At 43.1% G+C, this 44251-nt stretch carries 27 protein-coding genes and 1 pseudogene (1 of these 28 running past the window's edge); 19 read left to right on the top strand and 9 right to left on the bottom strand.

All coding sequences use genetic code 11. From position 1 onward, the window contains the following. Nucleotides 1-48 (bottom strand): annotated as a pseudogene (locus J3P35_RS22065) (N-formylglutamate amidohydrolase); it reaches 696 nt to the left of the window's first position. Between the two features lie 490 nt (nucleotides 49-538). Here J3P35_RS22065 and J3P35_RS21720 point away from each other — a divergent pair. The 4 genes from J3P35_RS21720 (at nucleotide 539) to J3P35_RS21735 (ending at nucleotide 4015) form a co-directional block, all read left to right on the top strand. Continuing rightward, the gene (locus J3P35_RS21720) at nucleotides 539-2074 is read left to right on the top strand and encodes an arginase family protein (protein WP_210466852.1); all 1536 of its coding nucleotides are present in this window, start codon (nucleotides 539-541) and stop codon (nucleotides 2072-2074) included. 211 nt (nucleotides 2075-2285) lie between these two features. Continuing rightward, nucleotides 2286-2606: a pentapeptide repeat-containing protein gene (locus J3P35_RS22315; protein ID WP_394371305.1), complete on the top strand. Its 321-nt coding sequence runs from the start codon at nucleotides 2286-2288 to the stop codon at nucleotides 2604-2606. Then, nucleotides 2552-2764: a pentapeptide repeat-containing protein gene (locus tag J3P35_RS22320; protein WP_394371306.1), complete on the top strand. Its 213-nt coding sequence runs from the start codon at nucleotides 2552-2554 to the stop codon at nucleotides 2762-2764. Before J3P35_RS22315 ends, J3P35_RS22320 begins: the two co-directional genes overlap by 55 nt. Nucleotides 2765-2920: 156 nt before the next feature. Continuing rightward, a complete protein-coding gene (locus J3P35_RS21735; RefSeq protein WP_210466855.1) occupies nucleotides 2921-4015 on the top strand; it encodes a hypothetical protein in 1095 nt (364 codons plus the stop codon). Between the two features lie 823 nt (nucleotides 4016-4838). On the opposite strand, the gene J3P35_RS21740 is transcribed toward J3P35_RS21735, so the two are convergent. Further along, a complete protein-coding gene (locus J3P35_RS21740; protein WP_210466856.1) occupies nucleotides 4839-6332 on the bottom strand; it encodes a YqiA/YcfP family alpha/beta fold hydrolase in 1494 nt (497 codons plus the stop codon). A 231-nt stretch (nucleotides 6333-6563) separates the two neighbouring features. Here J3P35_RS21740 and J3P35_RS21745 point away from each other — a divergent pair, with 231 nt between their 5' ends. The 7 genes from J3P35_RS21745 to J3P35_RS21775 all read left to right on the top strand — a co-directional run bounded on the left by J3P35_RS21745 (nucleotide 6564) and on the right by J3P35_RS21775 (nucleotide 13849). After that, a complete protein-coding gene (locus J3P35_RS21745) occupies nucleotides 6564-7763 on the top strand; it encodes a hypothetical protein (protein WP_210466857.1) in 1200 nt (399 codons plus the stop codon). Nucleotides 7764-7768: 5 nt separating this feature from the next. Continuing rightward, nucleotides 7769-8284: a L,D-transpeptidase family protein gene (locus J3P35_RS21750; RefSeq protein WP_246850463.1), complete on the top strand. Its 516-nt coding sequence runs from the start codon at nucleotides 7769-7771 to the stop codon at nucleotides 8282-8284. Between the two features lie 21 nt (nucleotides 8285-8305). Next, nucleotides 8306-9295 carry a transglutaminase domain-containing protein gene (locus J3P35_RS21755; protein ID WP_210466859.1) on the top strand — a complete coding sequence of 330 codons (990 nt, stop codon included), beginning with the start codon at nucleotides 8306-8308 and terminating at the stop codon, nucleotides 9293-9295. Nucleotides 9296-9499: 204 nt separating this feature from the next. Continuing rightward, nucleotides 9500-10372 carry a hypothetical protein gene (locus J3P35_RS21760; protein WP_210466860.1) on the top strand — a complete coding sequence of 291 codons (873 nt, stop codon included), beginning with the start codon at nucleotides 9500-9502 and terminating at the stop codon, nucleotides 10370-10372. Nucleotides 10373-10798: 426 nt separating this feature from the next. Beyond that, nucleotides 10799-11182: a hypothetical protein gene (locus tag J3P35_RS21765; protein ID WP_210466861.1), complete on the top strand. Its 384-nt coding sequence runs from the start codon at nucleotides 10799-10801 to the stop codon at nucleotides 11180-11182. 50 nt (nucleotides 11183-11232) lie between these two features. Then, entirely contained in the window at nucleotides 11233-12213 is a 981-nt protein-coding gene (locus tag J3P35_RS21770) for a PIN domain-containing protein (protein ID WP_210466862.1), read from the top strand. Between the two features lie 256 nt (nucleotides 12214-12469). Further along, entirely contained in the window at nucleotides 12470-13849 is a 1380-nt protein-coding gene (locus J3P35_RS21775) for a PDDEXK family nuclease (RefSeq protein ID WP_210466863.1), read from the top strand. Nucleotides 13850-14014: 165 nt separating this feature from the next. Here J3P35_RS21775 and J3P35_RS21780 read toward each other — a convergent pair whose 3' ends face one another. The 6 genes from J3P35_RS21780 to J3P35_RS21805 form a co-directional block, all read right to left on the bottom strand. Further along, complete coding sequence (locus tag J3P35_RS21780; RefSeq protein ID WP_210466864.1) at nucleotides 14015-14431, bottom strand: hypothetical protein; 417 nt, start codon at nucleotides 14429-14431, stop codon at nucleotides 14015-14017. A 124-nt stretch (nucleotides 14432-14555) separates the two neighbouring features. After that, entirely contained in the window at nucleotides 14556-14897 is a 342-nt protein-coding gene (locus J3P35_RS21785; RefSeq protein ID WP_210466865.1) for a hypothetical protein, read from the bottom strand. Between the two features lie 609 nt (nucleotides 14898-15506). Then, nucleotides 15507-16514: a PorP/SprF family type IX secretion system membrane protein gene (locus J3P35_RS21790; protein WP_210466866.1), complete on the bottom strand. Its 1008-nt coding sequence runs from the start codon at nucleotides 16512-16514 to the stop codon at nucleotides 15507-15509. Between the two features lie 6 nt (nucleotides 16515-16520). Further along, entirely contained in the window at nucleotides 16521-25310 is an 8790-nt protein-coding gene (locus J3P35_RS21795; RefSeq protein ID WP_210466867.1) for a gliding motility-associated C-terminal domain-containing protein, read from the bottom strand. A 1743-nt stretch (nucleotides 25311-27053) separates the two neighbouring features. Continuing rightward, nucleotides 27054-27386, bottom strand: a complete 333-nt coding sequence (locus tag J3P35_RS21800) for a GIY-YIG nuclease family protein (protein ID WP_210466868.1) — start codon at nucleotides 27384-27386, stop codon at nucleotides 27054-27056. Between the two features lie 101 nt (nucleotides 27387-27487). After that, on the bottom strand, nucleotides 27488-28597 hold the full coding sequence (locus J3P35_RS21805) for a Fic family protein (RefSeq protein WP_210466869.1): 1110 nt from the start codon (nucleotides 28595-28597) through the stop codon (nucleotides 27488-27490). Nucleotides 28598-30371: 1774 nt separating this feature from the next. Here J3P35_RS21805 and J3P35_RS21810 point away from each other — a divergent pair. Beyond that, nucleotides 30372-30617 (top strand): GIY-YIG nuclease family protein, encoded by a 246-nt coding sequence (locus J3P35_RS21810; RefSeq protein WP_210466870.1) that lies wholly within the window; start codon nucleotides 30372-30374, stop codon nucleotides 30615-30617. A 269-nt stretch (nucleotides 30618-30886) separates the two neighbouring features. Here J3P35_RS21810 and J3P35_RS21815 read toward each other — a convergent pair whose 3' ends face one another. Continuing rightward, nucleotides 30887-31930, bottom strand: coding sequence for a replication initiation protein (locus J3P35_RS21815; RefSeq protein WP_210466871.1), 1044 nt, complete (start codon nucleotides 31928-31930; stop codon nucleotides 30887-30889). A 773-nt stretch (nucleotides 31931-32703) separates the two neighbouring features. On the opposite strand from J3P35_RS21815, the gene J3P35_RS21820 reads away from it, so the two are divergent. The 7 genes from J3P35_RS21820 to J3P35_RS21850 form a co-directional block, all read left to right on the top strand. Further along, a complete protein-coding gene (locus J3P35_RS21820; RefSeq protein ID WP_210466872.1) occupies nucleotides 32704-33513 on the top strand; it encodes a hypothetical protein in 810 nt (269 codons plus the stop codon). Next, nucleotides 33500-34177, top strand: a complete 678-nt coding sequence (locus J3P35_RS21825; RefSeq protein WP_210466873.1) for a hypothetical protein — start codon at nucleotides 33500-33502, stop codon at nucleotides 34175-34177. Before J3P35_RS21820 ends, J3P35_RS21825 begins: the two co-directional genes overlap by 14 nt. A gap of 189 nt (nucleotides 34178-34366) precedes the next feature. Next, nucleotides 34367-34750, top strand: a complete 384-nt coding sequence (locus J3P35_RS21830; RefSeq protein WP_210466874.1) for a hypothetical protein — start codon at nucleotides 34367-34369, stop codon at nucleotides 34748-34750. Between the two features lie 435 nt (nucleotides 34751-35185). Further along, a complete protein-coding gene (locus J3P35_RS21835; protein WP_210466875.1) occupies nucleotides 35186-35971 on the top strand; it encodes a ParA family protein in 786 nt (261 codons plus the stop codon). Then, nucleotides 35961-36239, top strand: coding sequence for a hypothetical protein (locus J3P35_RS21840; RefSeq protein ID WP_210466876.1), 279 nt, complete (start codon nucleotides 35961-35963; stop codon nucleotides 36237-36239). Before J3P35_RS21835 ends, J3P35_RS21840 begins: the two co-directional genes overlap by 11 nt. A gap of 2070 nt (nucleotides 36240-38309) precedes the next feature. Then, nucleotides 38310-42161, top strand: a complete 3852-nt coding sequence (locus tag J3P35_RS21845; protein WP_210466877.1) for a two-component regulator propeller domain-containing protein — start codon at nucleotides 38310-38312, stop codon at nucleotides 42159-42161. 472 nt (nucleotides 42162-42633) lie between these two features. After that, nucleotides 42634-44251, top strand: a 1618-nt coding sequence (locus J3P35_RS21850; RefSeq protein ID WP_210466878.1) for a hypothetical protein, incomplete at its 3' end; no start/stop codon positions are given.

The following is a 44251-nucleotide window of genomic DNA, read 5'->3' on the forward strand; positions in this document are numbered from 1 at the left end:
AGGAATATGATTGGATGCATCGGGGATATGCAGGATTAACTGTTTCACAAAATAAATTAAAAATTATATTCTACAGAATGGGCAAAGTCAGAGTAAAGAAAAAAATAAAATTCTTACATAAAAGGAGGTAGGTAAAATGAATCCTTTTGAAGTAATCTAATATTCTCTATTCTATTAAGTGTTAAGGTTGCGCCCTACAACTATGACTCCCCATGTAGCCACTTTAATATACCATATATCTTTTTGTACATTTATAGCCCTTGAATCTATCATTACAAAATACGTCCATCATCTTTCAGATATGTTGCCACAATAGGCTATACCCCAGAAAATGATTTACACTAACAGTTTGGTTTCTCCTTTGAAGTCAAATCAGATTTTACACTTCTAAATTGACAGCTAGATTAATCTAAGCAAGATAAGGTCATAGATTCTAGCACAGTACACGCAGAGCAACAAGTTTACAAGCTTGCAATTTAAGCAAAGGAGGGACAATTACAGACTATCTTTGGGCGACAAAAAATAATCTTTTCTTCCTATGACGCCCCGCCAAGAACCGCTCCCGACCGCCCTATTTAATGCTTTAGGAAACGGGAATAAAGTTTTTGTCTCTTCAAATAGGCTTATCAGCAGGGGAGACATCTCTTACAAGACTAACACCGATCTGGCCATGCAAGTTATGATGGAGATGGTCAAGGGGACCCGGCCAGAGCCAAGGGGGTTTATTCCACTTGTGGCTGGTGATATGTTAAATTCAATAAGCTTTGATCGCCGAGATGATTGTTTATACATCGAGTCTCATCCCGCTTATGATGTACTGATCCCGATTCTAGCCCAAGTGTTTGATGAGGACCATCCCTTAATTGGCTCAGAGGTTACCTACCAGTGGCCTAACGGCAAAACCACCAGCATCACAACTACCCAGTCCGCACTCTATTCCGGCGCATACTGGATAATGTATGTAAGACACGAGGAGAGAACCACACCTGTCCCCACGCACTACATAATCCAATTCTCCTCTAAGAAAGAAATAATAGCAAAAAACTACAAAGTTGATCAAATGAAACACGGCAAAATTATTACTTTTTACATGGAAGAGCAGGTAGATGTTACCAATGAAGAAGGGTTATACACCAAAAGCGCAGCAAAACCCCTTCTACTCCTCAATAAGCTGGAGGAGGAAGGATTACACCGATATTTAGATATCCATGCCTTTGAGCCTTTTAGTATCAAGGTGTTTTACCTTGCCCATACGAAAGAATACGTAGACAGCTTCTTTGGGGGGAAAGAGCCTTTGGCTATGACAAACGGATTGACATGGAGCGAGAGACTGGCAAATTCTGTCAGGTACACTAATGCCAGCTTATATAACGCGATCCTGCACGCAGTTAAAGATCCAAGTGCCCTCACATTTAGTCCAACTAGCGGATTCCATCATGCAAAGCCGGAGCGGGGGGCAGGCTTCTGCACCTTCAGCGGACAGGTGATTGCCTCCTTAAAAATTTATAAGGAGCTTGGCCTGTCAGGGGCTTATTTAGATCTAGACCAGCACTACGGAAATTCCATAGAGGATAGCCGCCAATTTGTGGATGGCTTGGATAAAGCTATCCCAAAGTATGCCAATGTCAATGTTAAAGGCACGAACGAAGACTACCTTTCATGCCTTCGTTATAATCTGGCAAAATTGAAGGATGCTATCCATAAAAATGAGATCCATTATGTGGTTTGGTGTCATGGAGCCGACTCGCATGTTTTCGATGATTTAGGGGGCAGTGTCAATACTGAATACTGGCTACTGGCAGCTCAGACTTTTTATAGGTGGGTCCTGGAAGTGGAGCGGGAAATAGGCAAAAACCTCCCAGTGATTATGTCACTCTTTGGAGGATATAGACCCGACGATTATAACTCAGTCTTAGAGCTACACACCGCTGACCTAATGCTAGCCAATAGAATACTATTAGGCCACCAGGTTGATTTCACGCCAAAAGTATCGGTAAATAAAAACAAGACTTTTGACCTTCCTTTGGAAGCTATAGTAAATGGCGAGACATTATTGGGCCACTACGTTTACTAAAGGAAATTGCTTCCCCCTTTCAAAAGACGCCTACAAACTTAAAGTTATCTCTATAAATTCCTTTCCTACTTATCTTTAAGGGGGTCTTCTTTAACTAAACAATATCTTATAATAAGTCCACGAAGGCAATCTAAATAACCTAATCAACTTATATATGTCAAGAGTCTTGGTGTGCAAGCAAATAGAGGAGGTGCGTTTTTACAATAAGCCAATGGTTCTCAATGAGTCCTATTTGGACTCAAATGGATTAAACCTAACAGGTTTAATCTTAGCAGATTCTTCTTTCAGTAAAGTAAATTTGACAGGGGCGAATTTTAGCGACTCTAACCTTAGGGGGGCCTCGTTCATAGGAGTTGAACTGGTTGGGGCTAATTTGGAAGGAGCATGCCTGGTAAACACTATTATAGCTGATTCTGACCTTTCAAAAACGAATTTGCGTCAAGTTGAGTTAAGAGGCTCTAATTTGTATGGGTTCTTATTCAATCATGCGAATTTAACCAGAGCAGAGCAGACCTTTCCGGGTGCAATTTAGCTGACACAGATTTCTCTCATGCCCTTTTGGATGAGGCAAATCTCATGGATGCAGATCTCAGCCTAGCCCATTCCTTCTCATTTGCCTCCCTCTACGGGTCCTTTATCAATACTCCAGGAGCGCATGCATTTCTAAGGGCTGAGAATGCAGAAATTTAGCACTTAATACATCGTCACTAACACCTCCTGCCTTCAAAACTTTAAGCATTTTGCACCTCCCTTTGAAGATATACTGAGCATACAAATGCATTAGCTCAGTTAAACAGGCTAATTTTTCATTTCACCTTCAACCTTTACAATAAAAAATAATCAAGTATGAAAATAGACATCGGGGAATCAATAATATACTCTTGGCTGAGACACGAAAAAAATAGTCAGGTTGTCCAACTAAATTGGAAATCATCTTCTACTTGGGAAGTAGGAAACCAAATGAAAGCAGATGAGATCTTCCAAAAGCTCAAGCTCATTGAGGATTCTACTGGGAAAGGCCTCATAGGAAAATCGGTCAACCTCAGCCAATTCCTACGACAAGCAGAAATTGATGCATTGGGTATCTCTATTTCAAAGGCAGACAATTCTTCTGAGTCCAAATATACCATCTCTGCGGTGGATATAGCCTTTCATGAAGGGGGACTAGGCTATAAGGACTCTCATCTGGTGGTGGCAAAAAAACTTGCTAGAGCTGCCTTGACCATATACAGTTACTTTAATACGGACGATGCAGAAATCATATTTGCCTCTCCAAAGGTAAGGGACAGCACTATAGATAGCATTGATGTAATCTTGAAAGAAGTCATGGATTGTTTCGAAGATTTGAATTTTAAATTCAGTCTTATTTTTAACACTGATTTCAACTCACAGATTATAGAGCCCGTGCTTCGCAAAACCGCTTCTGTCGCAGACACCTCAGAATTGTTTTCTCGATCTGCAAAACTGCTTGACGTATTTTCATACCTGAAATTTGAAAGCCTTCCCTTGGTGAACATAGATAACCAGCAAGATATAGAAGTAGACAATGATGATATAGACTTCGTACCACCTAAAGAAGATAAAACCTCTCTTTCACACCTGCGATATTCCATTTTAGCTGAAAGATCTTACTGTAAGACCCTCAAAATAGGAGAATTCGCCAAAGCCCTTTTTAACAAACTAGACCAAGATCCTGCACTATTCCAAAAGGCACTGGAATATACCAACTCTGGAAAAATACCCAGCGGGAAAGGGTTAGAGATCCTGAGGCTTATTGATGACTCAGCTAACATTAATAAGCTAAGAAAAGACGAGCAGGGCAAGTATAGGTATTATAGCAAACCATTGACAAACCATCCGTATCTATTATACCACGATTGGACAAGTTTGAGGCATCAAGGTCCTTTAATGAAGTTGGCGGAAGATTTAGGATTAGAATAGCTGATACCAAGGCAAATCAAGAATGAACTTGTTTGCCAATAAACTATTCCTATAACCCAATTGCCAGGCAGGCTGTTTCCAAATATGCTTATTAGCAACAATCAACCCTTGCCATACTTACGATGAAGCAAACTAACACCTTTTCTTATATCACAGGAGATATGTATTTGTTTTTGAGCAATCTATATAAAAAGAAACCCAGATGATGTCTTGAGTTAACATTCTATACAAAGTTCCAATGAAGGTGGGAACGTTTATAATTTATAAAAAAGGGGTATACTATACCTTTTTTTATAACCTTTGTGATGCAAAAAAACATTACTTACTGTAAACTATCTACAAATAAAAGACTAATGGAATTGATTGGTTCAACAACACTAGAGCCATCTGGCTACGATGACAATATGAATAGAATAACGCTCTTCAATACTTATAATGAATTCATCCGTAGTTATTATATTAATACTAACTATAAATTAGCTTGCTACAATAGAAGCTTTGTCGTTCTTAGTAGTGATTTAGATATTAAATGTTTTGATACAGAAGGCTATTATTATGAATTCACCAAATCATATTCATCCGTAATTACTGGGATCTCAGACGATGACATCATTTTCATTGAAGACAGAACATCAAGGCCCTATAAAACAGAAAAAATTCACTTGTCGTAGAGGTATGCTCATAACTAAATCTGCTTTTATATACAATAAAGCAGATTTAGTTATGTATTAAAGAATTTCTAATACCCAATACCGATTCCTAAAGCAAAATTTTTATTTAACTGCTTCAAATACTCATATCCCGCTTCTACCATCTTAAACTTCTATTTGGATCCCGATGCTTTTATAAATTTTTCCATTTGCTCTGCCAATATATTTTCTGGCACCCGGTGTTCCATATCATCAATTACTGTTAGCGTTAGGCTCTTGAATTCCAGCTCTTTCGTTATATAAGTAAGATTTTCTTGAAAAGGGATTACAGTATCGGTTTTCCCCAATACTATTTGGGTATAACCACTTTTAAGGTTGGGAATAATAACCTCTCTAAGGTCGGGCTGTGGAATGCTTTTCACAAAGGCCGGGTTAAATAATAAGGCAGGCTTGTTGAATAAGGAGGACAACAAATGTCCGGTATGTCCCCCAAAACTTGATCCGATGATGATATCAGCTTTCTCTGCTAACTCTAATAAATCAGGGAAATAATTTTTATCCTGATACTCAATGGAAGGAGCGACTACTTCCCCATACTGCTCTAATATTTGTCTTTTAGGGATAGTGAGGGGGCTGCCATAACCATGCAGAAAAAGGATTTTGGTTCTCTTGGTAGAAGAAAAGTTTGAAACAGGTTCTACCATCTTATCATTAGTTTCTTTTGATACCCTTATACCATCATGAGGATTTACCCCTGCTTGCATGTAAAGCTGCTGAAAATCATTTTTATGCAAGTGGTAAAAGAACAGCTCCTTAGGATATGGGTACATCTCCTCATTTTCCTTGAGGAATTTTATAAAGGTATTATATTGACCATTTCGCCATGGGGATAGCCCGAGTTTAACAACCTTATTCGCATTGCAAAACTCAAGAATATGTTTTGCAGTATGATCCCTTGAAAGGGGCACAGCTTTATAAGTGTTTTTAAGTAAGTTTTGAACCTCCTTTGGAGGACAGCGGACTAAGATCCTATCAAGTAAACTATAGTCATCCCAAATATTCTTGCGTTGAACAATAATTTTTCTAGTACCTGCCATGAAGGACGCTGCGGTACCTACCTGTTTTGAGACACGCCATACGCAAAACTCTTTCCCATACCTGTAGTAGTCAGAAAAGATTGTAGGATCAATATACCCTTCCTCCTTTTCGCTTAGCAAAATAGCCTTTTGGGGAAGGTTGAAAATTTTCTTCCATTTCCTCTTACCATAGTATTCTGGACAGGCGATGTGCAGGTATTCCTCCTTCAACACAGGTAGTATGGTGCTCATACTCCAATTCCCCTGGATAGGATAAGATCCTCCTCCTTCCCACAGACCTTCATTGATGCACACAAAAGCATCAAATCTAACTCCTGCCTCCTTAAACACGGCGGTCGCCTCCAGCGCGGTAAGCCCAATAGTAATTACTTTTCCTTTGACCGAAAAAACATCGCTAAAGGCGTAATCCACTAAAACGATATTATCGAATGGAAGAAGGAAATACGCCTCCTTGACGGCTCTGCCAGAGGCGTAATACACTAGATTACGACTATTTTCCAATCGCTCTTCGAGGAAGGTGACTAATGAATTTAAATCGGGTTCCAGCTTTAGGGCTCTTAGAGTATGCATTATATGGATTTCTTATAATTTCGATATGGCGCGGATTTTAATATTATCATAAAAGTAATGGAAAGGAATACACCTATCTCACTTTTACAAGCTTGCAAAAGTGAGATTCAAGCAAGCATCACTCTTAAATTTACATTCCAACAATAACCAGAAACTCACCCCGTTCCTATTTAAAGATTTTGTTTTTTATATATTTAAATAAAATTATTAGCCCTCCCCAAATTATTTTTGATGAAAATATACTTGATCGCTTCCGTTGAATTTGATACTCAAGAGTTTAACAAAGTACTGGAAATACTTCAAACGACATCAGGGCTTATTACATTCATAAATGGGAACGACGTAGTCAAAGCCGCTCCCAAAAAAGCAGGAGCTATCACCAATAGGGACGCAAATAGTTATTCGATTTTAGAAAACCAAAAGGCGTTTGAAGCTAATGAACCTGTCGCTTGGGCGCCTTGGGCGGACTTTTTCTCTTATTGTAACGATTTTCGCCAAACTTATCAAGTTGAACCGTCAGACTTTTTAGTGTTCCTAACCCCTCATCCCAATCATCGTTTTTACTTCACTGCTTTTGATGACACGGCCAATAATCTATTCATCCACACTGATGGCTGGGAGGAATACCTCACATGCCGCGCGGCCTTCCCAGTTTCCTATTTAATCATGTCCCAGGTTTTGCAGAAGATGCTTTATAAGCATATGGCTGTAAAGGATGCTACCGCTCACCACCAAGCGAAGGGGTGCACAAATGATTACTGTAAAAATAAAGAGGATATAATATTGAAGCTCCGCACAGCTGATATTTGCCCCACATGTTTAAAGGAAATGCTGCATGCAAAAATCAAAGAGGAGCATATCCTACAGGCCCTTTCCCTTTTCGAAGAGGTCCGCAAGGAGATGTTATTCAAGCAAAGGTATTCTTTTAACCTTTCCCCTAGGAAAATGCATATCACGGGAAACAAGGGGCGTAAAAAAGGGATTGTCATCAAACTATTCGAGATAAATAAAGAGATCGAATTGGACCCTAAAAAGGCAATGGTCTTCTTAACCTTCCTTAACCACCCAGAAGGACTGAGGTACTCCCACTTTAAGAGAACGGAACTGCGGAATGAGCTTGAATACCTGTACAGGAACATGAATGATCGGGAAAATCAAGAAGTGGTAAGAACTATGGTAGATAAATTCGCTGAGGAAAAAAGCTATCGCGACCCTGTCTTGTCAAGGCTGAGGACTGCTTTTACTAAAGTATTAGGTACTGAATTGGCTAAAGACTATCTCATAACCGGGGGACAGGAGCAAGATGATCTTAAAAAAATCAACCTCAACAGGGACTTGGTTTCCTTTGACCCTAGTGTGACCAGGCACATCTTAGGCGATTATTACCAAGCCCCCTATAAGCCCTCAGTGCAACCTGGCGTATCAGCATGAAGCATATGAGAAGATTCTTGGCCTTCGTCATATTGGCAACCTTTCTTTTTCTTGCCTTTAAATTACAGGGGCCTGGCACGGTTACACCTCTCAAAAGTCCCATCGATAAACTGGTGGTGATTAAATCAGATAGGAAGCTCCTCGCTTATTCAAATGGACGACTTATAAGGATTTACGCGGTCTCTCTTGGCAAACAACCGATGGGTGACAAGAAGATGGAGGGGGATAATAAAACTCCTGAAGGAAAGTATACTATAAACCATAAAAGCCACTATAGCAGATACCACAAAAATCTGGGCATTTCCTACCCCAACAATAAGGATAGGAGGGAGGCTGCCAGGCTAGGAAAGCCGGTTGGAGGGGAGATTAAAATACATGGGCTCCCAGATAATCTTTCTTTTATAGGGAAACTCCACCTCCTATACGACTGGACGGCAGGCTGTGTGGCCGTAACAAATGATGAGATAGACGAACTGTTCCAGATAGTGCCTATCGGGACTCCCATTGAGATAAAACAATAGTCGCCACTAAACTATAAAGAAATGATGGTTTCCAAGTCCTGCTTTAGCTTCATCCTACTTTTGTTACAATTGCTGGCAAACCCATCATTAGCTAGTTCTAATTCCATTTCCTATGAAAAGATTGCAAAGCTTCATAAAAGGGGAAAATATGAGAAGGTATTGGAGCAAATCAAGCTAATCGAGTCTAACCGTTTTGGAAAAGACGGTAGGTTGAAGTATTCGTATCGGAATGACGTCCAGTATTACCACTTTAAGCTCTCCTCCCGAATCTTATTAAATAAAATTGGCTCCTGGAAAGAGTCAATCGGCTTATACAATAGACTGTTGATACTAGATAGCACCAAACAATTTGCTACCCAAGAAGCTTACCATAAACTCAATCAACAGATCCGGGGGCTTTTAGCAACTTCGCTTGCTAGAAACCAATTAGATGTAACTAGGCTAATGGTAAATGCCCTGGCGCGGCAGGGAGATACCGTCTCTGCTTATAGAAAAGTTTACCCCACCCTGGAAACTCTGCCTATGGCATGCAAAGGGGCACTAGCTGAATTCTTAAAAGGCTACGATTACACCTTCATTGACAAAAAAGCGCTAGCTGTAAAAAAACAAGCCACCATTTCTAAGCAGGCTTGGGAACTTTCAAAGGATTATAGTTATGATTTTGAAAAGGCCCGCGCCATCTATATATGGATAGTCAATAACATAATCTATGATTATACTTATCGAATCTATGACGGAGAGACCACTTTTAAGAAAGGGACTGGGGTCTGTAGTGGGTTTAGCTACCTCTTCAAGCTTATGGGTGAAGAGGCGGGATTGAAAATTAACCGCATTACCGGCATGGCGAATAATGGTCAAAAAACCGACCATCATGCCTGGAATTCAATCCACTTTGGAGAGGGCACCTTTCTATTGGACTGCACATGGGCATCATGTGTAAAAGAAAAAACAGATTTTTACTACCTAGTAACAGAAAAAGAACTTTCAAAAACCCACAAAGCAGAGAAGTAAACCAAACCCATTGCTACTTCGAGCATCTAAGAAAGTGGAATTAATTTTTTAGCATTATCCTACCAAAGGGAATGCCCGCTTACACCCACCTGAGACTATAGCGGATTATACAAACTCCCCTCATAAAATTAATTTTTCAATTGGGCAAGGAATGATCTTCACTCTTACAGACCCCAATTTAACAATGAACCTATTAAAAAATCTGTGAGTACGATAACCACATTAGTCAACAATTATGACCTTATTTTGGAGCATAGGCTGGAGGTAATGGCCTATCCTCCATATTGCTTCAGTAAAGTAAGATTTCCATCACTAAGAAAGCATAATGTCCACGCTGTTGAAAGTCCGCATACGTCAATTTGGGGCAGCCATTTAGGTAGCTATTTGATGATATGGGAAAATTTTGAGAAAAGGTGGCCCGACAGTGACGTAATACCCTTCCGGGCAGTTGGGAGCCCCTTAAGCGGAAGGATAGCACAATTTATTGGTTATTCTAAATCAACCAGGAGCATAATAACAGAAGCACCCCAAGGTTTTACCACTGGGGCAATGCGGCGCTATGTGGCCCGCTTCCGCGAGTTATTTCCTGAAAGGCTACTTTGCATACCGTTGGAGGAAGTAGTAGCCGAGCTAAAGGCAGGAGGACAGATGCAGAGTCGGCCCAGCTATCAGCTCCTCGAGCTACGCAAGAATTTCTACCAACTACTCTCCATAATGTCAGGAATTGAGCCTGATGGTCCGGCAGCTATTAGTTATAGTTTAAATCAGAATTACAAATGCCAACCTGCAGTAAAAATAGATGTGTTAATAGAAGGTCAAAGGAGGGCTAGCGGTAATGCTGTTGTTATGGGCTATTCTGAGCAGGCAGAAGAGCAATTTTTAGAAAGCAAGCGAAATATAGAAGAACTGGCCCTAGGTTATGGGCTCGCTGTATCCTCCCTAGAGCGAGGCCATCTCAGCAGCCAAATCTCCTGTATGCTTTTGTTAGACAGGAATGAGACGGTGATGCAAAAGGACACCATGGAATTTATAACGGCGTTTGTGCATGAAGCCGAACAGATGTGCAACCGTTTTTAAGGAGCCATACTATTCGAATTATAAGCTTGCAAGGATCAGAATCTGGCATCTAATCGCCTTACCTTTACATTATAAATGATATACGTGCTTTCCTAAGCGACCAGTAACCTTGCAAGGCTAATCTGAGCGGTTTGCTAACACCAAACGGCCATAATATTTCATTAATTCCAAAGTACTCCGTAGCCAACCGTGATATTTTTTGCTATTGACTATAGCAGCCTGGCACCACTATGTTCAATTTCCATTTCAAATTAATCCATTAAAATCGTTGCCTTTGAATATTCCACAGTCATTTAATTATCAAAATATCTTTTTTGACCTAATGCACTCCACTTTGCCGCGTAGCAGCTATGATTACACACTAGTCAAGTACATGCCACTAGGTATACCGCAAAACTGATTTGGGAATAAGAGGCAATCTGAGCTATGGTAATGATCTTAATAAATGAAGTACTCCACACTACAAGAAATAGTACTTTCTACAAAACGTACGACCCTGCAAAAGATCTGTATGGCGTGCATACTAATACGGCAGGGACATTTCTTGAACCTGTATACCTGCATGTTTTCAAATTTACTGAGGGAAAATTCATAACTGTTGACCAGTTGGAGCAATACTATGCCGTTGACTTAAAGGGAGAATGGCATGAGTTATCCATTGAAGAGGAAAAAAGCTGGAGATCACTAATAATAAAAAACTCAAAGTGCAATTGTCTTAGGACCAGAACCAGCAGCACCTGCAGGGTATGCTCTGGAGATGGACAGATTAAAAATACCTATGGCTTTAAACTATTAAGCACTTTCTTTTAAACTCCGTCTGATTAGAGTTGTCCCTATAACCGAATCCAGAAAACCAGCTTATGCAGCAGAATTATCAAGTAACTTTCAATGGCTATTACTTTGGTTTAACCTTAAACGGAGAAACCATACTCCCTTGCGATAATGACAGAATCTGGAGAATCACCGACAGTTTAATCGGCTTTAGGAAGGGGAGCTACTGTGGCATCTACTGTAAGAGAAAACAATGTGTGAGGTATGAGCCAATCCTAAAGGCGGATATCCCTTATTTTAGGAAACTACACCCTGATGAGGAGCAGCATTTGACACGTGCTCGCTTTACTTCCTCTTTCCCTGGTATATATTACAAAACCAGAGGATACTTAGAATCCTATGACTACCTATTTTGGAAAAGAGACAAACTTCTAGTGGATAGTACCCAAGGGGTTATTGAAATACACCAAACTGGGGAAATCAGGCCATATAAAGGAAAAAAAAAGGAAAACCTTGTCACTTATCTGGATCAAAGATGCCTGTTCGAAGATGAGTACAATTTACCTTCGACGTCTAAGAGATCATCCTTTATATATTTGACGGAAGAAGACAAAGAATTAGATGAGGAGCTCTTTCTAGAGACATTCCCCTCAACTAAGACGGAAATTATATCATCAATGTACCCACTGAATTGTAAGGATAGACTACCCAAAAGCAGCCCTGCAGAACCGGTTTATAAACCATTTGATATCAATAACATTCCAGCTGTCATAAAAAATAAAGTTACAACCCATCTAAATTCCTTTTTTGACACCTCTACTAATGAATCCATGGCCAATCACCTTATTTATCTTGCATGGTGCCATGGCAACGGTTTTGTTACAAGAGACAATAGGGGTAATATCAGAGTAGACCCCTGGTACGACGACAATTTAATACAGGGGAACAACGGAGAACTAATCTCATCTGATGAGTTATACCAAACTCATCACCTAGACTCCATACACCATATACTTTATTATTCCACCTTTATGAATTCATACTTTGAGGTACTGGCCTTTCCCAATTAAAGCTTTCCGGCTTTCTATAGAGCACGCATCAGCTGCTCAAAAAAAGGGCTAAGTGCTGTATTATTAGTTTAAGCTCGACTTAAAACGGTCTCATACGTTGAAACTTCTGCAAGTTACAAGCTTGCAGTAAAACTTTTAAAAGGCATCAGACCCCGACCTTTGTTTCATATTCTTCCTTAAATGATTGGGTAGTAATCGTACTTCAGTTCTAGGATTGCCTCACTAACATAAAAAACATAAACCCAAACTATATCCTATGCCAAACCCTACTACAACACATGAATCCCTAATCAAGACATTTACTGTTTCCAAAAAGGAGATCGCCACTGGAAAAGTGTCTTTTGAAGATATTAGGACCAATGTAAGTCAAATGGGTATAGATACTATTGAAAAATTCCGTCTGGCAAAGAAAGAGGCCGTTTTGAAAACCCCATCTATGGACTGTCTCAAAGAACTATGCTTCTTAAAAACAGGCTTACCCTTTAATACTTTCTTTAACTTCAAAAAGAATTCCTTTAAGGAAAAGTTATACTGCGAAACCTTTATAGCCGAACTGGCGCAATGGTGTAAGGATAACAATATCAATTCTCTTTCTGAGTACAATGACTTTTTAAATAAACCCGATCACTTCCCCTCCTATGAAAGGATTAGACAAATTTATGGCACTGGATATTTCAGGGATAAGTTAGATGTAGTTGGAAGGGTCTATAAATATTTAACCAAAGAGGAGGCACGGGAAGTATGCATGACTAATGGAGTCCTGAGATCCCAACATTATCTTTCCTTCTCTCAAAAATATAATGAAGAACATGAAGTGAGACTTCCTTCAGATTTTTCACGCTTTTATAACACTACCTGGAATAACTTCATTCAATTATCTGCAACCCAGATGTTTATGGGCAATAGCATGAGCAACTTGGAATTAGTAACCTATAAGCTATTGTATGATAGGGATATAGAGTTTGAAACAGAAAAATCCTTTACTGAATGCCGGTCAAAAAAGCCCCTTCCATTTGATTTCTATTTACCCAACCATAACGGGGAGCAAGTATTGATCGAACTTGATGGGGAACAGCACAGGGTTGATTCTCCAGAGAGTCTGTATTATTCGAGATTAACCAAAAAGCATGACAATATTAAAGATATATATTGCATTGAAAAAGGCATTAAACTAATAAGAATCTCAAACCTTATCGATATTGAACCGGCGTTAAAAAAAGAACTGAAATTGGATCAATACCCGAGAAAAAGAGAACTTGATTGGACTCAAGACCTTAAGTCAGAAGATACCATCCTTTCCAGCAGCTTATCTAAATCATTGAAGGTCAAATTACTTCTATTGCTGGGTGACAAGGGAAAAAGCAAACTCACGAATGTTGAAATTATCAAACTAACTGGGATACACCAACCAGCTTTCTCTAAAATCAACAAGGATATGATAACTGCCGGAATGATTTCTAGGCCTAATGTATACCATTATACTGAGAAAGAATTGGCAAACATTGTAGAATTGTACAGGATAGGTAAGACAATCACTGAAATTGTTAACCTTACAGGGTACAAAAACAGAACCTATCTTGTTAAAAGAATAAAAGAGGCAGGAGTTAATTATATATCGAAGAGACCAAGCAAATAGTTACCCTTTCCTGATGGTTTATTGCACGTCTTGCGCCCACACTCTTAATAATGTACAGCGAGCGAACGATAGGTAGAAAAAGCCCCTATTCAGTTTCACCATATAGATGAATCTGAATAGGGGCTTCCTTTCATAAGTTTAAAAACCCTCTACTTGAGACTGATCTTAAATCATCTCTTTCAAAAATCTTTCAGGCTCTTCTAAAGCCATTCCCTGGGGCAATTCTGTAAAAAAGTATTCCCCACATTGCACTTCTTTATTGAAAGAATCTTTGCTTACTAGATTTTTTTTTTCAGCACGGGGCTTGATGGTGATACTTGATGACCTGCTTCTCTGCAACAGCTCCCTTGTCTTTAGTTCACCTCGAAAGTAGGGCTCTAACAAATCCTTTTGGGTATCAAAATAAATTTTTGCTGAGCCATCCTTAAGCTGAGCCTCAAGATAATGGCCACCGTTCTCACGCTTATAAAGCGACAGTAAAGGGCCTTCCGCATTCACCAGATCCACAATCTTCTCCGATTTTTTGGGATTCACTTCAAATTCAGACTGTTCAGACGATGGCTGCTGGCATTTACTTTGCATAAAATAATGATACTAATGTTTTAAATGGGTGATAAATAAATTTTACTAAAGTCAAGTTTTAAGCCGATTACAATTAAGGATTTTGATAAAACATGGTCCTGAATTTACAAATTAATAAATACTATCACACATTATTCCAAGTATCAAATTGATTGTAAAATTCAGGAAGATACCTATTATTCCTTTCAGGCCCTCTTTTAGCAACTATAGTTATATTCACTTCGTCTAAATTGAAGATAGCGTCATCCTCGTATCTGAACAATAACTTTTCTCTGTCCACCAAAGTAATTTTTTGAACACTTCCATAATATGGAGGATCAGATTTCTCAGGATTAGACATCATTCTAAAATATCCCACGAAATCCTCTTCCTCAGTTAATTGTGCTGCCCGGTCATTATATTTGTATTCAATAGGACCGCTCCCTTTTGGTTTTACTTTAACAATAAAGCCAGTAATATTATCCATTGCATATCTATATTAAAAGTCTCGCTAGTTCCTTTCCCATACCCTTACCAACTTCAAACCTGGTAATTTTCTCCTGTTCAATAAAATCCTTGGATTTCATTTTCTGTTTAGCCCTGTTGATAGAGGTTACAACTAATGTTCTCTGGAAATATTCTGGATTATCTGCGCAAAAGCAACTGCAGTAACTCATAATAAGCGCATAGGCTTTGCCGCTAACGATAGAAGCACGAATTATAGACAAAATCACAGATAGGAAGTAGGGCTTAGTTTGCAATTAAGCAATTATTAGTTTAATAAGTTTATTATATATTCTCTAATATATGCCAATTACATATTATAAGCGATGGACATATTTAAATAAACAGGGAATAATTTTTAATATAAATTCATGATTAACATAATGTAGATTATAAGACTTTTTTTGTTTTACATAAAATGTCAGTAAATCTCCTTATTGGGATTGCATAAGCACCGAGGTTTAGTCACTTTTAGCTGACTTGCTTTTTTATACCCCCATTAAAATTTGAATATGCTCTAATTAACATTAGGTTCATACCCTGAATTAAACAATAAACTCAGAATTGTAATTTGACCATACATTTCTCCAATTTACCAAATCCATTCCGGGCAGATGGTCCTCCTTTTGTTGTTCACCTTGAAGCCTACCACAATCTCATGGCTATTGGCGCTTACGCGACTCATATCGGTAGTGGTAAAATCATAGGAATAACTGACATCAAAGAAATAATTGACATTTATACCTGCCATTACAGATGCCGCATCAAGGTGCCTATATGAGACACCGGTCCAATAACGATCCGCAAATATCATCTTTGCATTCGCATCAACAGTAGTCATGCCGGATTCAGCCATCTTAACTAAAACAGATGGAATCACATTCAAATTTTTATGGATTGGGAATTTAACCCCTGCAGTGGCTATGTAGTGCGGCTGCAAAGATGCCCGTGGGTTATTAGCAAAAGAAATGTCGCTCTTGCTTCTGATAAGCTGGATACCAGATACTCCTACATAAAAATCACGGTTGTAAAGCCACAAACCGACCCCCAGATCTAATTTATTTATGTTGTTAAACTCTATGAGAAATGGGTCATCGGGTGTAACCAAATCCAGGTCTTTCCGATTTAGCCTGTAATGCACAAAGCCTGTATTAAAGCCACTTGAGAGGTTCAGGCTACCTGTTAGAGGTAAATGGTAAGAGTAACTAACGTTGAAGGAGGTCATGGTAAGCAAACCTGCCTGATCCATTTGCGCCACCGCACCTATTCCATGGTGCGGTTTTACATGAAACCTGTTGTTCTTGTTTACACTCGTTTTTCTTTTTCCGAATTCCTGCGCCCTTGATTTTTTGGAAGGCAAGTTGCGGTCATTTTTATTGAGTGAGGCTTGAATGCTGGCATAGAGGGATCTAGGAGCGCCCTCTAATCCAACCCATTGGTTTCTGAAACCTAACCTGATATCAGTATAGCTTTCAATTCCCGCCACAGCGGGGTTTAGCAGGTAGTTGTTCTGAAAATATTGGGTAAACTGTGGCCGCTGTTGCCCTGCCACTGAAAAGCACACGCAGCAGAAAAGAATAATGGGTAATAATGTTTTCATGTGCGGTTACTTTATAAGTGTTATGCTTCCGGAAATTGGTTTCTCATTCATTCCCAAGTCAATGATGTAGTAGTAGACCCCCATAGGGAGGGCCTTCCCATCATGTATCCCATCCCAATTCTGCTTATATCCTGACGACTCGAAAACCAATGCCCCCCATCTGGTGTAAATCTGCACCCGGCAATTAGGGTAGTGCTCAATATTGCGGATTATCCAGGTGTCATTAATATTATCCCCGCTCATGGTGATGGCATTCGTCGGGTCAATGCGCGGAATCACTGAAACAATTACTTCATCGGTGTAGACGCAACCGGATTTGGAGGTAACAGTCAGTGTGTAGGTTGTTGTCTCGTCCGGCGTGGCTATCGGATTTGATATGTTCGGGTTAGAGAGGCCTTTTGCAGGTGACCATTTATAAGTTTCGCCTCCTTTTCCATGCAAGCCTGTATTTTGGCCTTTTATGATCGTTATATCCAGCCCGGCGTCGGCAGTAGACGGCTGTACTACTACTGTAACTTTCACTCTGCTCTGGCTGGCACAACCTGTGGTATTTACAGCTTGCACAAAAAAATCCGTTGTGGCGCTTAGCGGACCTGTTGTGTAAGTCCCCCCAGTGTGAAGCATGTTTCCTTCTGTAGGGTGGTCATACCACTCAAAGTATACACCATTTTCTGAAGATGATGCATTAATGGAAGCAGTCATGTCCGGGCAAATGGTGACCCCTTGTACCTTTGGGGCAACCGGTAATGGAATAACAGTAACGGCTATTGCCTCGCTCTTATTCTCTGTGCAAGGCAACGAGGTAACGACACGCCTGAACCAAGTTGTGCGGTCAAGCGACCCGGATTGGTAACTATCAGAATTATTTGATCCTGGTGCGGCTCTAAAGCCTGAGATGGCGCTTGTCGTACTGAATTCCCACAGGTAGCTGTAGACTCCACTCCCCCCCTCTGGCCGTGTTCCTTGAAGAACGGATGGAGCCGTACCAGTACATATTACCTGAGCAGCCCCAATGGTATTATTTGAAATTGGAGCGTTAATCGTCAACTTAACAACATTGCTTTCCATCTCTGAGCAAGGTTCAGAAAACACCACCCGCTTATACCAAGTAGTCTGACCTACCAATCCAGGGCTATAGTTTGCTTTATCATTTATACCTGCGGCTGGGCTGAACGTAATATTGTCCATGCTTGACTCCCAACGGTATGCGTATGCTCCGCTGCCGCCTACTGGAGTAGACCCTAATAAAGTTGCCGCCGCCGAACCTAGGCATAGAGTCTGATCTTGGCTGATGCTGTTACCTGTTAACTGAGGAAGGACAGTTACCTGTATGGCCACCGAAGCGCTCACACACCCCCCTGAGTAGGCTGCTCTCCGGAACCAGGTGGTCACTGGAAGCTGGCCTGGATCATAGGTAGCCTCGTTGTTAATACCACCTGCCGGGCTAAAACCACTGGTTGGCCCTTTTTTGCTGCTTTCCCATAGGTAGCGGTAGTCCCCTGTGCCGCCCGTAGGCTTTGTCCCTGTTAACGGAGCGGGAGTTACCCCCGAACAAACCGACTGTGGTGAGCTTATCCTGTTATTGGCGATAGGGGGCGTAACGGTTATTTTAACAGCATTGCTCGAGCTAGGTGGGCAAACACCTCCTGAAACCACCCGCCTGAACCAGGTGGAGTTTGTAATTGCTTCTGGCTCATAGCTTTTTCTGTTGCTGATGCCTGCAGCGGTGGTAAAGCCTGAATTTGGCCCCACTGTGCTGCTTTCCCATAGATAGGTGTATTTGCCGTCGCCACCTACAGGGTCTGAGGCGGTGAAAGCAACCGGAGTAGCCCCCAAACAGATGTCCTGGTCTCCGGATATAAGGTTATCAGTGATAGGCTGGTTTACGGCAACCATGATCTCATCACTTACAGAGGTACAGTAACCAGAGGTCACCACTCTTCTGAACCAGGCATTATGGGTAAGTGCAGCTGGCTGATAGTCTGAGGCGTTGGTTTTCCCTGACGCTGTTTCATAAGTCACGCCATCCTTGCTATACTCCCAGAGGTAAACATACACCCCGTCTCCCCCCTTTGGATCAGATCCAGCAAGCAGGGCAGGTACGTCGCCAGAACAAACCGTCTGTGCGCCGGCTATGTTATTTTCTGTGATTACAGGATTTACGGTGATTTTTACCGCGTTGCTTGACAGTGAAGGGCATGGTGCTGATAATACAGTGCGTCTGAACCAGGTGGTCTGGGTCAACGCACCAGCTTGGTATCCCTCCCCGTTATTCATCCCAGGCGCAGCCTTGAAGCCCATCGTTTCACCTTCAGTACTGTACTCCCACAGGTAAATATAACTGCCGCTTCCGCCAATAGGCGCAGAGCCTCGAAGTTCGGCTGGCGCTGTTCCAAAACAGATTATTTGGGAGTCAGATATAGTATTCGCCGTGATTGCCCCGTTCACCGTGATTTTCACGGCGTCGCTCGTGTGCTCTCCACATGGCCCCGACAATACGCGCCTTCTAAACCAGGATGTCTGCGTCAAAGCTTCAGGTGTATAGTTCAGCTCTGAACTCATACCAGGAGCCATGGTAAATCCATCTGTGGCACTTAAAGTGCTTACCTCCCAAACATAGGTATAAGTGCCGCTCCCTCCTGTCGGCAGACTTCCAACCAGGACCGATGCATTACTGCCATTGCATATTGTTTGGTCTGACGTAATCAGGTTGTTCCCAATATTCTCATTTACCTTGATTTCTATGGTTGCTGAGTAATCAGAACAGGCGCCTGAGGTAACCACCCGCCTGAACCAGGTAGTTCTTGTAAGTGGGCCGGAAACGTAACCCTCAAGGTTATTTACCTCAGGGGCTGATGTAAAGATCCCGGTCGGCCCATTCGTGCTTATTTCCCAACGATAGGTATAGCTGCCATTCCCTCCGGAAGGGATGGTTCCACTCAAGGCTATTGGAGTCTTGCCAGTACAAATGGTTTGCGGTGCACTGATGTTGTTATCTGCGATTTCCCCATTCACCACAACCTGGACTATATTAGAAAAACTTTCACAGTTTCCCGATACTACCCTACGTCTGTACCAAGTCTCCCTGCCTATGCTTGAAATCTGATAATCCCTGGAGGTATTTGTGCCAGTAGCCGGCTCATAGTCTTTATTGTTAAAACTTTGCTCCCATAGAAAGGTATAGCTTCCATTTCCACCCGTAGGCAGTGTGCCCAACAAATCAGCTGGCTTTTCACCCGTACAAACTGCCTGATTTTCTGAGATCGCGTTATTGGCTATAAGTGGATTTACTTTCACAGTTACCGCTGCCCTTGCACTGGCGCATCCCTTGGCATCCGTCACCTGCACATAGTATGTCGTAGTGATGTCTAAAATCGGGGTTTCATACGTTGTACCCGTGTGTAGGAGCGTACCTGCCTCCGCTTTGTCGTACCAGGAATAAGTACCGCCGGCGTCTGTTACGGAAAGTGACGTCATGGCACCTTTGCAGATTTCCTTACCCGAGACAACTGGGGCAGCAGGCAATGGATTGACTGTAACCTTAATCACAGGTGAGGGGATCTCGCAACCTCCTGATCTGACAATCCTCCTGAACCAAGTAGACACAACTAGCGCACCAGCTGAGTAATCTCTTGTGTTATTTATCCCCGAAGCATCAACAAAACCTGTTGTCCCGGAAGCAGTGCTGCTCTGCCAGGTATATTTATAGTCTTTATCACCCCCTTCAGGAAGAGATCCTACAAGGACGGCAGGCGCTAAACCATAGCATATTTCCTGCTCCTTCCCAATCGTGTTATTGGTAAGGGAAGGATTTGCCGTGACCAGGATAGTATTGCTTTCGCTTTGCTGGCATACCCCACTTGTCACGACACGCTTGAAATAGGTATTCTGGCCTAAGGCCGGCGGGGTGTAGTCTTCCCCGGTATTCGCCCCCGGAGCGGCCTCAAAACTAATATTATCAGTGCTCGATAACCAGCTGTATATAAACTTTCCATCCCCACCAGCAGGGACATCCCCCTTTAAGGCGGCAGGAACAGCCCCTGCGCAGATTTCCTGAGCCTGCCCAATCTTATTATTACTTATTGGCTGTTCTACCCTTACTTCTACTGCAGTTCTGGTTGGGCTTGCGCAGCCATTCGCAACGGCTTGCACATAGAAAATCGTAGTTTCTGCAAGGGGATCAGTAGTATAGGATACTCCTTTATGTACTGCTACACCGCCTATTGCCACTTTGTACCACTCAAAACTGTCCGCGGCGCCAGAGGCGGTAAGTGTGGCAGATGCACCTGCACAAACAGCCTGTCCTTTAACTGTAGGGGCAGCTGACAGGTCTTTTACCTCTATTCTCACCGCATCGGATACTGCAGAGCAGGCACCTGAAGTTACTTTACGTCTAAACCACGTTGTCTTGAAAAGGGGGTCAGGATTATAATCCTTTAAAGTTGCCTCACCTGTAGCATTGCCAAACCCACTTGTCCCAGAGACAGTACTGCTTTCCCACTGGTATCTAAAGTCTATTCCATCACCGCCTGTTGGGTTAGATCCGATTAGTCTGGCAGGTGTACTTCCACTGCAGATAGGCAGGATTCCATTTTCATCAATGTTGTTATTTGCGATAGGCTCAGATACTGTTACTTTAATGGGTTCACTAAAAGTCGGGTCGCATATTCCACTGCTTACCTTTCTCCTGAACCATGTTGTTTCTCCCACCAAGCCCGGACTATAGTGCTGACCGGTGTTTGACCCGGACGCTTCTATGTAGTCTTTTCCATCCGTACTGCTTTGCCATAGGTAAGAATAAGCACCGCTCCCTCCTGTTAGCAAACCTCCATTTAAAGATGCTGCGCTGCTTCCTTTACAGATCGTCTGGTTTGCGGTGATGGAATTACCTGACAGTTTCTTCTCAACGGTAACCTTAATTACATTGCTACCTACCGTGCATTGGCCTGAGGTAACGCTTCTTCTGAACCAGGTAGTCTGCGTGAGTCCGGCCGAGGTAAAGTCTGGGCCTGTTGCGTTCGCTATTACTTGGAAACCCGTACTTGAACTTGTTGTACTTGACTCCCAGGTATAAGCATATGTCCCTAACCCTCCGGTGGGGGATGTACCCGTAAATTTCGCCGGCGATGAGTTTTCGCAGATAACCTGGTCACCTGTGATTGTATTTTCAGCTATTGACTGTGTTACTTCAACTCTGATCACATTACTCGTCACCTCAGAACATACACCTGAGGCAACCACTCTTCTGAACCAGGTAGTTTGAGTTAAAGCACCTGGGGTGTAGTCTTTGCCCTTATTAGTCCCTGCAGCATCTTTGAAGCCTTCGGAGGCAGAAGTTGTACTGCTTTCCCACCTGTAGATATAATTTCCGCTAGCCCCAGTAGGAGTTGAACCTAACAGTGGAGCGGCGGCTTGGCCAATACATAATGATTGGTTTTCTGCAATAGTGTTATTAGTGATAGGCTCCTGAACAGTAACCGTTACTTTTGTTCTGGTGGCGCTCGTACAACCATCTACTTCTGTGCCTACAAAATAATCCGTGGTTGCGTCAAGCGTAGTAATAATAAGGGTATTGGCGCCCTCAGCCAATATTTTGCCATCCTTATCGTACCATGTGTACTTACCTCCCGGAGCCGAAGCGGTTAAAGTTGTAGAACCTCCCTTGCAAATTGTCTGTCCCGCTACAGTTGGGGCCGCAGGAGCAGGTTTAACGCTGATTTCTACAACTGCAGACTTGGAAGTACAGCCACCAGATATAACTTCTCTTTGATACCAGGTTTTTACAGAAACAGCACCAGGATATAGGTCTTTACCGATTTCATTAGGAATTACGGTAAAACCGCCCGTTGAACCTGAAGTACTTTTATACCATCTGTAACTGTAGGTCCCATTGCCTCCTTTTGGAGCAGTACCTAATATAGCCGCGGAAGTAGCTCCAGCGCAAATGCTTTGATTCTCACTTAATATGTTATCGGTAACTGGCTGGTTTACTTTTACGGTTACTATTGTGCGGGTATTGCTGGCACAGCCGGTTGAATTGAAGGCTTCCAAGTAATAAACCACATCATTTGTGAGTACTGGAGTGGTAAAGTCCTCACCTGTTTTCAAAGCTGCCCCACCCGTTGCAACATCATACCATCTATAGGTAATTCCAGAAACCAAAGGGGCCTTGAGGGTGGCAGTTGAGCCCGAGCAAATTTCTGCACCTGCCACTGTAGGCGCTATGGGGCTAACCTGGGTAGCAATAGTTACTTCATTACTGTAGCTTTCCCCACAGGCACCTGATTTTACCATTCTTCTGTAGGTGGTGGTTTGGGTCAATGCCCCGGGAGCATAATCTTTGGCATCTGACGTCCCTTTCGCTATTACATAGGTGCCATTATTAACCTTGCTTTGCCAGGTATAAGAAAAGTCGCCATTTCCGCCCCCTGGGGTGGACCCTATCAAGGTAGGCGCTTCAGTATTAACGCATATAGATTTAGAGGACCCGATGGAATTCCCTGTTACAGGTTGATCTACCGTAATTGTAACAGGAGTCCGTGTTACGCTTGGGCAACCTGCTGCATTTATTGCTCCTACATAATAGGTGACTGTAGCGCTAACATTGCTGACATTATAAGTATCTCCAGTATAAAGAACAGTGCCTCCTGATTCTGCAGTATACCAATTGTAAGTCGGGCCACTACCTGATGCTCTCAAAGAAGCAGTTCCCCCCTTACACACTGTTACTGAAGCAACAGTTGGAGCGATGGCAGGCTCGTTTATTGTTATTACTTGGGTAGCAGTACCAGAGGTGCCGCATTCATTGGTTGCTTTCAGAGTAACAGTGTAGCTACCCGACTTTGGAAAACTGATTTCCGGGTACGCTGATGCACTATTAGTACCTCCCGTGAATGTGGCATTGTCAGTTACCGTCCAAGCATAGGCTGTAATGGTTCCGTTATTGGCAGTGTAAACCGGCTTATGAAAGGTACTGCTCGCATCAAACTTTACAGTTTGGGGACCACAATAGGACTTTGCGCCAGGCAATGCTACAGAAGGCACATCTTTAACCGTAATTTCTTTTGAGGCGGTAGTAGAGCCGCAGGAATTTTTTGCTACTAAGGTTATGACATAATTCCCTATTTGTTTGAAATTAAAGACCGGATTTGCACTATTGAGTGTGCCATTTGCTAATGTATAGCCAGTATTTGGGCTAATAGACCAAGTGTAAGAAATATTATCTCCTACTGAAGTATTATTTGGCGTAACAGTAAAATCTTTACAGCCTACTCCACTTGCAGGATTAATGATGAAGGAAGCTTTAGGAGGCTCACTTATTTCAATTGTTTGCTCAAATAGAGTGAAACCACATGCGTTTTCTGATTTTAGGCTAACCTTGTAAGTCCCCGCTTTTTTATAAACATATGATTGGTTGCTTTTATCAAATACCCTTCTAATAGTTCCATCTCCAAAGTCCCATGTATATGTTGAGGAATTATTACAATCAAAATTAGATCCTTCAACTGTTGTATTTGTAAAAAGGATATTACTATTAATACACAAATTTTGGGTAGAAACTTCAAATTTTGCTTGTGGGGCCGAGTAAACTTTTATTCCACCAACAGCCGCTGGTGTTTCTCCACAGGCATTTTTTGCTGTAATAGTAAAAATATAGGCATCTGCAGGGAAAGTAGGGGGGCTCCCCGGAGAGCCACAAGAGGATTTTGTATAAACATGTGTTACACTTGCTGGTGCTGGGTGTTTAAATTCCTGTTTAGGAGAACCATCACCAAAATCGATTGTATAAACAGTGGACGGGTGGTTATCTGCAACATTAGTGATGGGGAATGTAATGGACAAAGGCCCACAACCTGTAGTGTTACCCGAACTGGTTGCAGATACAGCTGGATTTGTTATATTGTAGACTGATATTTCTTTGGTTACAACACAATCATTTTTACCTTTAATTGTATATTTTAACTTATAAATTCCTATAGGATAGCTATGAGCCAAATCCATAGGGGCTATACTTGATTGATATGGGGCTGTACCATCTCCCCAATCTATTGTATACTCTTTAGCATCTGGTGCTGCTGAATTATCATCTACAATTAAGTTAAATGTTTGACCTGTACAATTTCTAAAACTCTGAACATTTCTTAAATCAATTGAAACAACTTCTTTGACTTTTACTTCTTTTTGTACATAAACCGAACACCCTTTATCTGATGTTACGGTCAGGACAACTTTATAATTTGTCGTACCTGACCCAATAGTATTAAATACATGGGAAGGGGATGGTAAAGAACTTTTCGCACTTCCATCGCCAAAGTCCCAACTATATGAGAGCCCAGTACCTGCTGAAGTATTTGTGAATCTTACCGTAGTCCCGGCACAAGTCTCATTATTGGTGAATGTAAAGTCAGCAACTGGAAGTGGATTAACTGTAACCGTTATCCTATCAGAAACTTCATTGCTTTTTTGACACTCAAATTTATCATCAACGAGAACAGAGTAATCACCGCTTTCGGATACCACCAATGACTCCCCTTTCTGGTCCTTTATTTCTACGTTGTTTCTAAACCAAGTATAGCTATAGCCGGCACCCTTAACACTTGAGGTTAAGGTTACCTTGCCCCCTATACAGAAAGACACTGGTCCATTTGCAGAAAGAGTCGGCTTGCAAACGGGATCAGTAAGGAGACTGAAGAATGCATTTGATATGTCCTTTTGGAGAGCAAAAACCGAAAAGACAGAAAGCATGATAAGGGCAAGCGCTAAAACAATTTTGTTCAGGGGTAACCGTAATCCCATATGATATAGAATGTAAAAGCTTGATTCAATAAATGATAGGTTGGAGGAAGAAAAAACGACTTGTTTCCTCTTTAACTGAAATATAACTTTTGCTATATTGCATTTACCTTGCTGAAGCCAGTAAGTATTTTATCCGAATTATTTAAGTTTTCATTTAAAGAGCCTTCAAAAGTGCTTTGCTTACGAATCCGGATTTAAGAATTGGCTCTCCGTTTGTATGGGTCATAAATGCAACCTTAAGCCATAAAGATGTTGTTACAGGGCCTTGTATAATCTGATCTTTGGACAGATCACCTATAATGGGGTAATTTGTTCCAGGCCCGCTTCTTACATTGGCTTTGTCCGCCTTTACCAAAAAGCTTACCTGATAAATGCTAGTATGACTTGAATGAATGGTTTTGGTCCGTTTATTAGCGGGGCGGGAATACGGATTTGAATTGTTCATCGAACCACCTCCGCATACTCCACAGGATCCTCCGCTATTACAAATAGCACAATGGGTGCAGGTCTTGCAGGCTCTGCAATTTGCCGATCCCGTGCACCGTCCTCCATGTAAATTTGCTTTTAATGAGTTTGGGAAATGTATTACTATACCTAAACTTATAAAAATGATGGTATTTGATATATATATAATTATATAATTCACTAATATAGAAATAACATTCAAGAAAGTATTACAATTCAGCAAATTTACTTAAATATTTAAATTTTTATAAAATTTATAATGAAATAAAATATGCTTTTCCGCTTTATTTTTAGATACAGTGAACCCATCTTTGTTTTTCTTTAAACCAGATAGTGATTGGATTACATCAGTTTACTTTAGGAGTTTCTTAGACTCCTTTACACTTTGGAGGCCTAATAATTTTAACATTAGCAAAAGCTTAGATGGTAGATTGCCATATGCATTATTTTGCGGGGAAAAGCTTCAATTAACTTGAAAACAGGTATTAAATCTCAGCTTCAGATTGCAAAGCTGCTGTGACTAACCTCCTTGTTTCCTTAAGATTAAAGAAGTTCTGAGCCAGGATATTGTCTTGGCAGGTATACTTGCGGCTCTTGCTTTGTTGAGCAGGTCTCCGTAGGTTGTTTAAGATAGTATCAAAGCTCATTAAACCTACCTCAGCCCAGACGGACATCACCTCATTGAAGGACAAAGAGATTTAGCAGTCTGATTGGACGAAGGAACCCTACCGCTAAAAGACGGACCTTAAGCAATTTACCTTCATTTTCTTCCTTTACCTGAGGGTGCCAGTCGCCAGCATTGTGGATTTGAAAGACTTGCCGACACGCTCGTGTAAAAGTTCGAAGGCTTTCCCCGATTCTCTGTCCAACCTGAAGTAGGCTTCCCTCAGGTTGGACACAATCTTGCGGAATTTAAATATAATCATAAGTTTTCGGGACAAGAACAGGTTCAAATAAGTGATGCAGATGTAAGCGGGAAACCAAAGATGGGCAAAGCATGCATGCCATCCACAGGAAAGGAAATAATATCGTTTATGGTGGGTCCGGCTTAAATTTTCATGCCTCTGCCCCCTGAAAATCTTATGCGTTTTTAACATAGATGTGGTGGCCATAGCAGACAAGTCACCAAGGGTATTTTCTAGGAAGGATGGGAAAATGTTTTAAGGGCTTGCTTCCATCGTTATGGAGGAACTGGAAAACAGGCTTGAGCAAAGCAGAAGTTAAAACCCATTTTTACATGGCAGGATTAAGCTCCTTCTCATAGAGCTTCACCTTCGCCTAGGCGAAGGTTGCAAATAGCTCCAACTGGCCTGTTTGGCAATACCGGTTGTTGAACATTGGTTTTAGAATCCTGATATAGTGCTTCTCCAACTTAAGCACCATCTCTTTATCGGGGTACTCCCGGAGGTAAATCACAGACTCTTCCGCGCACTTGTCGCGGTGCTTGACGATCCGCCAAAAGATGTTGCTCGTCTCCCCCACATACACGCAGGAGCCGGAGTTGAAGATTAAGTAGAGGAAGTACGTCTTGTTGTCCCTGATATAGCGAAGCTTCTTGAAGTTTCTGAGAACCTCTTCCCTGCTGTATGCTTTGAAATCCTCTAACCTCATGTAAAGCTTTCTAGGTATGTGACACCTTTAAGGTACGCATAAATTGAATGTTCAACAAACTCCCCCTGCCTTGGCCTGCTGGTTTCAAACTTCGTGATTTCCTATAACTGCTTGGTAAGGGCGTAACTGGTGCTTCTTCCACCCGCGGCTTCCTTCTCCAGGATCCCTTTCTCTATCAGATCCTGTATATCCCTGATGGCAGTGTCTTGGGAGCACTTTGTGATCTTCGCCCATTTGGATGAATTCAGCTTGCCTTCAAAACCATCAATCAGTTTGTTCAGCATAAGTTTCTGCCGCTCATTCAAGGAGTGGGACTTGGGGCTCTCCCAGAACTTCGCCTTGCGCAGCACCGTAGCCAGAGTAGTATCCGTGCTGGAGGTTGCTCGGTCAAGGCAGCTTAAAAACCAATCGAGCCATCCCGTTATATCCAAGGCTCCCTTCTGGGTTAACTCAAGGATGTCATAATAGGCGTTGCGCTCATTTCGTATCTGCGCAGACATGGAGTAAAACCGTTGTGCGCTTTCGTCAGCCCGGGCCAGCAGCATATCGGTGATAGCTCGCGCGATGCGGCCGTTTCCGTCATCAAAGGGGTGCAGGGTCACAAACCACAGGTGCGCGACTGCTGCCTTTAGAACGGGATCAAGGTCGCTACTGGAGTTGAACCAGGACAAGAACTTACCCATTTCACTTTCTAGAGCTTCTGAGTCAGGCGCTTGGAAGTGGACCCGCTCTCGGCCCATGGCCCCGGACACTACCTGCATGGGGTCTTCCTTGGTGTTATTCCGCCAAGCCCCTACCACAATCCTGTACATGCCACTCCTTCCAGTAGGGAAAAGGGCGGAATGCCATCCAAAGAGGCGCTCATCGGTGAGCTCCTCAGTATAGGATTGGGTGGCGTCCAGCATCATATCCACCACGCCGTCTACGTGCCTATCGGATGGAATCAATCCAGCCACCTCCATCCCTAAGCGCCTTGCAATGGATGACCTCACCTGGGCTACATCCAACACCTCCCCCTCGATCTCGCTTGATTTCAGCACATCCTGGGTCAGTGTCTGCAGGGATGCCTCGGCTCGCAGCTGGAAGCCCAGCCCCTCCATCTTGCCCAGCAGGCGTCCTTGTTTGAAGCGGACGCTGGCAAGCAGAGGAGCAATCCTGCTCTCCTCCCAATAGAACTCTGGCCATTGGCGTTGTTGGTAGATATACTTCATTCTCCGCAAGATTTGCGTCAAATATACTATTTAATTAATTCATCCCTAATAATCTCCGCTTTAGATGCGTAGATTATTAGGGTTATTCTCCGCATGTAGGGATATATAGAATTGATCGAGTTAGAAAATTCAAAGCTTACCTCAGGGCTACCATAGACAGAACTGAAAAAGCAGAACTAACTAAGCTATTTTCAAAGTGAGTTTGTATAGAATCTCTTTTACCTCCGTTTAGGCAGCCTATTAATTTTCTATTTTAAGCCACTAAGAAGCATTTATTTAACTCGATCTTGGGGCATCCTGTTTCAAAGCAGATGACCCCAGGAAGATGCCTTAAAATACAAAATAAGCACAACATGGCATTGCCTAAACACCCTGATTCACTTGATGCTTTAAGAAAAGCCATGTATGTGGCATACCAAAGACACTCTCTTATATAGTCACTATATCCCCTAAGTAGCTCTTATAGGCTCTTTTAATAAGCACCCCCCCCACTCCGAAAAATGCGCCAGTATGCTATGAGGGTAACCACACTTGATGAACACCCCCGGTCATTTAGTTTCCCAAACCGAAAGCAAAACCGAATCGCAAAAGCCGGTTCCCCTTCATGCTTTTCTGATAGCGCATTGCATAAGTGGGGCTTTCCCCTAAGTGACGCTTTTGCTAAGTGCAGCGCATAGGCGTTCGCAATAAGTGAGCGCAAGTGTAAGGGTATCCCGAAGCGGTTGCCTACGGAGGGCGTGTCCTTCGGACTGCCACTGCTAAACCCCTGCCTTTCCATACCCTGAGCTACTTGTGAGGCCTTTGGTGTTTCTAGCGGTAGTAGACTATAGTACGCCTGACTGGGCTCCTTACGTGCGCTCTTACGTGGGCTATCCTCCTACTAGATTATTCCGTGAATTACTTGTCTTTCCCCTTCATGCTTCTTTGATGCGCTTGTGCTAAATGTGGCTCTTTCTAAATGTCGCCTAACTGCGATCGGATAGGGCAATCCTTTAGAGAGCCGCTATCGGGAGGGGTATCCTCAATCGGGGGCGTCAGCCCTGCGGGCAGTCACTCTTATGAGCCTGCCTTTTGAGTCCTTACCCTTGTTTGAGCTTCTTACTGTTGTTGTTGTAGTAACTATAGTACGAGAGATTCTGACTGTGCTTACTACAGTACTCCTCAGTGCTCTTAGAGGCGCTTGTCTTTATGAATCTCTAAATGGGCATAGAACATATGAAACCTATCAATACACTTCCAAGTCCGAAATCGAAATCTATCTACTTACGCTTGAAACTTTGCTTCTACCCCACCCTTTTGCAATTATTTTTCTCAGCTGCAAGTCACGCCTTTATAAAGGTAGCCACTATTGACAATCGGATGGGCGCTATCAATGCGTTTTCCCAAGATGCCTGCTTAGGGGGTATCCTGACGTGAGCGTGTCACGCGGGGAGCCACTGTCATCTCCCTGCCTTTTGTGCTTTTCTGGTGTTGGTCACTGCTTGGTGTTTTACATGGGTAGTAACTATAGTACGAGAGACTGAGCGCCCTTCTGGCCTTAATGAGCACTGGCGAATCTAAGAGGACCTAGCGATAACAAAGGGAGTCTTGTGTAAATGCTTAAAGAAGGTCCAAAGGTTAAAATAAAATACCAGTGTTTACTAAACCACAGTAAGGAGTTCTCTACTCCATCTTATCCCTCTTGAGAATGAAATAACTCATTCTTAGTTGTCCACGTGGCTTTTTTCCCCTTCATTCTTATTTGATCAAATCATCTTAAAATTTTATTAAAATCATGAAAACAAAAAAAGAAGCTTCTCAGAATCAATCGTATGGGTATGTTTACTTCCTCTACGATGGGGTAAACAAGATCACAAGGATCGGGAAAACAAAAGCCGGGGACTCAAAAAGGCAAAGGGGCCAGATAGGCTATGCTGCAAACCCAGTTATAAACTTCTGCACAATCCAGGTAGAGAATTACTCGGCTGTGGAAAAGGCGTGTCACGCCGAATTCATGGAAAAAAGACTAAATGGTGACTAGTTTGATGTGAGGCCCGATTCGGTCGTCTCTTTTGTGATAGAGAATTTTAATTACACAAAGGTAGATTTCATCAGTCCCAAGGCCTTTCTGCTCTTTAAGGCTGAGTGCTTGGAGAGGCAGGAGCCGAATCGGTTCATAAAAAAGAAGAAATGAAAAGATTCGCACCTGGACAGGCTGCTGTAACTAAACTTGACTTGATTATTATGAGGAAAACTAAGCCCACTAGGTGCGCACAGGCATTTGAGCTTGTCTTAGTACTTTAGAAGCATTTAAGGTAAACCAAACTTTTTTTTGAATACCCCATAAGCATAGGCGGCTTTATTATTTACTGGTTTCCCAAACGTGTTCCAGTCAGTTGTTTCAATCTGATAGCATACCTTATGTACTTCCTCTGTACTTGCATGTTGAATCACTGTCCGGATTTGAAAGTCTGTAAACCCTAACTTCTTCATACGACCATAAGCAATTGCTTGTACTTCTGTTAATTGGGGCTGTTCAGCAGGTTTTTCTGCTACAGCCCTCAATTTTTTGCCTCCTTTTAAGGTAAACTTGATTGCTGTTACTTTTCTACCCGTTTTTATTGGGGTAAAATCAAAAGGAATGTCAGTATTCGCGATTTCCTTCTGGGCTGGTTCAATGACCCATCGCTTCAAGTCCGCATACAGAGGGTAGATGCTGTAAGGCACCTCTTTCCCTTTGCTCAGGCGCTCAGTATAGTCTAGGGAAAGCTTAAACCTTAACTCAGTAATACTCATAATTCGCACGCCTGAAGTGCGGGAATCGAACTGCTTGAGCAGCATATAGAGTCTGGAGGTATAAGTGCTGGAGAATCTTAGGCATTGCTGGAGCTGTGCCTGGGTGAATTCTTTCCGGAGCTGCAGAAGGTGCGGCTTCATGTCTGGGTGCGGCTGCAGCATCACCACGCCCTGCTTTTTGAAGTATTTAGCCTTATGTACGAGTTGGGCGAAACGGGAGTCACCTTTGCCTTCCTCCCACTCTACCACGTGGCTCATGAGGCTCTTAATGTTATTGGCTACTTCCTCGTAAAGGTGGCTACCTGACTTTAAATCAGACAGTTGAATAATGTCCTGGACGCGGATGTGGTAGGCTTTGAATTCGGTGTCAGTCTCTTCAATGCAGGCTAACATGGCAAAGAACAGGCGCCATTCAATATAGTTGAGGCGAAACTGCCCATTCAGGAGGAAATTGGAAAGCGCCACTTGGGAATCTGCCCGTAAAAGGGCTGGTGCGGCGTCAGCTGGTACTAAATCTCCGTCTCTATTGATCCCGAAGAGGGACATCTGTTCTTCCATGTAACTAAGATAAACGGGGCTTTAGGCAAAAACAAGCGTGACTCAGTACCTCTCATAGTTCGGCCCTTTGCCGCAGTTTGGTTCTGCGAACCTCGTTTTCTTCGTTTTCCGGGTTATCCACATTATTGGATGCATTAACCGTCCTACATTAAAAGATACGTATATTTTAAAGATATTTTAAATACTATAAGGAGTAGGATAGGGTTCTATGAGAACTACTGAGTGAAACCCGGTTTAAAGGTGAGAAATACTCAGTGAACACCTATGAGAATCACTCAGTGACTATGAGTACTGCTCAGTAAACGCTTATTATGAGAACTACTCAGTCATTTCGGTATTTTAGCTTGTGGAAGCCTAAAAGTAGCACTTCTCACGCCTCTCATTTACTATGAGAACTACTCAGTCAAAAGCTAAATATGAGAACCACTGAGTAGCTTTTACCCATATATGGCCTTTGATGCCCAGTAGTAGCTCTTTATCTACTTTTCTGCTCAGTATCTCTCATAATATCATTTCGGAACGCACTCCCCACATTCTGTTTGTTTAGCAGCCCGGCCTTTCACCGGGGAATTTGCTTCCAACCCACTCGTCCCTTCAGCCGCAAGAACGGAAGAATGAGGGACTTCCCATAATGCGCCATTGCTTCTTCTGTCAATGTATCCTCAGGCCATTTAGTATGTATCAAGAGCGCATTTAATATAACCAACTCGGTTTTGCCTTCCCTATTCACTCTTTTCCCCTTCATTCTTTGTTGAAATTCAACTCCTCTGCTTATGCTAAACGAAGTCTCTATCCCTTTTCAAAACTCGGTCACTAAGAACCACGCTGCTGTTACCCTACAAGTAGCCGAAGACTTTTCGGCAAGCCAGGTTCAAACGCCAATGTCTCACCAGGTGGAATACCATATCGAGAATGCCAAATCCTTGCTGCACTTAGCCAACGAGCTTAAGAAGTTCATTGTGGAGCAGAAGCTGGCCGCTAACATCCAGGGGAAGCAGTACGTCATGGTGGAGGGCTGGCAGTTCGCTGGTTCGATGCTGGGCTTATGTTGCATTCTGAATACCAAAAGCCTGGAAGACCTTTCCTCCGGGAATGAGCTGCGCTTCCGGGTGTCGGCAAGCGTCTATCGGGTAAGCTCCGGTAAGTTGGTTGCCTCAGCCTATGCTTCCTGCTCCAACAAAGAGAAAGGCCAGGAAAGCTTTGCCGCTTATGCCGTGGAGTCGATGACCCAGACAAGGGCCATTTCCAAGGCATACCGCACTTATCTGGCTTGGCTCGTGAAAGCAGCCGGTTTTGAGGCCACTCCCTATGAGGAGATGCCTTTGGAGGAGGGGTATTCTGTGAACATCGCCACGGAGCCCCAATACGAGAAGATTGCCATGCTGGCTAGCAGCCATTTCATCACCCCGCAGGACTTGAGCCCTGATGTCAAGCGCGCCATTCAGCAGCAGACGCTGACTGACCAAGAGGCCAAAGAGGTGTCTCCACCCTGCAGAATCTTATCGAGGAACGGGATTTTTAACCGCTCCCCTACCACGCGAATTTGTTTCACCTTTAACCAATACACCTATGGGCCTATTTGAAAATGCCACCCCTTATGAAAAAATCATCGATGAGAAAAAGAAAAACCCCAAGAGCAGTCTTAAGTACCTCCACCAAGGGGTATTCCCCATGACCTTCCAAGAGGCTGAGTTGAGTGAGTCGAAGGGCGGTAACCTTGCACTTGTGATGAAGTATGACACGGGCTTTGTGGCAGGAGGCGGAGAGCCTACCTTCATTTTTAAGCATTATTACTTGATTGACAAAGCCACGCTCACCACCTTTCACAGGGGCTCAGTGGAGGAAGGCGCACCTGATCCGCGGCGCATCTTGGATAGCTCCTTCTTGGGTGTCCGGGAGATGCTTTTCACGCTTTTCGGGATCAAGATCGAAACCGTTTCCAGTATCACAGAGAGCCGCGAGATTGGCAAGCTTAAGGGAATGGCTAGGCAGATCACCTTGCAGTTGCAGAAGCGGAACCCTGAGGAGCGCAAAGTGGCTGCTACCGTAGATTATCCTCGTTCCCCTTCTCCCAACGAAAGGTACTACCTGGAAATCGAATGGCTGAACCCCATAGGGGAACTGGCTTCCCGCCAAGCTTCTTTTAAACCGAAGGCAAATCCCAATCCTATCCAGGAAAGGGAACAGACCGCAGCTCCCCTGCAAAGTTCCTTAAGGCAGGAAGCTCCTGATGATTTATCCTTTTGACGAATCCGTTCAAAATATATCTTTAATGGCCTGGCATATAGCCGGGCCTTTTTGCCTGTTAATGCGGCGTAAAAAGCACCGATTTTAGCTGCCTCAGTCTTTCCCCTGGTTACTAACCCAACCTTAAGTTCAATTCATTAAGCAAGTCCCTTCCCTCCTTCTTTCTAGCAAGCCCACCATAGGTACTTGATGGAAATGGAAAGAACGGGCTTAATGAGCTTTTTTTCCTTCCACATTTGCCTTATCAAGAAGGGAGCACAAGTCTGTGCTCCCTTTTCATTTACAACCCACTTTAGAAAACAACTTATGACTTTAGAAGACATGCACGATACGATTGCTCGGGTATTTGATGTACCACCTGAAAGACTACGCTATAACTTTCAGGAATTCAGCCACTCTATGGGAAGCCTGGAAAAGTTTAGCTTGCAGGAAAGCCTAGTGGAGGAAACCTTTCACCACCTGGACGGATTTGTATTTGAGTTCCACTTGGAAGAATCTATGCGTTTAGCGCTGATTTCCGCGGTATCCTTCCATTTGGGTAGAAGACTGACGCAAATAGGAGAAGGCAGATGAAAGCGGATCGTCCTTTGTTTGCACTGAAATTTGGCAGGGTGCTCTCCCCGTTGGATTCACTTATTTCTGGGGAGCATTACACCTTTTGCCCCTTCTGATTGCCTGGTGTGCACAATTCTTTGTAAAGAGCAACATTCTCAGTTAGTTACCGCATTGGTGCTCCATACCACCTGTAGGTTCCTTCAAATTTTCTTTACAATTTTTAATAGCCACATTGGGAGGTTCTAACCTATCCCACAAAAGAACACCTCACCCCTATTACATTGTTGGTTTTCAATATACTATGAATTAAAAACCTGAAAGCAATTGTCTTTTATTAATTTATTGTTTTATTTTTTTATTCGTTTATGCCTTTATTTGATAATTCACAATTAGTTTGTTCCCAATAATTGTTATTTTAAATTGCGACATTAATTTATTCTGAATAATAAGTGCATGGCTAAAATCTTTGCAATCGCTTTGAATAAAGGGGGGGTCGGCAAGTCCACTACGGCTGCCTACCTGGGCGCAGCACTTGCCCGGCAGGGCAAGAAAGTACTCCTGATCGATTTGGATTCCCAGCGGAACTGCACGGACTGTTTTCCGCCGGAGATCTATGGCCTGGAAGAAACAGGCAACCCGGAGAATCATGTAGGCAAGCTGCTTACCGGGGCTATCACCGTTACGAAAGCCGTTCATCAGGCGAACGACCAACTGGACATTATTCCTTCGCACAAAGACCTTTTGGAGTACGAAGAGGCGATTGCCAATAAACCTCGCCGGGAAGATCTTCTGCGTAAGGCGATCCGCAGTTATGCCGATGAAAACTATGATTATGTTCTCATCGATACCCCTCCCCATTTGGGACTGGCTACATACAATGCCCTCTACACGGCGGATTACTACCTTGTACCAGTGACTGCCGAATACTTCTCCTACGATGGAATTGATGCCCTGATCCGGAAAGCCAATGCGGTGACGGAGGACACAGGCCTTGAGTTCGCCGGCGTAGTGCTCACCCGCTACAATGAGAAAGAGCGCGGAAAGGCTCTGCAAGCCATAGCCAGCGCCATCAAGGAGGAGACGTATTACAAGACCTTTAAAACGTATATTCGGAAGAATGCCAAGATCGTGGAGGCTCAGATTGAACACCTGGACCTCTTCACCTACGCTCCTGAAAGCGCGGCTGCAGAGGACTACACCAATCTTGCACTAGAATTAATGGACCGTTATGGCAGATAAAAAAGATTTTGCGGGGAAACTCAAGAACAGAGAGATGCCTGCTGCCCCTTCCGAAAAGAAGCGCTACAACTACCGCGAGATTGGCCTGAACGGTCGCAAAAAAGCTCTTAACACGTTCTCTATCGATCCCGAAATCGAAGACAAGATTTTTCGGGATTCCTATTGGAACCGTAAGAAAAGGTCCTCTCTCGTAAATGAAATCCTGAAAGCCTATTACCAAGGCAAGGATTTTGAGGAAATTCCCCCAGAAGCTTATAAAACCAAATAAAAATTATTCTCAATAAACGCTATTCAACTATTCTGAATAGCGTTTATTTTTTTATCTCTTTATGTTTTTATTGCTTTATTTGTTTATTATTCCCATTTTTAAACCAACATGACTATTGTGACGCTACTCACGGAGACTATTTTCCAATAGAATCTTGGTTGCTGGTTTTCACTGGTATTGAATTGATTACCGCTTCATTTACTTGTTACTTTATTCATTTATTCTATTATTACTTAATTTCTTTGTTACTTTATTGTTCTACTGCTTTATTTCTTTATTGTTCTCTCCTCGGGGATTTTCTGTTGCAAAGCTAATGGTTGCATTGGGGCGAGAAGTTGGGCAAGGTATAACAGGAAAGCCCAAGGCATTGTAACAGGGCCAAGAAGATCGATCTCTGACATCTTTAGGTAAACCTTTTACCAATACTAAGGATCCAAGACTTTTGAGGCACTTATGCGAACTACCCAAAAGAGTTGCCAAAGCTATAAGGCGATACAATAGACCTGACTCCGTAATAAGAGAAAGGGCTCCTTAGATAGGGGTCAAAATTAACCAGGGTACGTAAGGGAAGCCAACGAAGACCGTAGGGTTTCATTCAAACGACAGCCCGGAACATAGTCGACCTGCAAAGTCGAAATCAGGTAATACCATAACCATCCCACCCTTAATAATTTATTCTGAATAAATTAATTCAAAACAAACCAATAGCTTTCATTACTTTATTGTTTTATTCCTTTAGTCATTTATTTTTCTGTTCTCAACAAATTTATTTAAAATAAAAATATCATGTCTTTGCTAATAAGAACGATATCCCCAGGCTCTACCATACCCTGAGGTAGCCCTTAAAGCAAAGAGGCCGCAACAGACACCCTTAAAGGAATAAGGGAGAGGGGAGGACCTGCCTCAGGCAACTTGGTTGAAGGAATACTTTAAGGGCTTAAGGTTCTCATACGCATTAATTCCCTACTTAACTAAACGGAAACTTTATGTAAGAAGGGAAGGAGGGAGGTGTTTTCACCACCTTTCGATATTTAAAAGGCACCTAGGCTTACTTTTGTTATCGGGGTTAGATTCACTCACTAAAAAAATAACTATGGATAACTTTTCTTCCAGTGGGTTGATCACCCAGACACCCTTTTTCTTTTTGCTTGATACGGCATTCAACTTACGAACGGGGTTTTTACCAGAGCGCAAATTGCACATTGCTACTACTATCACCTTTCATAAGCCCTTCGACCGTGATTCCAGAAGGGCAGGACCGCTGCCTAATGAACCTTATTTCCGGGTGAGGTTACTAGACTCGCCCCAACCTCTGCTTATCACGGCCGGAGAGATGCATGTTCTTAACTCGCACTTCCCTGATGGAATCTCACAGGAACCCTTGACAGGAGAGTACTTAGGAGTAGAACAGATCTTATATATGGTTCAGTACCCATTACACTTCAACTAGGAAGCCTCCCTTCCTGCACTAGTGACATCCAAGAGCTTAAGCATAGAAGCGTTTGGAAGCATACTTCCTTGGAACTTACCTATTGCTCCTTCATATGAGAACCGTTACAACTCTAGATAAACACAGGCTCGAATCCTACCAATTAGATGCATTGGCTTTCCATAGTGCTTTTAAGTTCATATGATACCCCATTTGCAAGGTCCCCCACCCACCTAATGTTTCCAGAACACTCTTGGCTCCCTTCCTAAACAAAAGTTTTGTAAATCTACATTGGTCAGCAACCTATTCTAATTACCTTAAAATTACTCACTTATAAGTATCCTTTTTAAGCAACTATTTATATATTTTTAATATAATTTTTACTTTTTTTAATATTTAAATATTTAAGCTGGTGAACCTAGCGCTTTATTCCCGCAGTAGTTGGTACTGGCTTGTATTTCTCTAAGCCAAGCTCAATTGGAAGATGTTCCATTTGAGCTTATACCATATCCCTGTAAACTTTTGCAAATCGATCCTAACAGGCAGTTAAACCCTTTTTTTGAAATACTTCAACCTCAGAAACACAAGAAAATACCGGTACCTGAAATTACTTAACCAATATAAAATTTAATCTCTCCCAAATGAAAATAGACTTTTACTACTCTTATAGATACCTCCTCATCGCTTTACTGCTCCTTACGGGATTTCAAGTCAGTGCCCAGGATACCTTGAATGTCCAGGTTTACAACCAAGCGAATACTCCTGGCTTCCCCACCGCTAATTTCCAACGGATTGAAGTTGATGGGAAAGGGCATGTTTGGCTTGGTGCCAATGGCCAGGGACTTATAAAGTTCAATCCGTTTACCAAGGCGGCTGATAGTATAACTTTCACTGCTTTCCCTACCCACCAGGTAAGAGCCATCGCGAAAGATCAAAAGGGAGATATTTGGTTTGCATCAGGAACTGGGGGAGTCCAAGCGACGGGAGGCGCTATCCGAAAATTCACTAAAGGGAGTATGGACTCTTTAACCTCCTACAATATAGTAGGGGCTGAGTTCCCAATCGTCTCCCGATATGTCAATGGATTAGCCGCAGGCCCCGGGAACACTATGTGGGCCGCTCACGGGCAAACACTGACCTCCAATGTGACCACTGAGGGGGGGATAGGCCGGTTTGATGGAACAAGGTGGCATAAAATTATTATTGGCTTACCCTCCAGCGACAGGAGGGTGCTGACCATCGGGAAAGTAGGGGAAAAGATGTGGGCAGGGGTAGACCGTTCCTGTTTTAATGGTGCCTGTGTTGCCCCTTATATTGCCGAATACAGCGACAAGGGCGAGTTTATTAGAAATGTTCCCTCTGGCCTGCCGTTTTCGGATGCCGCAGGTGCGCCACTGCCAAGGGCCATCTTTAGTGATAGCAAGGGTAGGGTTTGGGTAGGTTTAAGTACAGGCGCGGGGGTTGTGGCAGTTTTCGAAAATGAAACGTGGACGGTCATCAACAATTCCACCAATAGATTGCCCGCTAACACAGCCGTTAATTTCAACTCGGTAAGGGAAGACAAGAGCGGGAACATCTGGATCGGAACATCCAATGGGCTCCTCAGATTCTCGGGTTACTCTTATACTGACCTTGCCTCCTGGACATTGTACACCACCGACCACAAACTTCCTTCGAATTTTATTACGGGCATCGCTTTCTGGGAAGAGGATATGTGGCTATCGACGAGTGCAGGATTAGCAAGAGTTATGAGTAATCTCACGATCAGCGGGGTTGTCCATAATATTGACGCTTTTACCCCAACAGGAAACATTGTGGAAAGGAACCTGGCAGGCGCTAAGGTAAAACTATTGAAACACCTGACAACTCAAGTTATAGACTCCACAGAGACAGACGCCGACGGGAAATTCAAATTTGATCCTTCTAAGTTGGAGGCAGGAGTTAGTTATAGTGTTCAGGTCTTCATGAAAGGAAGCACCTTGGAACATGAGGTTACCATCAATGATTTGAAACCTACCATTTCCCCTGTAACTATCAAGTTCCCCTTGGCTCTCAAAGAGCAACTGTACAAAACCCTTACCCAGAATTTAAAGGAGTTTGAATATAAATGGAAGTTTGCTGATGCAGAATTGTTCACCGGTAAAATCGACGGGTATAACACTTCAGAACTTGAACAACTGATTTCTAAGGGAAAATGGCACAAGGTGAAAGACCATCAAGAGGAAGCGCTGGAGGGAATGCTTCGAACTTTATTGGCCTTGCATATGGTGGAGGAGCATTACAAGGAAAGTGATCAACTGGTCAACAAAACCGTTGAATCCATTCTCGATGTGTTTCTTTTCTTGGCTAAATCAATAGACAACCACAAGAAGGACGTAGAACTTCCAACGCAGTTTAAAGTTAAAAAATTAAAGTGGCCATTTAGCGCTACCCTAACAACTTCCAGTCAAAAAATCTTAAAGTATGTCTACAATAGCTGGTACAAGGAATCTATAAAGCATAGGATTACCTCGATCGAAGATCTAGCAACGAAAAACGCCTTATTAGTGGCTCTAGACCAAGCTGAGCTTCTTCTCTTCGAAGACGTGGCGGCTGACTATGTTGAAAGGCGATTTAAAGAGATTTTCGTGAATCTTGGAAGCAAAAGCCTTCAAAAAGACTATTATATCCATAACACCCAAAAGTTTGTTGATGACGCTTATTGGGACGGCTCTACAAATGATTTGAGGAACGGCTTTACCGGAGCAGCCACAGATGCTTACAAGATACTTAATGAAACCAAGGAGGCCAACTTGCAGGCACTAGAAGAAGGCCAACTCGCTCAAGACTTAAGTTCCACCTGGGGGGATGCTGGGAGCGTGGGCGAGTTCTGGAAAGCTTTTTCAACTTCCGCAAAGGTGGCCTCATTTGCAGCTGCTGCAGGAGCAGTTATTATCTACAATCATCGGTATTTTGATTTGGTGGATCGTTTGGAGCAACCCTATGAACGTTCCTATTCAAGTGAGAGGCAAGCAAACGCCATTAGTAGGCGGAGTCGCACAATCAGCGTTGAGGAATTGCAAGCTTATAACAGCCAGCTTGGGGTATTAAGAAATAGTGTAGTCTCTAAGAATTTTAAGGCCATTGAAAAGGAATATAAAAAATTAGAGGCCCTAGAGAACAGAATCGATCAATCCATAAAGGAAATCAAATTCGCTCTTTCGGCAGCCATACCACAAGGAGAGAAGTTGGATGGCTTTGATGGTGTATATACCCAAACCTTTTCCCTCTTCAATAAAAACATTGCCAGTAGGATTGCTTTTGAATACAGTACCCATCAGTTCTTCAGTGACACCTTGGATGCAAGCCAAGGCGCGGAACTCATTAAAATGATTGACTCGCTGGTTGTTTCCAACAACAGCCTGAAAAAAATCGGCAATCCCCTGGCAATACTTTCAGGGGTAAGGGTACCTGCTTCCATATACCTAAAAAGCGTTACTATTCCAGATTCTATCAGGTATAACTCAGATTTCCAAATAATCCTTCATTACAAAAATTTCGGTTCCGCGGAGAGTGAGCCATTTGATATAATCCTTAGCCATTCCCCTGAGTTGGGCCTCTCCTCGGATTCAGTAAGGTTGGAAGGCTTAGCGTCGGATGAAGAGGCGAGCTTAACATTAAACGTAAAAGCGGGCGACCTCAGCTCTAATCCTTACATCAGAGCTTACTTCAAAACTCCTCTCCCCAATTTGGAAAACATCATATTCAAAGTGAGCTCGGCAGTTCTAACGAAGGATGCGTTGGCCAAGCAAGACCAAACCCTAACTTTTGCCGTCATTCCTGCTAAGACAGTGGGGGATGCGCCTTTTGCTTTAACTGCCACCGCCTCCTCAGGGCTTCCCATCAGCTATAGCGTAGTATCTGGACCGGCAAGGATCGAAGGGAACATGGTTACCATTACAGGGGAGGGTACCGTAACAGTGAAGGCTAAGCAAGAGGGAAATGAAGGTTTCAACTCTGCCCCTGAAGTGACGGTGAGCTTCTGCGTTGTACCAGCCAAGCCTGTTATCACGCAATCTGGAACCATGCTTACGTCCAGCAGCGCAACTGGAAACCAATGGTACCTTAACGGCTCAATTATACCAGGAGCCACTTCAAACACATTAACCCTGCAACAATCTGGCATATACGCGGTAAGGATCATCGGAAGCTGCGGCACAAGTGAGATGTCCACTGCTGTCACTTATAATATTACCGGTTTGGAAGAGGAACTATCAAAGCACTTCCGGATTTACCCAAACCCAACACAGAACAACCTCTCTGTGGAAATCCATGACAATTTGAAACTGAACAGGCTAACAATTTATTCAATACAAGGAAAGATCGTAACAGAAATCAAGGAAAGCAGAAAAGGTTTTATTTCATTAACTCTAGGACATTTAGAAAAAGGCCTTTACATCATGAGGTTAGATACTAATAAGGGTGTCCTTTATAAGAAAATAGTTCTTGAGTAAGAGGTTTTTCTAAACAGAGAAGTGCTCAACCATTGAAACTTGCTTTATCTACATTTCCCTTAGATTATCTGGTTAAAAGCCATTCATAATGCGCTTTATAGGCTAAGAGAATCGTTCTCAGTTTAACATAAGAGGCATTATAGGCTAAGTGCATCTCCTGCAGCCTTGCATAACAGGCCCTATATCCCTCTCTCTAACTGAGAAGTTGTGTGCTTACTCACGGTCCATTCTTTCAGAAAAATTATATAACAAGCACAACCAACTATTAGGGGTATGCTATTAGGGGCATAAAGTTTACTTATAAATGATTATTGCTAAGAATGAATCATGTTCTTAACTTGTGATTAATCATATATAATATATAAATTTTCTTATTTTGTTCATTTTGTTTTCACCTTCTGAATTAGTCTAACCAAAACTAATTGGAAGCTGAATCAGCCGTGATTCAGCTTAAAAGCTATAATCCTTTCTTATGAAGCTCTTTACGAGATTGGCCCCTGCCATGGCAACGGCACATTACCGAAAATTACTGATCTACATTTCTTGTCAGAAGGTTACTCTTCCGGTAGTTGCCTTTCTTCTAACCAGCTTGAATGTTTCCGCCCAAGCCCCTGATGTTTTGTCATGGGACAGGACAGTCGGGGGAGCAGGTACAGAAGAGCTTCGGAGCCTCGCCCTCACTCCCGATGGAGGGTATCTGTTGGGTGGGTATTCTAACTCCGGTATATCCGGCGACAAAACCTCGACTAGCTTTGGTGGCTATGATTTTTGGATAGCCAAGGTGGACGGGAGCGGGAATAAGGGCTGGAATAGGAGCTATGGGGCCAGCGGGGATGACCGACTTCAGGCTCTTATACAAACATCGGGGGGCGGTTTCCTCTTGGGGGGATCTTCCAACTCTTTCACATCTGCCACCAAGAGCTCTCCATCAAAGGGAGGGAGCGACTATTGGGTGGTGAAAGTGGATGGTAACGGCAACAGAACCTTTGACAAATCCATTGGGGGAGCTGGTGATGAGCAGCTACAGGCAGTCATCCAAACCTCTGACGGAGGGTTCCTGCTGGGGGGATACTCCAACACAAGCATCTCAGGAGACAAGACTTCAGGCTCCAGGGGGTGGTACGATTATTGGGTCGTGAAGCTGGACGGCAATGGGAATAAGCTTTGGGATAGAACCTTCGGCGGGTCGTCCGAAGACCGGCTACAACGGCTGGTCCAAACCTCTGACGGAGGCTACCTATTAGGGGGGTATTCCAACTCTGGAATGTCAGGCGAGAAAACTGAGCCGAGCAAAGGGGGCTATGACTTTTGGGTTGTGAGGGTGGACCATAATGGGAATAAGCTATGGGACAAGACTATCGGAGGTGTTTTGACGGAAGAGCTTCGAGGCTTGGTTCAAACCCCAAACGGAGGGTTCCTGCTTGGCGGGTACTCTACCTCTGACGTATCAGGTGACAAAACCGGGGCAAGGATGGGCGAATCCGACTATTGGGTGGTGAAGCTGGACGGCAGCGCCAATAAGCTCTGGGACAAAACGGTAGGAGGCAACAGCGGGGAACAACTCCAGGAACTCGTCCAGGCACCAGGGGGAGGATATGTTTTAGGCGGTTGGTCAGTATCGGGTGTGTCGGGCGACAAAACCGAACCTAATAAGGGAAGTTTTGATTACTGGATGGTCAAGCTGGATGACAATGGAGGCAGGCTTTGGGATAGGACGATTGGCGGAACGAGCAGCGATGTTCTCCAGAGTCTAATCCCGGGCCAAAACGGAGGCTACGTCTTGGGAGGGTATTCCAATTCCCCAGTACTTGGCGACAAGAGCGAGGGGAGCAAAGGGTTAACGGACTACTGGATTACCAGAACCTTGGAACCGATTGATCCGACCCTGCTACCTAAGAAAGTATGGGATATGGCCTTTGGAGGGAGTAACGCAGATGTTCTCCAAAGCATGATTCAAACCTCGGACGGAGGGTTCCTGCTGGGGGGATACTCCGGCTCCGGCATATCGGGCGACAAGACCGAGGCGAGCAAAGGACTGGATGACTACTGGGTCGTCAGGCTGGACAGGGATGGCAATAAACTCTGGGACA

This window comes from Rufibacter roseolus (assembly GCF_017916365.1).
In the GTDB taxonomy this organism is placed as follows: Bacteria; Bacteroidota; Bacteroidia; order Cytophagales; family Hymenobacteraceae; genus Nibribacter; species Nibribacter roseolus.

Coding starts and splice junctions, on each gene's coding strand:
- J3P35_RS21720 (WP_210466852.1), top strand. CDS start 539: ATGACGCCCCGCCAAGAACCGCTCCCGACCGCCCTATTTAATGCTTTA.
- J3P35_RS22315 (WP_394371305.1), top strand. CDS start 2,286: ATGGTTCTCAATGAGTCCTATTTGGACTCAAATGGATTAAACCTAACA.
- J3P35_RS21735 (WP_210466855.1), top strand. CDS start 2,921: ATGAAAATAGACATCGGGGAATCAATAATATACTCTTGGCTGAGACAC.
- J3P35_RS21740 (WP_210466856.1), bottom strand. CDS start 6,332: ATGCATACTCTAAGAGCCCTAAAGCTGGAACCCGATTTAAATTCATTA.
- J3P35_RS21745 (WP_210466857.1), top strand. CDS start 6,564: ATGAAAATATACTTGATCGCTTCCGTTGAATTTGATACTCAAGAGTTT.
- J3P35_RS21750 (WP_246850463.1), top strand. CDS start 7,769: ATGAGAAGATTCTTGGCCTTCGTCATATTGGCAACCTTTCTTTTTCTT.
- J3P35_RS21755 (WP_210466859.1), top strand. CDS start 8,306: ATGATGGTTTCCAAGTCCTGCTTTAGCTTCATCCTACTTTTGTTACAA.
- J3P35_RS21765 (WP_210466861.1), top strand. CDS start 10,799: ATGGTAATGATCTTAATAAATGAAGTACTCCACACTACAAGAAATAGT.
- J3P35_RS21770 (WP_210466862.1), top strand. CDS start 11,233: ATGCAGCAGAATTATCAAGTAACTTTCAATGGCTATTACTTTGGTTTA.
- J3P35_RS21775 (WP_210466863.1), top strand. CDS start 12,470: ATGCCAAACCCTACTACAACACATGAATCCCTAATCAAGACATTTACT.
- J3P35_RS21780 (WP_210466864.1), bottom strand. CDS start 14,431: ATGCAAAGTAAATGCCAGCAGCCATCGTCTGAACAGTCTGAATTTGAA.
- J3P35_RS21785 (WP_210466865.1), bottom strand. CDS start 14,897: ATGGATAATATTACTGGCTTTATTGTTAAAGTAAAACCAAAAGGGAGC.
- J3P35_RS21790 (WP_210466866.1), bottom strand. CDS start 16,514: ATGAAAACATTATTACCCATTATTCTTTTCTGCTGCGTGTGCTTTTCA.
- J3P35_RS21795 (WP_210466867.1), bottom strand. CDS start 25,310: ATGGGATTACGGTTACCCCTGAACAAAATTGTTTTAGCGCTTGCCCTT.
- J3P35_RS21800 (WP_210466868.1), bottom strand. CDS start 27,386: ATGAGGTTAGAGGATTTCAAAGCATACAGCAGGGAAGAGGTTCTCAGA.
- J3P35_RS21805 (WP_210466869.1), bottom strand. CDS start 28,597: ATGAAGTATATCTACCAACAACGCCAATGGCCAGAGTTCTATTGGGAG.
- J3P35_RS21810 (WP_210466870.1), top strand. CDS start 30,372: ATGAAAACAAAAAAAGAAGCTTCTCAGAATCAATCGTATGGGTATGTT.
- J3P35_RS21815 (WP_210466871.1), bottom strand. CDS start 31,930: ATGGAAGAACAGATGTCCCTCTTCGGGATCAATAGAGACGGAGATTTA.
- J3P35_RS21820 (WP_210466872.1), top strand. CDS start 32,704: ATGCTAAACGAAGTCTCTATCCCTTTTCAAAACTCGGTCACTAAGAAC.
- J3P35_RS21825 (WP_210466873.1), top strand. CDS start 33,500: ATGGGCCTATTTGAAAATGCCACCCCTTATGAAAAAATCATCGATGAG.
- J3P35_RS21830 (WP_210466874.1), top strand. CDS start 34,367: ATGGAAATGGAAAGAACGGGCTTAATGAGCTTTTTTTCCTTCCACATT.
- J3P35_RS21835 (WP_210466875.1), top strand. CDS start 35,186: ATGGCTAAAATCTTTGCAATCGCTTTGAATAAAGGGGGGGTCGGCAAG.
- J3P35_RS21840 (WP_210466876.1), top strand. CDS start 35,961: ATGGCAGATAAAAAAGATTTTGCGGGGAAACTCAAGAACAGAGAGATG.
- J3P35_RS21845 (WP_210466877.1), top strand. CDS start 38,310: ATGAAAATAGACTTTTACTACTCTTATAGATACCTCCTCATCGCTTTA.